This is a genomic window from Sphingopyxis italica (assembly GCF_011926545.1).
Taxonomy (GTDB): domain Bacteria; phylum Pseudomonadota; class Alphaproteobacteria; order Sphingomonadales; family Sphingomonadaceae; genus Sphingopyxis; species Sphingopyxis italica.
On sequence record NZ_JAATIT010000001.1, the window covers coordinates 948,469 to 1,004,938 of the forward strand.

General features: G+C 66.3%; 55 protein-coding genes (2 of these 55 running past the window's edge). 26 read left to right on the top strand and 29 right to left on the bottom strand.

The window, feature by feature from the left end; genetic code table 11:
- A protein-coding gene (locus GGR90_RS04165) for a lipopolysaccharide biosynthesis protein (RefSeq protein WP_167919576.1) crosses the window boundary here: on the top strand, positions 1-232 show its 3' portion. Its footprint begins 1,301 nt before the window's first position; only the last 232 of its 1,533 coding nucleotides appear in the window; its start codon lies off the left edge, out of view; the stop codon is at positions 230-232.
- Here GGR90_RS04165 and GGR90_RS04170 read toward each other — a convergent pair.
- A complete protein-coding gene (locus tag GGR90_RS04170) occupies positions 217-642 on the bottom strand; it encodes a CBS domain-containing protein (RefSeq protein ID WP_167919578.1) in 426 nt (141 codons plus the stop codon). The two genes, GGR90_RS04165 and GGR90_RS04170, sit on opposite strands and share 16 nt — an antisense overlap.
- 125 nt (positions 643-767) lie before the next feature.
- On the opposite strand from GGR90_RS04170, the gene GGR90_RS04175 reads away from it, so the two are divergent.
- Complete coding sequence (locus tag GGR90_RS04175; RefSeq protein ID WP_167919580.1) at positions 768-1,070, top strand: hypothetical protein; 303 nt, start codon at positions 768-770, stop codon at positions 1,068-1,070.
- The gene (locus GGR90_RS04180; protein ID WP_167919582.1) at positions 1,067-1,459 is read left to right on the top strand and encodes an acyl-CoA thioesterase; all 393 of its coding nucleotides are present in this window, start codon (positions 1,067-1,069) and stop codon (positions 1,457-1,459) included. Before GGR90_RS04175 ends, GGR90_RS04180 begins: the two co-directional genes overlap by 4 nt.
- Here the strand turns inward: GGR90_RS04180 and GGR90_RS04185 are convergent.
- The 6 genes from GGR90_RS04185 to hisS all read right to left on the bottom strand — a co-directional run bounded on the left by GGR90_RS04185 (position 1,456) and on the right by hisS (position 8,866).
- Entirely contained in the window at positions 1,456-3,015 is a 1,560-nt protein-coding gene (locus GGR90_RS04185) for a DUF4139 domain-containing protein (RefSeq protein WP_245198386.1), read from the bottom strand. The genes GGR90_RS04180 and GGR90_RS04185 overlap by 4 nt on opposite strands.
- A gap of 10 nt (positions 3,016-3,025) precedes the next feature.
- Positions 3,026-4,438, bottom strand: coding sequence for a DUF4139 domain-containing protein (locus tag GGR90_RS04190; RefSeq protein ID WP_167919586.1), 1,413 nt, complete (start codon positions 4,436-4,438; stop codon positions 3,026-3,028).
- 76 nt (positions 4,439-4,514) lie between these two features.
- Entirely contained in the window at positions 4,515-5,357 is an 843-nt protein-coding gene (locus GGR90_RS04195; RefSeq protein ID WP_342449908.1) for a DUF4167 domain-containing protein, read from the bottom strand.
- Positions 5,358-5,609: 252 nt separating this feature from the next.
- Positions 5,610-6,425, bottom strand: a complete 816-nt coding sequence (gene prmC, locus GGR90_RS04200; RefSeq protein ID WP_167920809.1) for a peptide chain release factor N(5)-glutamine methyltransferase — start codon at positions 6,423-6,425, stop codon at positions 5,610-5,612.
- 126 nt (positions 6,426-6,551) lie between these two features.
- Positions 6,552-7,619, bottom strand: coding sequence for a peptide chain release factor 1 (prfA, locus tag GGR90_RS04205; protein WP_167919590.1), 1,068 nt, complete (start codon positions 7,617-7,619; stop codon positions 6,552-6,554).
- Positions 7,619-8,866 carry a histidine--tRNA ligase gene (gene hisS, locus GGR90_RS04210; protein WP_167919592.1) on the bottom strand — a complete coding sequence of 416 codons (1,248 nt, stop codon included), beginning with the start codon at positions 8,864-8,866 and terminating at the stop codon, positions 7,619-7,621. Before hisS ends, prfA begins: the two co-directional genes overlap by 1 nt.
- A gap of 96 nt (positions 8,867-8,962) precedes the next feature.
- Here hisS and GGR90_RS04215 point away from each other — a divergent pair, with 96 nt between their 5' ends.
- Both GGR90_RS04215 and ppa read left to right on the top strand, forming a co-directional pair.
- Entirely contained in the window at positions 8,963-10,897 is a 1,935-nt protein-coding gene (locus GGR90_RS04215; RefSeq protein WP_167919594.1) for a M61 family metallopeptidase, read from the top strand.
- A 134-nt stretch (positions 10,898-11,031) separates the two neighbouring features.
- The gene (gene ppa, locus GGR90_RS04220) at positions 11,032-11,568 is read left to right on the top strand and encodes an inorganic diphosphatase (protein WP_167919596.1); all 537 of its coding nucleotides are present in this window, start codon (positions 11,032-11,034) and stop codon (positions 11,566-11,568) included.
- Here ppa and GGR90_RS04225 read toward each other — a convergent pair.
- The 4 genes from GGR90_RS04225 to GGR90_RS04240 all read right to left on the bottom strand — a co-directional run bounded on the left by GGR90_RS04225 (position 11,565) and on the right by GGR90_RS04240 (position 16,217).
- Positions 11,565-12,497, bottom strand: coding sequence for a mechanosensitive ion channel family protein (locus GGR90_RS04225; RefSeq protein WP_245198482.1), 933 nt, complete (start codon positions 12,495-12,497; stop codon positions 11,565-11,567). The genes ppa and GGR90_RS04225 overlap by 4 nt on opposite strands.
- Positions 12,498-12,502: 5 nt before the next feature.
- Positions 12,503-13,708 (bottom strand): cystathionine beta-lyase, encoded by a 1,206-nt coding sequence (gene metC / locus GGR90_RS04230; RefSeq protein WP_167919600.1) that lies wholly within the window; start codon positions 13,706-13,708, stop codon positions 12,503-12,505.
- Positions 13,709-13,880: 172 nt separating this feature from the next.
- Positions 13,881-14,720 carry a 3-mercaptopyruvate sulfurtransferase gene (gene sseA / locus GGR90_RS04235; RefSeq protein ID WP_167919601.1) on the bottom strand — a complete coding sequence of 280 codons (840 nt, stop codon included), beginning with the start codon at positions 14,718-14,720 and terminating at the stop codon, positions 13,881-13,883.
- A gap of 183 nt (positions 14,721-14,903) precedes the next feature.
- Complete coding sequence (locus tag GGR90_RS04240) at positions 14,904-16,217, bottom strand: hypothetical protein (protein WP_167919602.1); 1,314 nt, start codon at positions 16,215-16,217, stop codon at positions 14,904-14,906.
- Between the two features lie 126 nt (positions 16,218-16,343).
- Here GGR90_RS04240 and queF point away from each other — a divergent pair, with 126 nt between their 5' ends.
- Positions 16,344-16,814 (top strand): preQ(1) synthase, encoded by a 471-nt coding sequence (queF, locus tag GGR90_RS04245; protein ID WP_167919603.1) that lies wholly within the window; start codon positions 16,344-16,346, stop codon positions 16,812-16,814.
- A 45-nt stretch (positions 16,815-16,859) separates the two neighbouring features.
- A complete protein-coding gene (locus GGR90_RS04250) occupies positions 16,860-17,270 on the top strand; it encodes an acyl-CoA thioesterase (protein WP_167919604.1) in 411 nt (136 codons plus the stop codon).
- Between the two features lie 74 nt (positions 17,271-17,344).
- Here GGR90_RS04250 and GGR90_RS04255 read toward each other — a convergent pair whose 3' ends face one another.
- Complete coding sequence (locus GGR90_RS04255; RefSeq protein WP_167919605.1) at positions 17,345-17,581, bottom strand: hypothetical protein; 237 nt, start codon at positions 17,579-17,581, stop codon at positions 17,345-17,347.
- Between the two features lie 82 nt (positions 17,582-17,663).
- On the bottom strand, positions 17,664-18,950 hold the full coding sequence (locus tag GGR90_RS04260) for a cytochrome P450 (RefSeq protein WP_167919606.1): 1,287 nt from the start codon (positions 18,948-18,950) through the stop codon (positions 17,664-17,666).
- A gap of 118 nt (positions 18,951-19,068) precedes the next feature.
- Here GGR90_RS04260 and GGR90_RS04265 point away from each other — a divergent pair, with 118 nt between their 5' ends.
- Entirely contained in the window at positions 19,069-21,759 is a 2,691-nt protein-coding gene (locus tag GGR90_RS04265; RefSeq protein WP_167919607.1) for a M1 family metallopeptidase, read from the top strand.
- A gap of 61 nt (positions 21,760-21,820) precedes the next feature.
- On the opposite strand, the gene GGR90_RS04270 is transcribed toward GGR90_RS04265, so the two are convergent.
- The 6 genes from GGR90_RS04270 to GGR90_RS04295 form a co-directional block, all read right to left on the bottom strand.
- On the bottom strand, positions 21,821-22,132 hold the full coding sequence (locus tag GGR90_RS04270) for a hypothetical protein (RefSeq protein ID WP_167919608.1): 312 nt from the start codon (positions 22,130-22,132) through the stop codon (positions 21,821-21,823).
- Positions 22,133-22,138: 6 nt separating this feature from the next.
- Positions 22,139-23,251 carry a class A beta-lactamase gene (gene bla / locus GGR90_RS04275; protein ID WP_245198483.1) on the bottom strand — a complete coding sequence of 371 codons (1,113 nt, stop codon included), beginning with the start codon at positions 23,249-23,251 and terminating at the stop codon, positions 22,139-22,141.
- Positions 23,252-23,444: 193 nt separating this feature from the next.
- A complete protein-coding gene (msrA, locus tag GGR90_RS04280) occupies positions 23,445-24,125 on the bottom strand; it encodes a peptide-methionine (S)-S-oxide reductase MsrA (RefSeq protein ID WP_245198484.1) in 681 nt (226 codons plus the stop codon).
- Positions 24,126-24,461: 336 nt separating this feature from the next.
- Positions 24,462-25,673 carry a pyridoxal phosphate-dependent aminotransferase gene (locus GGR90_RS04285; RefSeq protein WP_167919611.1) on the bottom strand — a complete coding sequence of 404 codons (1,212 nt, stop codon included), beginning with the start codon at positions 25,671-25,673 and terminating at the stop codon, positions 24,462-24,464.
- Between the two features lie 267 nt (positions 25,674-25,940).
- Positions 25,941-27,029, bottom strand: coding sequence for a YadA-like family protein (locus GGR90_RS19680; protein ID WP_167919612.1), 1,089 nt, complete (start codon positions 27,027-27,029; stop codon positions 25,941-25,943).
- A gap of 38 nt (positions 27,030-27,067) precedes the next feature.
- On the bottom strand, positions 27,068-27,721 hold the full coding sequence (locus tag GGR90_RS04295) for a hypothetical protein (RefSeq protein WP_342449909.1): 654 nt from the start codon (positions 27,719-27,721) through the stop codon (positions 27,068-27,070).
- Positions 27,722-27,741: 20 nt separating this feature from the next.
- Here GGR90_RS04295 and GGR90_RS04300 point away from each other — a divergent pair, with 20 nt between their 5' ends.
- Positions 27,742-28,020, top strand: coding sequence for a helix-turn-helix transcriptional regulator (locus GGR90_RS04300; protein ID WP_209023621.1), 279 nt, complete (start codon positions 27,742-27,744; stop codon positions 28,018-28,020).
- A gap of 39 nt (positions 28,021-28,059) precedes the next feature.
- Here GGR90_RS04300 and pabB read toward each other — a convergent pair whose 3' ends face one another.
- Together pabB and GGR90_RS04310 are read right to left on the bottom strand one after the other, a co-directional pair.
- Positions 28,060-29,919: an aminodeoxychorismate synthase component I gene (pabB, locus tag GGR90_RS04305; RefSeq protein ID WP_167919614.1), complete on the bottom strand. Its 1,860-nt coding sequence runs from the start codon at positions 29,917-29,919 to the stop codon at positions 28,060-28,062.
- Between the two features lie 37 nt (positions 29,920-29,956).
- Entirely contained in the window at positions 29,957-30,493 is a 537-nt protein-coding gene (locus GGR90_RS04310) for a hypothetical protein (protein WP_167919615.1), read from the bottom strand.
- A gap of 136 nt (positions 30,494-30,629) precedes the next feature.
- Here GGR90_RS04310 and GGR90_RS04315 point away from each other — a divergent pair, with 136 nt between their 5' ends.
- From GGR90_RS04315 to GGR90_RS04345, 7 genes are all read left to right on the top strand, one after another.
- Positions 30,630-32,297: a long-chain-fatty-acid--CoA ligase gene (locus GGR90_RS04315; RefSeq protein ID WP_167919616.1), complete on the top strand. Its 1,668-nt coding sequence runs from the start codon at positions 30,630-30,632 to the stop codon at positions 32,295-32,297.
- Between the two features lie 216 nt (positions 32,298-32,513).
- Positions 32,514-32,948 (top strand): MerC domain-containing protein, encoded by a 435-nt coding sequence (locus GGR90_RS04320; protein WP_342449884.1) that lies wholly within the window; start codon positions 32,514-32,516, stop codon positions 32,946-32,948.
- 104 nt (positions 32,949-33,052) lie between these two features.
- Positions 33,053-33,517: a Fur family transcriptional regulator gene (locus tag GGR90_RS04325; RefSeq protein WP_167919617.1), complete on the top strand. Its 465-nt coding sequence runs from the start codon at positions 33,053-33,055 to the stop codon at positions 33,515-33,517.
- Positions 33,518-33,551: 34 nt separating this feature from the next.
- The gene (locus GGR90_RS04330; RefSeq protein WP_209023554.1) at positions 33,552-34,388 is read left to right on the top strand and encodes a hypothetical protein; all 837 of its coding nucleotides are present in this window, start codon (positions 33,552-33,554) and stop codon (positions 34,386-34,388) included.
- 69 nt (positions 34,389-34,457) lie between these two features.
- Positions 34,458-35,981, top strand: coding sequence for a fumarate hydratase (locus GGR90_RS04335; RefSeq protein ID WP_167919619.1), 1,524 nt, complete (start codon positions 34,458-34,460; stop codon positions 35,979-35,981).
- Between the two features lies 1 nt (position 35,982).
- Entirely contained in the window at positions 35,983-36,459 is a 477-nt protein-coding gene (locus tag GGR90_RS04340; protein WP_167919621.1) for a hypothetical protein, read from the top strand.
- A 77-nt stretch (positions 36,460-36,536) separates the two neighbouring features.
- Positions 36,537-38,072 (top strand): M20/M25/M40 family metallo-hydrolase, encoded by a 1,536-nt coding sequence (locus GGR90_RS04345; protein WP_167919623.1) that lies wholly within the window; start codon positions 36,537-36,539, stop codon positions 38,070-38,072.
- 48 nt (positions 38,073-38,120) lie between these two features.
- Here the strand turns inward: GGR90_RS04345 and GGR90_RS04350 are convergent, their stop codons facing one another.
- Complete coding sequence (locus GGR90_RS04350; protein ID WP_342449885.1) at positions 38,121-39,317, bottom strand: DUF481 domain-containing protein; 1,197 nt, start codon at positions 39,315-39,317, stop codon at positions 38,121-38,123.
- 132 nt (positions 39,318-39,449) lie between these two features.
- Between GGR90_RS04350 and GGR90_RS04355 the strand changes: the two genes are divergently transcribed.
- Positions 39,450-39,725: a hypothetical protein gene (locus tag GGR90_RS04355; RefSeq protein ID WP_136173288.1), complete on the top strand. Its 276-nt coding sequence runs from the start codon at positions 39,450-39,452 to the stop codon at positions 39,723-39,725.
- Positions 39,726-39,900: 175 nt separating this feature from the next.
- Here the strand turns inward: GGR90_RS04355 and GGR90_RS04360 are convergent, their stop codons facing one another.
- The 3 genes from GGR90_RS04360 to GGR90_RS04370 form a co-directional block, all read right to left on the bottom strand.
- Positions 39,901-41,028 (bottom strand): MBL fold metallo-hydrolase, encoded by a 1,128-nt coding sequence (locus GGR90_RS04360; RefSeq protein WP_167919625.1) that lies wholly within the window; start codon positions 41,026-41,028, stop codon positions 39,901-39,903.
- 125 nt (positions 41,029-41,153) lie between these two features.
- Positions 41,154-41,801, bottom strand: coding sequence for a DUF1013 domain-containing protein (locus tag GGR90_RS04365; RefSeq protein WP_167920813.1), 648 nt, complete (start codon positions 41,799-41,801; stop codon positions 41,154-41,156).
- 105 nt (positions 41,802-41,906) lie between these two features.
- Positions 41,907-42,791: a LysR substrate-binding domain-containing protein gene (locus GGR90_RS04370; RefSeq protein WP_245198387.1), complete on the bottom strand. Its 885-nt coding sequence runs from the start codon at positions 42,789-42,791 to the stop codon at positions 41,907-41,909.
- Between the two features lie 141 nt (positions 42,792-42,932).
- Between GGR90_RS04370 and GGR90_RS04375 the strand changes: the two genes are divergently transcribed.
- A complete protein-coding gene (locus GGR90_RS04375) occupies positions 42,933-43,664 on the top strand; it encodes an FMN-dependent NADH-azoreductase (protein ID WP_167919629.1) in 732 nt (243 codons plus the stop codon).
- 13 nt (positions 43,665-43,677) lie between these two features.
- On the opposite strand, the gene GGR90_RS04380 is transcribed toward GGR90_RS04375, so the two are convergent.
- Positions 43,678-44,262 (bottom strand): hypothetical protein, encoded by a 585-nt coding sequence (locus GGR90_RS04380; RefSeq protein ID WP_167919631.1) that lies wholly within the window; start codon positions 44,260-44,262, stop codon positions 43,678-43,680.
- 9 nt (positions 44,263-44,271) lie between these two features.
- Entirely contained in the window at positions 44,272-45,312 is a 1,041-nt protein-coding gene (locus GGR90_RS04385; protein WP_245198388.1) for an NAD(P)H-quinone oxidoreductase, read from the bottom strand.
- Positions 45,313-45,451: 139 nt separating this feature from the next.
- Here GGR90_RS04385 and GGR90_RS04390 point away from each other — a divergent pair, with 139 nt between their 5' ends.
- A complete protein-coding gene (locus GGR90_RS04390; RefSeq protein ID WP_167919633.1) occupies positions 45,452-45,649 on the top strand; it encodes a DUF1192 domain-containing protein in 198 nt (65 codons plus the stop codon).
- A 46-nt stretch (positions 45,650-45,695) separates the two neighbouring features.
- Here the strand turns inward: GGR90_RS04390 and GGR90_RS04395 are convergent, their stop codons facing one another.
- A complete protein-coding gene (locus GGR90_RS04395; RefSeq protein ID WP_167919634.1) occupies positions 45,696-47,180 on the bottom strand; it encodes a peroxidase family protein in 1,485 nt (494 codons plus the stop codon).
- A 183-nt stretch (positions 47,181-47,363) separates the two neighbouring features.
- Positions 47,364-48,836 (bottom strand): helicase HerA domain-containing protein, encoded by a 1,473-nt coding sequence (locus tag GGR90_RS04400; protein ID WP_167919635.1) that lies wholly within the window; start codon positions 48,834-48,836, stop codon positions 47,364-47,366.
- A gap of 300 nt (positions 48,837-49,136) precedes the next feature.
- On the opposite strand from GGR90_RS04400, the gene GGR90_RS04405 reads away from it, so the two are divergent.
- The 7 genes from GGR90_RS04405 to glnA all read left to right on the top strand — a co-directional run.
- Positions 49,137-49,409: a hypothetical protein gene (locus tag GGR90_RS04405; RefSeq protein ID WP_167919636.1), complete on the top strand. Its 273-nt coding sequence runs from the start codon at positions 49,137-49,139 to the stop codon at positions 49,407-49,409.
- Between the two features lie 12 nt (positions 49,410-49,421).
- Positions 49,422-49,637: a hypothetical protein gene (locus GGR90_RS04410; protein WP_167919637.1), complete on the top strand. Its 216-nt coding sequence runs from the start codon at positions 49,422-49,424 to the stop codon at positions 49,635-49,637.
- A gap of 182 nt (positions 49,638-49,819) precedes the next feature.
- Positions 49,820-52,159 carry an ATP-dependent Clp protease ATP-binding subunit ClpA gene (gene clpA, locus GGR90_RS04415; RefSeq protein ID WP_167919638.1) on the top strand — a complete coding sequence of 780 codons (2,340 nt, stop codon included), beginning with the start codon at positions 49,820-49,822 and terminating at the stop codon, positions 52,157-52,159.
- Between the two features lie 156 nt (positions 52,160-52,315).
- Positions 52,316-53,155 carry a type I methionyl aminopeptidase gene (map, locus tag GGR90_RS04420; RefSeq protein WP_167919640.1) on the top strand — a complete coding sequence of 280 codons (840 nt, stop codon included), beginning with the start codon at positions 52,316-52,318 and terminating at the stop codon, positions 53,153-53,155.
- Positions 53,156-53,245: 90 nt separating this feature from the next.
- Entirely contained in the window at positions 53,246-55,429 is a 2,184-nt protein-coding gene (locus GGR90_RS04425) for a PQQ-dependent dehydrogenase, methanol/ethanol family (protein ID WP_167919642.1), read from the top strand.
- Positions 55,430-55,874: 445 nt separating this feature from the next.
- A complete protein-coding gene (locus tag GGR90_RS04430; protein ID WP_167919644.1) occupies positions 55,875-56,213 on the top strand; it encodes a P-II family nitrogen regulator in 339 nt (112 codons plus the stop codon).
- Between the two features lie 71 nt (positions 56,214-56,284).
- A protein-coding gene (gene glnA, locus GGR90_RS04435) for a type I glutamate--ammonia ligase (protein ID WP_167919646.1) crosses the window boundary here: on the top strand, positions 56,285-56,470 show its beginning. 1,227 nt of this gene lie beyond the right edge of the window; the window shows 186 of its 1,413 coding nt (coding positions 1-186); its start codon is at positions 56,285-56,287; the stop codon falls past the right edge of the window.

Genomic DNA, 56,470 nt, shown 5'->3' on the forward strand with positions numbered 1-56,470 from the left:
CGGGCTCGCGCCCGCGCTGGTGATGGCGATCGGCGTCGGTTTTGCGGATCAGGCGCTCGAGTCGCTTGGCCTGGCCCCGCCGGTGCAGCTGGCGCTGCTCGTCGCCTTGGGAGGCATATTATATGGCGCACTGCTCTGGCTGCTCGAGCGCGACACGCTCCTCGAAGTGATCCGCCTCGTGCGCCGCCGCCAGGCGCCGGCCGCCGAGGCGCCGGTTCAGGACGCGATATAGTCGCGCATCGCCGCGGCTTCGGCCTCGATCCGGTCGATCCGATATTTGACCAGGTCGCCGATCGACACGAAGCCGACGAGTCGGCTGCCATCGACCACGGGGAGGTGACGAATGCGCTTTTGCGTCATCTGCGACAGCGCGCCGATCACCGCCATGTTCGCGTCGCAGGTCACCGGCGATTTGGTCATCACCTCGTCGATGCTGCGGTCGAGCGCGTCGGGGCCGTAGGAAGACAGGAGGCGGACGATGTCGCGTTCGGAAAAGATGCCGACCACCGCATCGCCCTCAAGGACGGGCACCGCGCCGATCCGGTTCTGCGCCAGCAGATCGACCACGGCGCGGACCGCATCGTTCGGCCGCGCCGAGATCACCGCCCCGGTCCGTTCACGAAGAATCGCTCCGATCGTCATAGCCGCCGCTCCCATATTTGGTTCTGTTGCCGAGCGAGCCTATCATGATTCGCGTGTGGGACGAAACGTCCCACCCGCCGCGATGACGCTTGGCCGCGGCGGCGGCTTGGTTCATGGAGGCACGCATGGTCAAACGCTCACCGCTCGACAACCGCGACACATCGAACGTCGCCTGGGCGCGCTATCGCCGGCTGATGAAGGGCATGGCGCTGGTGTCGCTGCTCGCCGTCGTCGGCGCGCTCGGCTGGCTGCGCTTCACGATGGGCGAGGCGCTGACGATCCATATGATCGTCGCGACCGCGGCGGGCGTCGGACTGTCGGTGATGCTCGGAGCGGCGCTGATGGGGCTCGTCTTCCTGTCGAGCGGCAGCGGCCACGACGAATCGATCGAAGACCCTTTTGAAGATGACCCGGATTTGAAGCCATGACCCAAACGACTCCCCCCGACTGCCCCCGCGACCCGATCTTGCGCGTCGTCCCCCGCCCCGCCGACATCAACGCCAACGGGCATATCTTCGGCGGCTGGGTGCTGAGCCAGATGGACATCGCGGGCGGCATCGTCGCGGGGCGCGAGGCGCAGGGCGCGGTCGCGACGGTTGCGATCGAGACGATGGAGTTCATCGCGCCGATCCTGCTCCGCGACATCATCTCGGTCTATGCGCATCTCGAGCGGCGCGGGCGCACCTCGATGGGCATAAGAATCGAAGTGGTCGCGACGCGCGACGGCGGACGGACCCAGGAGCGCGTCACCGAGGGGCTGTTCACCTTCGTCGCGCTCGACGAGAATCATCGCCCGCGCGCGCTGCCGCCGGTCTAATCTTCCGCCTTCACGCGATAGTGGAACGTCTTGCTGCCGTTTGCGGGCACGCGGACGGCCCAGGTGAGCAAGCCATCGCGGCGCGGAAGCTTGCGGATGCGCGAATCGAGGCTGTCGCTGTCATCGACCTCGAAGCCGAGTTCCACATCGGCCGGATGCGGGTTCGCGTTGGTTACGGTGATGCGATAGGCGTGCTGGCGATTCTTCGGCGGGACATGGTTTTCGACGTCGATTCGCACCTGGCTGCTCTCGCCGATGACGAGGTCGACCTTCTCGCCGACCGCATGGTCGCGCATCGCTCCCTCGCCGACAAGCATTTCGTGGCCGCCGACGGGTTCGAACACCGCCGCCTGCCCGCTCGGCAGCGGAATGCCCAGCCCTTCGGCCTCCTTGTTCTGCATTCGCAGCAGGATTTCGGGCTCCATCGCCTTCCCCTCGTCGCCCGGATAAAGGCGCAGGCGGTAGATGGTGCGGAACGGTACGCGGTCCTTGACGAGCAACGCGACCTGTTTCTGCCCGTTCGCGGCGACGGTGACCGGAATGGGCACGCGATAGAGTTTGAGGTCGCCCAGATCCTCCTGGCTGGCGACGACCGCGACCGGCGACATCATCGCTGCGCGCTGCAACCGCGATCCGGTGACGACGATGCTGTCCATGCTGGATTCCATCGCCGGTGGCGGCGGCGCGGGCGGCGGCGGGGGCGGCGGCGGAGCACCATAGCGCCCGCTGCCGGTCGGAAAGCAGCGCAGATGCAGCGGCGGCGTGCGGGGGCGTTCGGCCAGCTCCTCGAAATCGCTGACCTTGCTCAGCGTCCCCGCGATCGCCGCGAGCCCGGCGTCGGCAAAGCTCTCGCCATTGCTGTTGGCGACCGTCAGCCAGGCGAAGAGGTCGAGCGTCTTCCCGTCCTCGCGCACGCGCGCGACATAATTGCTCGCCCAGTCGAAACCGGTCGATAGATAGGTCAGCGTGACCGTGGCGCGCTGCGCCGCCGGGCTGCGCGTCGTCACCGACAGCGTCGGCTTCGCGGTCAGCCCCGCCGGCACGCCGCCGTAGAGGATCGTTTCGGGAAGGCCGGTGCAGCGCAAGGCTTCATAGCCCGCCGATGTTTGCAGCACGACCGCCCCCGCCGGGCCCGAGCGAATGATCGCTTCCTCTTCGGTGACCTTGCCCGTCGCGCCGTCGGTGCGGCGGATATGGACGCGGTTGCCGAGCGAACCGTCGAGCAGGCTGGCGGGCGACAGCAGCGCCGCGTCGCGATTCTTCTGCACCACGCCGCCCGGCAGGCCGGTGACGATCGCCGACACCGCGATCATCCCCTCGGCGACGCCTTCGAATCGCACCGTCGCCTCGCCGGCGGGAAGGTCGACCGTCCGCGTTTCGGAGATCAGCGCGAAACCTTCCAGCCAATTCGGCGAAATCTCGCCGCCCTCGTCGCGGCCGGGGTCGCGAAAGACGCTAACCGACACTTTGTCGGGCGCGAGCGAGGTCACGACCGGTTGCGCCGCCGCCGGGGTTGCGGCGAGCATCGACAGCAGGAGCGGCCAGCGGCGCATCATGCCCCGCGAATCAGGTGCGCGTTTCGAAAGTGGCGGTGATCGTCGCTTCGCCATTGGCGGGCACTTCGATCCGCCAGCGCGTGCCGTCGCTGTCGAGCCGCTCGCTCTTCCGGCTTTCCTCGATGATACGCGTGTCGTCCCAATACCAGTCGAGCCCGCGCTGAACGAGGTCGAGCGTCACCGGATTCGACCGCGCATTGGTGAGCAGATAGGACATCTGCGTCCGCCAGCGACGGTCCGAAATGCGCTCGCGCTTCACGACCGTCGCCTGCACCTTGACGTCGAAAGCGAGGCCGGTCGCGAGGCCTAGCTCGCTGCCCATCGGAGTGTGGCCGATGCTGTTTTCGCCGATGAACTGCGGATCGCCGCGCAGATCGCGCTGATAGAAGCGCACCGTTCCCGCGGGCAACGCGTCGCCGAGGCCGCCCCCCTTCGCGCTCGTGTTGAACTTGATCACGCTCGCCGCGCTGGCGGGCTCGGTCATCGTGTTGAATCCGCCGACGGTGAATTCATAGATCTTCTGCGCCGGCACCCCGCTGACGTCGAGGAAGCTCACCTGCTTGGTCTGCGCATTGGCGATCGTCGTGCGCTCGGCGAGCGGATAGAGATAATAGTCGCCGAGCTGCTCGCGCGGCGCGGTTTCGGTGCCCGCACGGCGCAGATCGCCCGGAGGCTGCGGGCGCGGGCGATAGGACCGCGACGTCGCGCCGCCGGCCGACGGCGTCCCCGCGACGAGCAGCGTTTTCGCATCGGCGAAGGTCGTGCCGGTGTTGTTGGAGAGCGTCACCCAGCCCTGGACGTCGATCGTTCCCGCCTTTTCGTCGTAGAGCGAGACATAGTCGGCCGCCCAGCCGAGCCCGTTGGTGAGGTAAGAGAGCGTGGCGGGCCGCGTCCCCGCCCGGTCGCTGTCGACGGTGATAGACAACGTCGGCTTGGCGCGCAGGTTCGGCGGAATCTTGTCAAAGATCACGCGCACCGGCATCCCGTCGTCGCGCAATATCTCGATTCGCGGGCCGATCTGGAGCACGACGCCGCCGTTGACCGCGAGTATCTTGGCGCGTTCGCGCGTTTCGGCGCCGGTGGCGGGGTTGGTGCGCAGCAGCGTCACCGTTTCCCCCACCGCCTTTTGCATCAGCGCGTTGGGCGACAAGAGGTCATAATCGAAATTCTGTTCGACGATCGCGGTGTTCGCCGCGGCGAAGGAGACCGTCTGCGGCCGGATCTGCGCCGACACGTCGGGAAACTCCTGCCGCGTCCGGCCGGCGGGGAACGCGATCTGGCGGATGTCCTGTACCAGCGATTGCCCGCCGTTATAGATGGTGACGGCAAGCTCACCCTGCGCATTGCCCCTTGTGGGATCCTGCGCCGCCGCGGGCAGCGCCGCCAGGACCAACGGAACGCAAAGCATTGCCGACACGCGCATAAAAAAGCCTCCCCGCGAATATTCCGCGGAGAGGCTATGGTAAGTCGCATCCAAATTCTAGCGCGAAATCGCGGGTCTATTCGGCCGCCTCGACGTCGCTGCCCCGCGCCGCGAGCGTGCGGCGGGTGCGGCGCGGCTTGGCGGCGGGCGCCTCGTCGGCTGCTTCGCCCTCGGCGGCGCGTTCGGGGCGTCCGATCGCCGGCGGCAGCACCGCGGTGTCGATCCCGGCCCGGTCCTTGTCGGCGTCCTTGCCGACGACGTCGTCCGGACGCGCGCGGCGCGCGGGGCGGCGCGCCGGGCGCGGTGCGGGTTCCTGCTCGGCGGCTTCGTCGCGCGCCGGCGCTTCGCCGCGATCGCTCCGCTCGTCGCGGCCTTCATCCTCGTCGCGATTGCGCGCGGTCCGTCCGCGCGATGGCGGGCGGCTGCCGCGACTGTCGTCGTCGCGATCGCCGCGCGGTTCGCGGTTGCCGCGATTGTCGCGCTGGCCACGGTCGCTACGGTCATTGCGGTCGTTCCGCTCGTCGCCATTGTCGCCGTCGTCGCTGTCGATATCGCCGTCGGTATCGTCATGGCCGTCGAAATCCTCGACGCCGCGAATCTCGCGGCTGCGATCGGCGCTGCGTTCCTGTCCGTTCGCGGCGGCCTTTTCTTCCTGCCGGGCGCGGAAGTCGCTCACGACGCGGAAATAATGGTCGGCGAACTGCAGATAATATTCGGTCTGGACCCGGTCGCCCGCAAGCTGCGCGTCGCGCGCGAGGTTGCGATATTTTTCGATCATCTGGGCGCCGTTGCCGCGCGCCCGGCTGTCGATGCGGTTCGCCTGATCGACGCCTCCGCGACCGCCCGATTGCGACCGGTTGTTATTGTTGTTGCTGTTGTTGTTGCGGCCGCGACGGCGACCGCTCTGCCGGTTGTTCATGTTCAACTGAGACATCCTGTCGAATAAGCTAATAAGCTACGCCAACCCCTTTTGGCCGATCGCGCCAATTGCGCGTCGCGCCCGCGCCATGCGCGGTTCTTGCCCTTTACCGCTTGCGCCGGGCCCCAGGACCCCGCACCAGCATCGTAAGTGGGAAACAGACCAGCCGGACCAATCAAGGTACCCGTGCCGGGTCTGTAAGCCGCCCCTACCGCGCTTTGCGGCGGAAACCAAGCGAATTCTGTGCGGGTGTCAGGCGCGGGTCAGCAAAAGCGCCCTGTCGCGGCCGCCGAGATCCTGTCTGCAAGCGACCTTGAATCCCGCTGCTTCGGCGAGCTCACCTACCGAGATATGTTGTGTGTGCCCGATTTCAAGGATCGCGACGCCGCCGGGCGCGAGAATGCGCGGCAAATCGGGGATGATCCGGCGATAATCGTCGAGGCCGTCGGGGCCCGCGAACAGCGCGCCTGCGGGCTCGTGATCGGCGACGTCAGGCATCAGTTGTTCGCTATCCGCGATATAGGGCGGGTTGCAGAGAATGAGGTCGAATGGGCCGGTGACCTGCTCCGCCCAGTCACCCCATTGCAGTTCGACACGATCGGACAATTCAAGCGCGGCCGCATTGGCGCGCGCATAGCCGAGCGCCGTTTCGCTGCTGTCGACGCCGAGCCCCTGCGCGTCAGGCCATTCGCTCATTGCCGCATAAAGCAGCGTGCCGGGTCCGGTGCCGAGGTCGAGAATATTCCTTGGTCCCGCTTCGCCGAAGTGCGCCACCGCTGCCTCCATCAGCGTCTCGCTATCGGGGCGCGGGATCAACGTGCCGGGGCCGACCGCCAGCCGGATCGTCCAGAAATCACGATACCCGAGAATATAGGCGACCGGCTCATGGTTCATGCGGCGGGCGAGCAGCGCGTCGAAATCGGCGGGCACGGCATAGCGCGACGGGTCGAGCAGCAGTGCCTGCCGATCGACGCCCAGCGCATGCGCCATCAGCAATTCGGCATCGAGCCGCGGTGTATCCGAGACCGCCGCCAGGCGCTGCGCCGCGCCGCGCAGCACGGTGCCCATGCCACTCACGCCCGAATTCCGTTCGTGTCGAGCGAAGTCGAGACGCCCATCGCAATCACGCCAAGCCGAGCGGCATCTCGACTTCGCTCGATGCGAACGGATTGGGATAAGCGCGGGCGTCCGGGCTCAGTCACCCAGCCCCGCCAACCGCTGCGCCTGATCCTCGGCGATCAGCGCGTCGATCAACTCGTCCATCTGCCCTTCCAATATCTCGGGCAGGCGGTGGAGCGTCAGGTTGATGCGGTGGTCGGTCACGCGCCCTTGCGGGAAATTATAGGTGCGGATGCGTTCGGAGCGGTCGCCCGACCCGACCATCGACTTGCGCGCCGACGCCTCGGCGCTGTGGATCTTCTCGCGCTCGAGGTCGTAGAGCCGCGCGCGCAGCACCTGCATCGCCTTGGCGCGATTCTTGTGCTGGCTGCGCTGGTCCTGCTGGATCACGACGAGCCCCGTCGGGATGTGCGTGATGCGGATCGCCGAATCGGTCGTGTTGACGTGCTGCCCGCCCGCGCCCGAAGCGCGGTAGATGTCGATCTTGAGGTCGCTGTCGTTGATCGCGACGTCGACCTCCTCGGCCTCGGGCAGCACCGCGACGGTCGCGGCGCTGGTGTGGATGCGGCCCTGGCTTTCGGTCGCGGGGACGCGCTGGACGCGGTGGACGCCGCTTTCGAATTTCAATTTGGCGAACACGCCCTGCCCCGTCACCGACGCGACGACTTCCTTATAGCCGCCGACCTCGGTCTCGTTCGCCGAGATGACCTCGACCTTCCAGCCCTGTCCGTCGGCATAGCGGCTGTACATGCGGAGCAGGTCGCCGGCGAACAAAGCCGCCTCGTCGCCGCCGGTGCCGGCGCGGATTTCGAGCATCGCGGCGCGCTCGTCGGCGACGTCCTTGGGGAGCAGCTTGATCGCGAGATCATGTTCGGCGGCGGGCAGCTCCGTCTCGATCGCGGCGATTTCCTCGGCCGCCATCGCTTTCATCTCGGGATCGGCGAGCATTTCGTTCAGCGAAACAAGCTCACCGCGCAGCCGCGTCACCTCGGCGGCGGCTCGCGCGACGGGTTCGAGCTCGGCGAACTCCTTCGACGCCGCGACGAAATCGGCGGGCGCCATATCGCCCGTCGCCATGCGCGCCTGCAGCGCGGCGTGGCGCTCGATGATGGCGTCGATCTGGCGGTCGGAAACGGAGGTCATCAAAGTGCGCTGATGATGGCGCTGCCCGATATTGTCAGCTTATCGTCGCCCCGGATATTGACGTAGGGCTCGCTATCGCGCGTTCCGATCGAAATCAGGGCGCGCGCGGGAATCTTGCCTGCCTTGTCGAAACGTTTGCGGGGCGAACCCGTCGCCACGATTTCAGTTGCAAAGCCTTTATTGCGAAGTGCGGCCAGCGCATTCATCGCGAACATCAGGCGGCCATCGTCCTCAACAGCAATCACAAAGTCGAGCCGGGTATCGATGACGTCGTCGGCGAGCAACATCGCCAGCCGCTCAATCCCGGCTGCCCAGCCGACCGCCGCAGTCGGCGGGCCACCGAGATTCTCGATCAGCCCGTCGTAGCGCCCGCCGCCGAGCACGGTGCCCTGCGCGCCGAGCCGGTCGGTGACGAATTCGAACGCGGTGTGGCGATAATAGTCGAGCCCGCGCACGAGCCGCGCGTTGCGCTCCCATGCGACCCCCGCGGCGTCGAGCCCGGCCGTCACCGCGCCGAAGAAATCCTGCGCTTCGCTGGTCAGATACGCATCGATGTCGGGCGCGCTGTCGGCGATCGGGCGGTCCTTCGGATCCTTGCTGTCGAGGATGCGGAGCGGGTTCTTGTCGAGCCGCGCGAGGCTGTCTTCGCTCAAGTTCCCGCGATGCGCCTCGAAATGCTCGACCAGCGCCGCACGCCAGGCATCGCGGCTCGCCGCATCGCCGAGCGTGTTGAGCGTCAGCGTCACGCCTTCCGATATGCCTAGCTCCTTGAGCAGTTGATCGGCGAACACCAGCAACTCGGCGTCCGCCAGCGGGCTGTCGCTGCCGATCACTTCGGCGTCGAGCTGGTGAAACTGGCGATAGCGCCCCTTTTGCGGGCGCTCGTAGCGAAACAGCGGGCCGTGCGTCGCCACTTTAAGCGGCGCGAACTGCTGCCAGCCGTTGGTGACATAGGCGCGCGCAATGCCCGCGGTGAATTCGGGGCGCAGCGTGATCGACTCGCCGCCGCGGTCCTCGAAACTATACATTTCCTTCGACACGACGTCGGTGGTTTCGCCGAGCGAACGCGCGAACACCGCGGTCGGCTCGATCACCGGCACCTCGATGCGCTTGTAACCATAAAGGCGGCGCACGCGTTCGAAGGTGTCGACCACATGCGCGAAGCGGTCGGCGAAATCGCCGAGCATGTCCTGCGTGCCGCGCACGGCCTGCGGGGTCGGGATTTTGGCGGATTTGTCCTTGCTCATGGCGGCGGCGTCTAATGGTTTTTCGTCGAAAGGCAAAGCGCGCTTGCGTAAGCCGCCGCTGGACCTGCGCGACATTTGGCGGCAGAGACACTCCCCATGAAAAAAGCACTGTTCGTCGCAGCGGCCGTCATCGCCGCGCCCCTCGCCTTTTCCCCCATCCACGCTCAGGAAGCGGGCAGCCGCCCCCAGCCGGTCGTCCAGCCGCTGACCATCCCGCTGCCCGCCGACAAGCCCTATCCGGGGACGATGCAGCTCAAGGTCGATGCGACCGATGTGGCGCGCGGCATCTTCCATGTCCGCCAGACGATCCCGGTGGCGAAGGGCGGCAAATTCACCCTGCTCTATCCCGAATGGCTGCCCGGCAAGCATGCGCCGCGCGGCGCGATCGCCGAGATGGCCGGATTCAAGGCGTCAGCAGGCGGTCAGCCGCTCGTGTGGACGCGCCAGCCGACCGACGTCTACGCGTTCGATATCGATGTGCCGGCGGGCGCGAAGAGCATCGACGTCAGCTTCGACTTCCTGTCGCCGACCCGGACGAGCGAGGGCCGCGTCGTCGTCACGCCGGCGATGATGAACCTGCAATGGGAACAGGTCAGCCTCTATCCCGCGGGCTATTTCACCCGGAATATTCCGGTGCAGCTCGACGTGACGCTGCCCGACGGCTGGACGGGCGCGGCGGCGCTCGACGGGCTCACGGTCTCGGGCAATCGCTACAGCTTCGCGCCGACCAATTATGAAGTGCTCGTCGACAGCCCGATGTTCGCGGGGAAATATTTCCGCAAATGGGACCTCCGCAACAAGGTGACGCTGAACGTCGTCGCCGACGAGGCGAAATATCTGGAGGCGAGCCCCGACCATATCGCGCGCCACGCCGCGCTGGTGTCCGAAGCCGTCGCGCTGTTCGGCGTCCGCCATTTCGACCGCTATGAATTTCTGCTCGCGCTCAGCGACGAACTCGGCGGGATCGGGCTCGAACATCATCGTTCGAGCGAGAACAGCCGCAACCCCGACTATTTCACCAAATGGAACGATAATGACAGCGAGCGCGGGCTGCTCCCGCACGAGCTGACGCACAGCTGGAACGGCAAATACCGCCGTCCCGACAAGCTGTGGACCCCCGATTATCGCACGCCGATGCAGGGCAATCTGCTCTGGGTCTATGAAGGGCAGACGAGCTTCTGGGACCTCGTGCTCGCCGCGCGGTCGGGGATGCAGTCGAAGGAGATGGTGCTCGCCGAATGGGCGACCCACGCCGGCTATTACAGCGTCCAGCCGGGGCGCGAGTGGCGCTCGGTCGAGGACACCACGCTCGACCCGGTGATCGCCGCGCGCAAGCCCAAGCCCTTTTCGAGCTGGTCGCGCGGCGAGGATTATTACAACGAAGGCTCGCTGATGTGGCTCGAGGCCGACATGCTGATTCGCGGCGCGACGAACAATTCCCGGAGCCTCGACGATTTCGCGCGCGCCTTCTTCGGCGGGCGCGAGGGCGATTGGGGGCAGGACACCTATAATTTCGACGATGTCGTCGCCGCGCTGAACGCGGTTCATCCTTATGACTGGGCGACTTTCCTCCGCGAGCGGATGCGGACGAGCGGGCGCCCCGCCCCCACCGGCGGGATCGAGCGCGCGGGCTACCGGCTCGTATGGCGCGCCACGCCGAACGTCTTCGACCGCGATCGCATGGCGCAGGCCAAGAACGCCGATCTGACCCATTCGCTGGGGATGACGATCGACAAGGATGGCGTCGCGACCGGCATCCTGTGGAACGGCCCGGCGTTCAAGGCCGACATCGTCAACGGCACGAAGATCGTCGCGGTCGACGGACTCGCCTACAGCCGCGAGCGGATCGAGGCCGCCGTGCAGGCCGCGACCGACGGCAAGACGCCGGTGCGGCTGCTCGTCGAGCGCGGCGGACGCTATCGCAACATTGCGATCGGCTATCACGGCGGGCTGCGCTGGCCGCACCTCGAAAAAAGCGCGAGTGGCCCCGACTGGTTCGATCGGCTATTGGCGCCGCGGCGGGCGCTTTAAACGCGCCGCAGCCGTTCGTTTCGAGCGTAGAGAGGCACCGGTCGTCGCCGGGCGGCATCGGCGCGTCTCGACTTTGCGCGATGCGAACGGCTAAGGGGCGCCCGAATCAAAAAAACAAAGGACTGATTTCTCCCATGCGCATCGACCTGATTCCCGCCGGCGACAGCCCGCCCGACAGCCTCAACGTCCTGATCGAAGTGCCGATCGGCGGCGAGCCGGTGAAATACGAGTTCGACAAGGCGTCGGGGGCGCTGTTCGTCGACCGCTTTCTCCACACCCCGATGCGCTATCCCGCCAATTACGGCTTCGTCCCGCACACGCTGGGCGAGGATGGCGATCCCTTGGATGCGCTGGTCGTCGCGCGTTCGCCGATCGTCGCGGGCGCGGTGGTCAAGTGCCGGCCGATCGGCGTGCTCAACATGGTCGACGACGCCGGCGGCGACGAGAAGCTGCTGTGCGTTCCCGTCAACAAGACCTTTCCCTATTACGACAAGGTCGCGACCTATAAGGACATGCCCGAGATCGTGCTGCAGCAGATCGAGCATTTCTTCACCCACTATAAGGACCTCGAACCCGGCAAATGGGCCAAGCTCAACGGCTGGGGCGATGTCGACGAGGCGAAGCGCATCATCGTCGAGTGCATCGAACGCGCGAAAAAGACCGGTTTCTAATTCTTGTCGGTGGGCGCCGGGTCCTCGTCCGGCGCCCCGACCATGCGGACATCGGTCCGCGGGTAGGGAATGCGGATGCCCGCTTCCTTGAAGCGGTCCCAGACCCCCAAAAACACTTCGCCCTGGATATTACCGAGCCCCGCCTCGGGGTCCGAGATCCAGTAGCGCAGCTCATGCTCGACGGCGCGTTCGCCGAACGCGGTGATCCACACGACGGGTTCAGGTTCGGCGAGGATGCGCGGATTTTCCTTCGCGGTCTCGATCATCAGCCGCTGCGCGAGCCGAAGGTCGCAGTCGTAACCGACCGGCACGCGCATCCGCACGCGCACCTCGGGGCTCGCGAAGCTCCAATTCTCGACCGCCTGCGTCATCAACAGCTCGTTCGGGATCAGATGCTTCTTGCCGTCGCGGGTGATGACGTTGACCGCGCGCACCCCGATCTTGGCGACGCGCCCGACATTGGGCACACCGTTCGGCAACGCCGATCCGCCCATCGCGCTGCCATCGCCGACGACGATGATGTCGCCCGGCTTGATCGACCGGTCCATCAGCAGGATGATGCCCGCGATCAGGTTGCCGACGGTCTTCTGCAATCCGAAACCGATCGCGAGGCCCGCGGCGCCCGAGAAAACCGCCAGCGCGGTGAGGTCGATGCCGAGCAGGTCGATGCCGAACAGCATCGCGAAGACGAAGAGCGCGATCGCGATCAGCTTTTCAGCCAGAAGCCTTTGCGTCGCGTCGATCTGGCTATTGCGGCGAAGCAGCCATTTGGTCGAGCGCATCGCGATTCGCACCGCGATATAGAGCAGCACCGCGACGATGACCGTCGAAAACAAGCTGTAGAGCGACAGCCGGTACGAGCCGACGTCGATGCCGATCGCTTTCAGCACATCGATCGTGCGGGCGATACCGGCCGCGAGCCCATCCATTCCGATCACCCCCGCATCGCGGCAAGGCCGCGTTCGAGATCGGCGACCAGGTCGGCCGGATCCTCGAGCCCGATCGACAGGCGGACGAGCGGATCGGGATCGGTCCATGCGACGGCGCTGCGGATCGTTTGGGGATCGCTCGGCACGACAAGGCTTTCATAACCGCCCCAGCTGAAGCCGATGCCGAAATGGGCAAGCGAATCGATGAAGCGCGTCCGCGCGGCCTCGTCGGCGCCGTTCAGCGTGAAGCCGAACAGCCCGCTGGCGCCCGCAAAGTCGCGCGACCAGATGACATGGCCGGGATCGCCCGGCAGCGCGGGGTGCAGCACGCGGCCGACCTCGGCACGGCCCGCCAGCCAGTTCGCGACGGCGAGACCATTTTCGCCCTGCCGCCGCATCCGCACATCGAGCGTCCTGAGGCCGCGCAGCATCAGCGCGCAATCGTCGGGCGAGACCGACTGGCCGAGCTGATAGGCCGCACTGCGCAGCTTCGGCCACACGGCCTTGGTCGCGGTGAGCGAGCCCATCATCACGTCGCTGTGCCCGCCGACATATTTGGTGAGGCTCATCATCGTCACATCGACGCCGTGAACGAGCGCGGGAAAGAGCAAGGGCGTCGCCCAGGTGTTGTCGAGCATCGTCAGCACGCCCCGCGCGCGCGCGATTTGCGTGATCGCCGGGATGTCCTGCACCTCGAAGGTCAGGCTGCCCGGCGATTCGAGGAAGATCAGCCGGGTTTCGGGCCGGATGAGGTCGGCGATTCCCGCCCCGACGAGCGGGTCGTAATAGGTGGTTTCAATCCCGAGCCGCGCGAGCATGGAGTTGCAGAAGGCCCGCGTCGGCTCATAGGCGCTGTCGACCATCAGCAGATGATCGCCCGGCGAGAGCAGCGCAAGCAGCCCCGCCGAAATCGCGGCGACCCCCGACGGATAGAGCAAAGTGCCTTCGGCGCCCGGCTCCATCCCGGTCAACGCATCGGCGAGCGCCCACACCGTCGGCGTCCCGCGCCGACCGTAGTAGAGCTTGTCGTGCGTTGCATGACCGCGTGCCTTGAGATCGGCGATATTGTCGTAAAGGATCGTCGAGGCGCGCCAGACCGGCGGATTGACGACCCCGCCCCCCAGCCGCGGGTCGCCGGTCCATTCGGGGCGCCGCCCGCCCTGCACGAGCTTGGTCGTGGGGCGGAGGTTTGAATCGTCGTTCTTGCTCATCGCAGCCTTGTTAGCGGAGCACAGGCCAAAATCCAGCGATGCAACGACGTCGAGCAAACTAATCCGTTCACACTGAGCTTGTCGAAGTGCCGTTTTTCCTTCGCAGCGCAGAAGGAAGAACGGTGCTTCGACAGGCTCAGCACAAACGGTAAAGAAAGCCCGTCTGGACGCTTTACGCCGCGCCGGTCGCCTTTGGGGTCGCCGCGTCGGCGCCCCATTCGAGCCAGCTGCCGTCATAGACCGCGACATCCTCCTTGCCGAGCAGATGCGCGCCAAAGGCGACGACGGTCGCGGTCATGCCGCTGCCGCAGGTGGTGACGAGCGGTTGGTCGAGATCGACCCCGGCGGCGTCGAACGCCGCTTTCAGATCGTCGCCGCGCTTCCACGTGCCGTCGGCGTTGAACAGCTCGCCGTGCGGCAGGCTGCGCGAATTGGGGATGTGGCCGGGCGCGAGGCCGGGGCGCGGATCGCGCTCTTCGCCGGTGAAGCGTGCCGCGGGCCGCGCATCGACGACCTGTTCGGCGCCACTGTCGACGTTCGCGAGCATCTGTTCCCTGGTCCGCACCGCCTTTGCGTCGCGCCACACGGTGAAGTGGCGGTGGCGCAGCGTCTGCTTGCCCATTTCGAGCGCGCGGCCCTCCGCCTTCCACTTGGCGAGCCCGCCGTCGAGCAGCGCGACATCGTGCGCGCCGAACAGCTTCAGGAGCCACCAGCCGCGCGCCGCGCTCTTCAGCGGGCTGTCGTCGTAGAGCACGATGCGGCTGCCGTCGCCGAGCCCGAGCGATTGCATGCGGCTAGCGAATTTTTCGGCGGTCGGGGCCATGTTTTCGACCGCGTTCGAGGCATCGGTCAGCTCGGCAAGGTCCATGAACACCGCGCCGGGGATATGACCCGCTTCATATTCGGCGCGCGCATCGCGATCGGCGCCCAGAAATTTCGTCGCATCGACGACCCGCAGGTCCGATGCCCCCAGTTCGCGTTCCAGCCAGTCGGTTGAGACCAAGGCGTCCATGTCATGCTCCTGTTACGACCGGTCGGGAACCTTGTTTGCCTGTCCCTCACCGGCCATCCTGCTGCGGCTCATTTTCCTGGGGACAACAAGCCTATGCCCCCACCTGTGCTTTTTCAAGCGGGGTCCGTCCTGCCGGAGTCGATGCTGCACCGCAACAAAAATCCGGTGGCCTTTCGAGCCCGATTATTGGCTGCGCTTGATCGCGGTCGCGCGCGCGCCGGGCCGGTCGACGGCATAGGAGGACCGGTCGAGCGGAAGCGGTGCGAGCTTTTCGCTGCCGCTCGCGCCCTGTTCGCGGCCGATGACGAAACTGCCCGCATTCTGCCCGAACGCCTCGCCCTCGCCGTCCCAGTGATAGGTGACGTCGAACGCGATGACGGGGACGATCATCGGCTTGCCGCCGATCATCAGCGGCTCGATAGCGGCGCGCGGCAACATCACTTCGGTCGACAATTCCTCGCCCGCGCCGACCGCCAGCGCGATGTCGTCGCGCAGCACGCTGCCCCCCGCCCCGTCGAAGAAGCGGCTAAGCACCGGCTCGGTCATCGCCGAGCCCTGATTGAGCGCGATGCGGACCATCAGGCCGGTCGCCGGCACCGTCCCCTGATTGAGCAGGTTGAGCGCGAAGCCGACCGCCACATGGTCGGGCGCGAACCGGATGCTGCGGATGTCGAGAGCCATGCCGACCACGGCGCGTTTCTCGCCCTCGGCGCGCGTGACGAGCGGGCGTGCGGACGCCGGCTCGGGTCGCGATGCGGGCGGCGGTGGCGGGGCGGGCGCCGGACGCGGAGCGGGCGGCGCGGCAGGACGGAGCGGCGGGACGGCCGCGCGCGTAGCCGGCGGCGGGGCTTCGTCGATCTCTTCGGCCACCGGGTCGGCGAGCGCGGTGCGGCGGCGCCAATACCAGAAGGCGGCACCCGCAGCCGCCAGCGCGGCGAGCGCCCAGGCCCAAATCGGCGTGCCCGACGGGGTGTCGGCCGGCGCGGCGACGACCGGCGTTTCGTCAGCCGGGACCGGGGCTGCGTCAACGGCAGCGGCAGGCGGCGGCGCGACCGTATCGAGCGGCGGCAAGGGCGGATTGTCGGTGGTTGCGGGCTGCACCGCTTGCGGCGCTTCCGGCTGAGCCGGGCGCGGCGTCGCTGTTGCGGGCGTATCGCGCCGCGCGGGAGCGGGTGCGGGGGTCGATGTGGCCGGCTGCGTCGGCGTCACGCGCGGCGGTGCAACGGGTTGCGGCGATGTCGGGGTGGGGGCTGGGGTCGGGGTCGGGGTCGGCGTCGGCTGGCCCCGCCGCTCACCGGGCGCCACCGGCGGCAAGCCATTGTCCGACGGGCCCTGCACACCGGGTGCGCGGCCGTCGTTGGTAGGCGGCGGCAAGCGGAAATCGATCGAGCGGGACGTCGTCGTGTCCTGCGCGGCCACAGGGACACCTGCCGCCAGCATTGCCGCTGCCAGCACCAACGCGCCCGCCTGTTGTCGCCCGAAGTTACGCACCGTCATCTTGTCCGCGATCCCACACTACCCATATGTCGCCCGCGCCGCTGAATTGGCGCTGAACCTTGCGGCCGGCGATTCCGGGGCACCGGCCCGGATGACATCGGCCGCGCTGCGCACTAGAGCCTTTCCATGACCGATTCCACCCCTGCGCCGCTCGCACCGAAACATCTCGGCCAATCGAGCGAACTGCCTGCCGCTCCCGAAGCGGCCGTTCTCGACTATGTGCCCAATCCGCGCGCGGGCGAGCTTTATCTCGTCCGCTTCGCCGCGCCCGAATTCACGTCGCTCTGCCCGGTGACTGGCCAGCCCGATTTCGCGCATCTCGTCATCGATTATGCCCCCGGCCAAACGATCGTCGAATCGAAGAGCCTCAAGCTCTTCCTCGGCTCCTTCCGGAACCATGCGGGCTTTCACGAGGATTGCACCGTCGGCATCGGCCGCCGCCTTTTCGACGAGATGCGGCCCCGCTGGCTGCGCATCGGCGGTTACTGGTATCCGCGCGGCGGCATTCCGATCGACGTCTTCTGGCAATCGGGGCCGCCGCCCGAAGGGCTGTGGCTCCCCGATCAGGGCGTCGCGCCTTATCGCGGCCGGGGATGAAGATTCATCTTTCTGCCACAGTTTGCTGACATTAGTGTCAACGATATGAACCCAACCGCATTGCCCCACGATCACGACATCAAGGTCGGTCCCGACGTCATCGACTTCATGGGACACGTCAACAACGCCCATTATCTGAGCTGGGTGCAGGAAGCGGTGCTCGCGCACTGGCGCCATATCGCGCCGCCCGAGGCGGTCGCCGGGCATCTGTGGGTCGCGCTGAAGCACGAGATCACCTACCGCCGTCCCGCCTTTCTCGACGATCAGGTCATCGCGACGGTGATCCTCGAGAAGGTTCAGGGCGCGCGCGCTTTTTACGAGACGATCATCAAGCGCGGCGAGGACGTGCTCGCCGAGGTCAAGTCGAGCTGGTGCTGCATCGACGCCGAAACGCTCCGCCCCGCGCGGCTCGCGAGTGAAGTCGTGGCCCGCTTTTTTCCGGGCGAGAAAAGCTAGGGTCTTTCCGGGCTAGCCCGGAAAGACCCTACGCCCGCCCCGTTTCGCGGGACGGGCGCCTTCAGGCGAAGAGTTTACGGGCTGACCGGATCGTCACCGTCGTCGTCGACCACCAGCCAGATGCCGCCGGCGATAATGGCGAGACCCAGCACGATCGCGACCCAGCTTCCGCCTTCGAGATTATTTCCGTCACGAACAACCGAGGTCGCGCGGGCACCATCAATCGCGGGTGCGGCCGCAGCCGCCACCGGCGCAAGGACCATCGAAGCTGCCGCAACGGCAATCACGCCTTTTTTCAATCTTTTCATCATAAACTCCTCCAGCTGCCCTCGAAACGCGGCCCGGAGGTGATTGTTCCATTGCCCGAAAAGAGAGGTTTGCGGCCTGCCGTGGCTAAGCGGGCGCGAAGCGGATGGGCAGACGCTTCAGCCCGCCGACGAACACCGATTCGACGCGCGCGGGCTCACCCGCGAGTTCGATGCTTTTGAGGCGCGGCAGCAATTCCTCCATCAATATCCGCATCTCCATGCGCGCGAGATGCTGGCCGAGGCAGACGTGGGCGCCGAAGCCGAAGGCGATCTGCTGGTTCTTCTCGCGGTCGGGATCGAAGGTGAAAGGATCGCCGAACACCGCCTCATCGCGGTTGCCCGACACATAGTTCAGCATCAACCAGTCGCCCTCGCGGATCGTCTGGCCGCCGATTTCGACGTCCTCCCGCGCGCTGCGCATGAAATGCTGGACCGGGGTCGTCCAGCGAATCGCTTCCTCGATCAGCCCCGCCTTGTCGCTCTCCGCGTCGCGGAAGCGTTCGAACAGCTTGGGGTTCTTCGCGAGTTCCATGATCGCGCCCGCGGTCGAGGCGCTCGTCGTGTCGTGGCCCGCGGTCGCGATGATCATATAATAGCCGGCAAGCTCGCGGTCGGGAATCGACGCGCCGCCGACCGTGGCATTGGCGATCACCGTCGCGATATCCTCGCGCGGGCTGGCGCGGCGATCGGCCGTGAGCGCGCCGAAATATTGTTCGAAATCGGCGATCACATAATTGAGCATCGCGATCGCCTGCTCGGCGCTGGTGATCGCCTCGCGGCTGCGGTTCAGCTCGGGGTCGGTCGAGCCGAACAATTGCTGCGTGAGCATCAGCATGCGCGGCTCGTCCTCCGCTGGCACGCCCAATATGTCCATGATCACGCGCAGCGGATAATGCGCCGCGACGTCGCGCGCGAAATCGCATGTCCCGTCCATCGCCAGCATCTGTTCGACCGCGCTCCGCGCGTGGTGACGGATGCGGTCCTCGACGATCTTCAGATTCTTCGGCATGAACCAGCTCTGGGTGAGCAGCCGGTATTTCATATGATCGGGGGCATCCATCTGCACCAGCGAGCGGATGAGGTGCCCGTCACCGCCCGGCGTCGCGGCGCGCGCGATCGCCTCGCCGTCGCGATTGGTGAGCACCGTGGGGCGGAGGCCGTTGGCGAAGCGGCCCGGATCGCGACTGATCGCCATGATGTCGGCGTGCCGCGTCACGAGCCAGAAAGGATCGAGCTCGGCATTTTCCGCGACGGCAAGCGGCGCATTCGCCCGCGCCCAGGCGAGCTGTTCGTGCAGCGGGTCCCAACTGCCGTAAGCGACGGGATCGACGACGGCGGCGGCTACCTCTTCGGGCAAGATAGGTTTTGTCATGCAACCAAGCTGCCGCGAATCGCGTCGTCTGTCGATAGGCTATGACCGCCCGTCGAAGCGGCGCCCGCGCGCAGGCTGGATCGGCGTAGCGCGGTACAAAATAACCGGGGATTTCATTATGAAAACAACTGCACGACGCTTCCTTTTCGCCGCCGTTTCGTCGCTGAGCCTTGCGGCGTGCGCCGCGCAGCCGGGGATCGCGCCCATGGCGGCGGCGCCTATGCTCGCCGGCGCGCCGCTCGATGCCAGCGTTCCGAGTCAGCTGCCGCGAATCGCCCGGCCACTACATTACGACATCAGCGTCGCCCCCGACGCGCAAGCGCTGCGCTTCACCGGCGAAGCGGGCATCGACATCGAGCTATACGAGCCCTCGGCGGTGCTGACGCTGAACGCGCTCGATCTCAGCTTCGCGAGCGCCAGCCTCACCGGTGCCGACGGCCAGGCGATTCCGCTGACCGCGGCGACCGACCCCGCCGCGCAGACGGTGAGTTTCACCGCCCCCGCTCCGCTCGCGCCGGGCAAATATCGCCTCGCTACCCGCTACACCGGCACGATCAACACGCAGGCGAACGGGCTTTTCGCGCTCGACTATCCCGACAAGGTCAGCGGCAAGGAAGTGCGCGGGCTGTTCACCCAGTTCGAAGCACCCGACGCCCGGCGCTTCGTCCCGAGCTTCGACGAGCCGAGCTACAAGGCGACCTTCACTCTCGCGGCGACCGTGCCCGCGGGCGATCTTGCGGTGAGCAACATGCCCGTCGCAAGCGAGACGCCCGCCCCCGGCGGCAAGAAGACGGTGACTTTCCAGATCTCGCCCAAAATGTCGTCCTATCTCCTCTTCTTCGCGACCGGGAATTTCGAGCGGCTCGCGGCGAAGAGCGAGAGCGGCGCCGAGGTCGGTATCGTGTCGCCCAAGGGGTCGGGCGAGCAGGCGCGCTTCGCGCTCGACAGCCTCGGCCCGCTGCTCGGCTATTACAGCGATTATTTCGGTCAGCCCTATCCGCTGCCCAAGCTCGACAATGTCGCGGGGCCGGGCCAGTCGCAATTTTTCGGCGCGATGGAAAATTGGGGCGCGATCTTCACCTTCGAGCGCATCCTGCTCGACGATCCCAAGATCACGAGCGACGCGACTCGGCAGTCGATCTATTCGGTGCAGGCGCATGAGGTCGCGCATCAATGGTTCGGCGACCTCGTCACGATGGCGTGGTGGGACGACCTCTGGCTCAACGAAGGCTTCGCGAGCTGGATGGAAACCAAGGCGAGCGACCATTTCCATCCCGACTGGCTTCCCCTGCTCGACCGCGTCGACGGCCGCGAGCGCGCGATGGGGCTCGACGCCTTTGCAACGACCCACCCGATCGTCCAGACGATCCGCACCGTCGAGGACACCAATCAGGCGTTCGACGCGATCACCTATCAAAAGGGCGAGGCCGTCATCACGATGCTCGAATCCTACGCGGGCGAGGATGTGTGGCGCACGGGTCTGCGCCGCTACATGGAAAAGCATAAATATGCGAACACGCGCACCGACGATCTGTGGAACGCGGTCGAGGCCGCGGGCGCCGAGGGGCTGACCGCGATCGCGCATGATTTCACCAGCCAGCCGGGCATCCCGCTGCTGCGCGTCGGCGGCGTGACCTGCACGGGCGGCAAGACCAGGGTCGAGCTGGCGCAGGGCGAGTTTTCGCGCGACCGCAAGGACGCCATCGAGGCCGAAGGCCGCCGCTGGCAGGTGCCCGTGCTTGCGCGCGCCGGCACAGGCGCGGTCGCGCGGCAGGTGGTTGCGGGGGGTGCGGGAACGCTGACATTGCCCGGCTGCGGCGCGGTGCTGATCAACGCCGGACAGGCGGGCTATTACCGCACCCTCTATTCGCCCGCCGCGCTCGCCGCGCTGCGCGGCGATTTCGCGGCTCTCGCCCCGATCGACCAGCTCGGGCTGCTCGGCGACAATTTCGCGCTCGCATATGCCGGATATCAGCCGATGGGCGCGGCGCTCGACCTGCTGACGGCCGTCCCGGACGACGCGAGCCAGAAGCTGCTCGGCGACGCCGCCGGGCGTTATGCGGCGCTATACAAGCTGTTCGACGATCAGCCGGCGGTGCAGAAGCAGCTCGCGGCGCGCGGCACCGCGGCGCTCGGCGCGGCGATGGCTCGGCTCGGTTTCGACGCGCGCGCCGGCGAACCCGCGCTCGACAGCATCTTGCGGTCCGAGTTGCTGGGCGCTCTCGGGACGCTGAACGATGCAAAGGTGCGCGCCGAAGCGCGGCGGCGCTTCGCGCTGCTGGGCAGCGATCCCGCCGCGCTCGACGGCCCGCTGAAGGCGCGCTGGCTCGGCATCGTCGCGGCGAATGCGGGCGAGGCCGAATGGGACCGGCTGCGCGGACTCGCCAAGGCATCGAAGTCGGCGGTCGAGCGCAGCACTTTCTATACGCTGCTCGGCTCGGCGAAGGACGAAGGACTGGCCCGGCGCGCGCTCGCGCTCGCGCTCACCGAAGAGCCCGGCGAGACGGTCAGCGCCGCGATCATCGGCGCGGTCGCGGCGAATCATGCCGAAATGGCGGTCGATTTCGCGCAGGCCAACCAGGCGGCGGTCGACCGGCTGATCGACGCTTCGGCGCGCGCACGCTTCCTCGCCGGGCTGGCGGCATCGTCGAACGATCCGGCGATGATCGCAAAGCTCGAACGGATCGCGGCGCCGCTGTCCGCCGCTGTCCGCAAGCCCTATGACAAGGTGCTGGCGTCGTTGAAGGAACGCAGCGTCAGCCGTCCGCGCATCAAGCGCGAAACCGCAAGCTGGCTGGAGGAAGAATAGGACCAGGGTCCGCGCGTTGCAGTGCCTTGAGTACGTCGGACTGACGCGACCACGCGGGGCCTCAGCGCAGCGCGCAGAGCGCCGCCGAACTCGTCGACACCGCCAATATTTCGGGATCCTTGAGCGCGCGCACCTTGCGGTAGAACTGGTCAAGCGTCAGATCGGTAACGTGCTTGTCCTTGAGGCTGCCGAGCGCGGAGAGGCGGCGTAGCTGGAGCAGCGACAGCCGGTCGACCATGCGTTCGGCCATGCACGCCGCCATCGCCTTCGACAGCCCGGCATTCTGAAGCCCGCTCCGCAGCCGCGTTTCGGGGGTCGCGCAGCCGGCAAGCGCCAGCGCCAGCGCAAGCACCGGCAGAAAGGCAAGCCTCATCGGCGCCTATCTTCCGTGATAATCGGCGACCGCGCCCGACACCGCCTGCATCAGCTCCATGCGCGCGGGCACCGACGCGTTGGTGTCGCCGAGCAGCACGACGATGGCATAGCGGGTGCCGTCGGGCGCGGTCGCGATACCGATGTCGTTATAGCCGGCGGTAGAGCCTCTATAATCCTGCCCCGTCCCGGTCTTGTGCAGAAATTTCCAGCCCGCGGGCAGCCCGGCCTTGAGCCGCCGGGGGCCGCTTCGGGTCCGGCTCATCACGTCGAGCAGATATTCGGTCGAGTCGGGCGACAGCAACGTCCCGCGCGCGAGCCGCGTCAGCGCGCTCGCGATCGCCTCGGGGCTCGCGCCGTCGGGCGGGTTGGCAAGATAGGCGTTGCGCGCCGCGAGGCGCGTCGCGTCGGGGAGCGCGGCACGCGCCTGATGAAAGGCGCGCCCGACTGAATAGGCCTGCTGCCATTTGAGCCCCGCCGTGCCCGCCTGCAGCAAGCGTTCGCCGGGGCCGAAGCGGATCGCGCCGAGATCCTTCTTGTCGAAGAAAGCCCGAACCGCATCGGGGCCGCCGACGGTGCGCAGCAGGCTGTCGTTCGCGGTATTGTCGCTCTTGGTGATCGCGGTTTCGATGAGGTCGCGGACGCTCATCGTCACCGAGCCCTCGGCGCGAACGCGCGCGGCGAGCGGCTGATAGAACAGCGTCAGATCCTCGGGTCCGATGCGGACGCGCTGGTCGAACGTCAGACGGCCCTGATCGATGGCGTCGAGCACCGTCAGCGCGACCCACAGCTTCGATACGCTTTGCTGCGGAAACAGCTCGTCGCCGCGCTGCGAGAGCTTCCATTCGCCGTCGATCCGCTGCACCGCGATGCCGGTCTTGCCCGGAAAGGTGCGCCACAGGTCATAGATACGGTCGTTGAGGCCGGCGGGGGCGCGGCGAAAACCGGGGTCGATCGGCCCCGCGGGGCGGGGCGTCGCCGAGCGGACCGGCTGGCCGATGGGCACCGTGACCGAACCCGCCGGGCCGCGCACCGCCGCTGGTTGCTGATGCTGCTGCGCGCGCGGCTGCGGCACGATCGCGACGCTGCTGACACAACCTGCCAGCACCGCGGCGCTCATCGTCACAGCGAGGAGCGGCCTGCCCGATAATCTAAGCTTCATTCGAACCCCGCACTTGCGACTTTTATATCTTGTCCCGACCCCTCTCGGACACCCCCACGTCACGCAGACGCACGGGACGGGCCAGCGTTTTGCGGTGAACGATTCTTTCGCCGCGACCAATGGCGGAACCCGTGGGGGTTTTTCCCCCGGTTCAGGGCGCCGGCGTCGCGCGCACCTTGTCGGGATAAAGCCGCTTCAGCGCCGCGAGCTTGGGCGCGTCCCAGCGCAAGATATAACCATTGCGCGGGTTGCGGCGCATGAAGTCCTGATGGCTCGCCTCGGCGCGATAGAAGCGTTTATAGACTTCGACCGGCACGACGATCGGCTTGGCGAAATATTTGCCGCGCCCGATCTGCGCCAGATAGGCGTTCGCGACCTGCCGCTGGTTCGCGTCCATCGGCACGATCGCGGCGCGATATTGCGAGCCGGTGTCGGGGCCCTGCCGGTTCTTGAGCGTCGGATCGGCGACCACCGAAAACAGGATGCGGAGCAGCGTGCCATAGCTGACCTGGCTGGGATCATAGACGATGCGCACCGCCTCGGCATGGCCCGACTTGCCGTCGTGCGTCCGCTCATATTTGGCGGTCGCGGCGCTGCCGCCATGATAGCCCGATTCGACCGAAATGACGCCTTTCACGTTCGAAAAGACGCCTTCGACGCCCCAGAAGCAGCCGCCCGCAAGCACCGCGGTGGCGCGCTTGGCTTTGACGGCGGGGTCGGTGACGGCGGCGGGGAGCTTGACGACGCTTTCGGCCTGCGCGGGCGCGCATTGGGCGACGACCGCGCTCACCGCCAGCGCCGCGATGGCGCGGAGGGCGAGCGATCGCCGCAGCGGCGTCACGCGGGGATCGGCAGCGCCGGCGCGTTGAGCACGATATAGGTCGCGCCAATCGCGAAGCCGGCGAGCATGGTCAAAAACCAGTCGGAGCGGAGCATGGAGAGCATAGGGGCCTCGTATCATTCTTGTTGTTCGCGGCCGGGGCCGCCCTGGTTACACCGGCGATATGACGCGCCCCTGCCATCCGTCAGTGATGGCGGTCACTCTAGACGAGATGACTTACCATCGGGTGAACCGGGCGCTTAACCGGCGTTCACGTTCAAATAGGCCCCGCCACCGGCATTACAAGACCGATCGGTATAAAATTCCTATGCAACTGGAAACCCAGACTTAGCTGAGCGCGGCACACGCCTGCTGGATGCGCACGCACGCGTCCTTGAGCACCGCTTCCGACGTCGCGTAGGAGACGCGGAACGCAGGCGACAGGCCAAAGGCGCCGCCATGGACCGCCGCAACCTTGGCGCTGTCGAGGAAATAGTCGATCAGCGCTTCGTCGCTGTCGATCAGCTTGCCGTCGGGGGTCTTCTTGCCGATGCAGCCCGACGCGTCGGGATAAACGTAGAAGGCGCCGTCGGGGACGGGGCAATCAAGCCCCGGCGCGTCGTTGAGCATCGCCACGACCATGTCGCGGCGCTTCCGGAACGCGGCGTTGCGATCGTCGAGGAACTGCTGCGGCCCGCCGAGAGCGGCGGCGGCGGCGGCCTGCGCGATCGAGCAGGGGTTCGAGGTCGACTGCGACTGCAGCTTGCCCATCGCCTTGATGATCCACGCCGGGCCGCCGGCGTAGCCGATGCGCCAGCCGGTCATCGCATAGGCCTTCGAACAGCCGTTCACCGTCAGGATGCGATCGGCGAGGTCGGGGCAACGCTGCGCGAAGGTCGTGAATTCGAAATCGGCGTACCAGACATGCTCGTACATATCGTCGGTCATCACCATCACATGCGGGTGGCGACGAATGACTTCGCCGAGCGCGTCGAGCTCCTCGCCCGAATAAGCGGCGCCCGACGGGTTCGAGGGCGAATTGAACATCACCCAGCGCGTTTTTTTGGTGATCGCGGCGTCGAGCTGTGCGGGGGTGATCTTGTAATTCTGCGCCGCACCGCCCTCGACGATCACCGGCGTGCCGCCCGCAAAGGCGACGATGTCGGGATAGCTCACCCAATAGGGCGCGGGGATGATCACCTCGTCGCCCGGATCGACCGTCGCGACAAGCGCGTTGAATAGGGTGTGCTTGCCGCCGACATTGACCGAAATCTGGTCGAGCCCGAAGTCGAGGCCGTTGTCGCGGCGGAACTTGCCGCGGATCGCGTCCTTCAGCGCCACGGTGCCGTCGACGAGCGTATATTTGGTCTGGCCATTGCGGATCGCCTCGATCGCCGCTTCCTTGACGAAATCGGGGGTGTCGAAATCGGGTTCGCCGGCGCTCAGGCCGATGACATCGACGCCCGCGGCTTTCAGCGCCGTCACGCGCGCGGTCATCGCAAGCGTCGCCGAGGGCTGGATGCGGTTGAGGGCGGCGGAGACATGGGGCTTCAGCGACATGACGATATCTTCCGTGGCTTGCGCGGTCGGGCTGCAAAAGGACAGGAAATTGCGCGGGGCCGCGCCTAAAGCCTCCAGTCGATATTCGCAAGCGCATCGGTTGATAATTTACCTATGCACCGCCCAACCACCTCACCCCCGCCCCCTTATCGTCATCCCGGCGAACCCGCGACCACCCATGCGCCATGCCTTTCGAGAAATCGAGCGTGATTGAGCATCGCCGGGCGGCAGGCGCCCTATTGCGCAGCAAGGTCCAGGTAAGACCGGTCAAAAACCGAAGGCGACCCCGACCCGTCCGCCTGTCGACCCCTTGACGGTCGAACCGGCGATGCCGCCGCTGACATACACGCGCGGCGTCAGGCGGAGGACGGCGGCGCCCGAGAAACCCTGTTCGCCGCGATAGGTCGCGAGGGTGAACGAGATGGAGACGGTGCTGTCGGGGACGATCATCGTCCCGCCCATCGCCATCGCCGTCGCGATCCCGCCGTTCGCCTGCCGCGCGTGCCGTTCGAGCACCGTCGTCCGCGCGTCGAGCGCCGCCGATTGCTGTTCGAGCAGGTCGACCCGGTCCCCCAGCCCACCCAGTTCCGCGATGTCGAGTGCGGTGGTGCCGATATTGCCCGCGGCGTCGGACGTCAGCAGGTGCAGCGCCCCGCTCTGCGCCGCATTGCTGGCGGTCGAGGCGACCCCGGCGAGCGTGTAGGTGCTCGCCGAATTGCCGAGCGCCACCTGGTTCGCGCGGTCCGCGACGGCCCCGTCGCCGATCGCCACCGCGCCGTCGCCGGTCGCGCTGCTGCCGTTGCCGAGCGCGATCGCGGCGTTGCCCGCAGCGACGTTGAGATTGCCGATGGCGAGCGCCCCGGTCCCGGTCGCGCTGTTGTCGGCGCCCACCGCGACGGCGCCGATGCCGGTCGCGAGATTCGGGTCGCCGATCGCCACCGCGCCGTTGCCGGATGCGACATTGCCCAGCCCGATCGCCACGGCTGCGCCGTCCGATGCCGCTGCGCCGGTGCCGATCGCAATCGCATCGTCGCCGCCGGCGCTGGCACCGGTGCCGAGCGAGATTGCGTTCGCGCCTGCGGCATCGCCCGACCCGTCGAATCCCAGCACATCGATGCGGGCGATAGCCTCGTCGGCGGTGGCCTGCGCTGCCCCCGCTTCGGAACGCGCCGTCTCGGCGGTCAGCTGCGCCGCCGCGACCGCGGTGCCGTTGGCCTGGCTGGTGGCGAGCGCCTGATCGGCCGTGTCCTGCGCCGTCTGCGCGCTCTGGACCGCCGTGTCGGCGGTCGCTTGCGCCGTCGCCGCATCGCCCAGCGCCAGGTCGGCGGTATCTTGCGCCGCCTGTGCGCTCTGCACCGCGGTATCGGCGGTCTACTGCGCGCCTCCGGCGGCGGTCAGCGCCTGATCGGCGGTGCCTGCGCAGCGGCCGCCGCGTGCTGCGCGGTCTGGGCGCTCTGGATTGCGGTATCGGCCGTGCCCTGCGCATTTTCGGCCGCGGTCAACGCCTGGTCCGCCGAGTCCTGCGCCATCGTCGCGTTGGCGAGCGCGCTGTTCGCCGTCCCTTGCGCCGCCGCGGCTTCGGCGAGCGCCGCGCCGGCGTTGCCGGCGACGGCGTTCAGCTGGTCGAGATTGACCGCGTCATGGCCCTCGGTGCCGGCGGCGACATGGACGATCTGGCGCGGCGTGGCGGCGGAGCCGACCGCGACCGCATATTCCCGGTCGGCGACCGCCCCGAACCCGATCGCGGTCGCGCCCTCGGCAGTCGCCCGCACATTGACCCCGAAGGCGCTGCTATACTTTGCCGTCGCAGCCACCCCGGTGCCGACCGCGACCGCGGCCTCGCCCGACGCAACTGCGGTTTCTCCCGGCTCGAAACCGGCAACGATGTCGAGTGGCGAATCGCTGCGGTTGAAATCATACCAGCCGCCCAGCGCGAGGCTGCCCAAACCGGCGGCGTTAGCGCCATATCCAAAAGCGGAGCTATACGTCGCCGACGCCGTGGAACGAAATCCGAAGGCGCTGCTTATCCCTCCGCTCGCCAGATTCAGACGACCGAAGGCGCTGCTCGCTGAACCCGTCGCCTGATTGCGGTGGCCGAAGGCGCTGCTCGCGCGCCAGCCTCTACCGGCTGTTCGAACAGCGCGGTCTGTCGGTCGGCGAGCATATTCGCGCCGTCCGGCTCAACCACGGCCGCGCGTTGCTGCGCGATCCCCGGCTCGGCATCGGCGATATCGCCCTGCGCTGCGGCTATGACGATCTCTCCGCCTTCGGCAAGGCGTTCCGTCGCCGCTTCGGGATGACCCCGCGCGATTGGCGGATGATGATCGACACCGCCGGTGGAGCGTGATCCGAAACCGGTGCCAGAAAAGGCCGGGATGACGCATGTTCAGGAAGCTCGGGTCGCCTCCACCAGCCGCGCCGGCACCAGCCCGCGCAGGCTGTTGCCGATGAAAAACCCGCCCTCCAGATCGGCGAGGCGCAGGTGCGATTCGACCGCGCGTCCCTTGTCGATCAGCTCGGCGCGCAGCACGCCGGGGAGCAGCCCCAGTGCCAGCGGCGGGGTGAGCAGCTGGCCGTCGCGTTCGACGAAGATATTGCTCCAGCTGCCTTCGGTGACGAAACCCGGCTCATCGACGAACACGACCTCGGCCGCACCGCTTTCGTGCCGTGCGGTATCATAAACGGCGCGCAGGCTGGTCTTGTGCGACAGGCGGAAGTCGTCCGCCGCCATGGGCGCCGGCCGCACCGCGACCGGCACCGGCAATTCGGCGAGGCGGGGCAGCGGCGACACCTCGACCGCGAGCGCGCCCGACGGCGCCAGCCGCATCCGCACCCGCGCGGCGCCGCGCAGGCGGAAGGTCGCCGATTGCAGGCTGTTGCGTGCGGCGTGCCGGTCGAAGGTGAAGCCCAGCGCCTCGGCGCTCGCCTTCATCCGCGCGAGATGCCCCTCGAGCCGCTGAATGCCCTCGACGGGATCGAAAAGCATCGTCTCGATCAGATCGAAGCTTTCGCCCGCTGCAACCACAAATTCCCCCTTGGCCAGACATTCGCGCCATTCCTCAGCCGCTTGGCTGTCGGCGACGATTCCGGAACCCAGACCCAGCGTGGCGCAAGCCACGCCTTCCTGCAAGTCGCGCGTGGCGGAAGCCGGTCCATCGCGCAACCCGCCTTGCGGAAAGACGAGCGTGCGGATCGCGACATTGAAGGCGGCGTCGCCCCCCGGCTCGATAAAGCCGATCGACCCGGTGTAAAGCCCGCGCGGTTCGGCTTCGAGTTCGTCGATGATCTCCATCGCGCGCACCTTCGGCGCCCCGGTGATCGACCCGCACGGAAAAGCCGCGCGCAGCACGTCGACCGCGCCGGCGCCGGCGGGCAATCGCGCGGCGACGTCGGAGACGAGCTGGTGGATCGTCGGAAAGCTTTCGACCCGGAACAAGTCGGGCACCGCGACCGACCCCGGCACCGCGACGCGCGACAGATCGTTGCGGATCAGGTCGACGATCATCAGATTTTCGGCGCGCTGCTTGGGATCTTCGGCAAGCTCGCGCGCCGCCGCCGCGTCGGCTTCGCGATCGACAAGACGCGCGGCCGTACCCTTCATCGGCCGCGCCATCACCTGCCCATCGCGCAGCGCGAAGAAAAGCTCGGGCGAATGCGACACGATCGCCCGATCACCCGTCCAGATCACCCCGCCATAGCCCGCGCGCGCCGTCCGCCGCAGCCGCGCATGAACGCCAAGCACATTGCCGAGCATCGGCACGTCGGCGCGAAAGGTCAAATTCGCCTGATAGATGTCGCCGGCGCGGATCAGGTCCAGCACCGCTTCGACCGCGGCCAGATAGTCGGCGCGCCTCACGCGCGGGCAGGGCCTCCCTACCCACGCCGCATCGGGATCGGGAAGCAGCGCGGGCACCGCGTCGGCGGCGATCCGCCGGGCGCGCTCGAACAGGCCGAACCAGCCGACCGGAGCCGCGCCGGCTTCGCCGTCCGCCGTCCCCCGCCACGCGGGCGCGAGCCCCTTGCCCGCCTCATATGCCAGATAGCCCGCCGCATGGAGCCCGCGCGCCTGCGCGGCTTCGAGCGCCGAAAGCAACGCCGGGACCTCGGCCGCCGAATAAGCCGTCAGTACCTCGACCGGATCGACGAACAATCGCGCCGCCGCGGCCCCCTCGACGCGCGCGTCGTCGAGCAGCACGAAGGGCGGGCAGCCCGGCCCCGGAACCGGGATCGCATCGCCGCCCGCCATCGCTATCTCACGAAAATCGACCGCGCACCGGCCGCGATCAGCGGTCGCGCTTCATGCGGATCGTGCGCCCGCCCTCGATCGAGGCGAAATAGCTGCCCATCGTCGCAACCTTGATCTTGACCTTCTGCCCCGCCTTGGGCTGGCGCGGCAGCCGCGTCGTGTCGATCTGCGTCCACACCGCGTCATCTTCCATCACCAGCGTATATTTGCCCGAGCGGTCCATGCTCGCCGAGCGGATCACCGTTTCGACTTCCTTCACCTCATCCTCGTCGCCGCCGAAAATCCCGCCAAGCTTGGGGAAGGAAAAGCCGAATAGCCCGCGCCGCGCCTTCTTTGCGGTCTCGCGGTCGGTAAAGGTGATTTCGCGTGCCTGATCGGCGCTCGACAATTCGCCGACTTCGCGATCGAAACAGGCGAGCCGCGCCGCCGCATCGGCGAGGTCGCGGCACGCGTAAAGCTCCTCGATCTGCGCCGGGCGCTCCGATGGTAACTTGTCCTTCGCGGCGGCCGGAACGGCGAGCGCGCCGGCGAGAAGGACGAGCGGCGCGGCGACGCGCGATGACAGCTGCAGCATGGCAAAACCCCTGGCGAGAACGATATGCGCTGCCTAGCCGCAGCCGCGCCGCGCCGCAAGCGAGCCCGGTTGCGGTCACGGCTTACTGACCCTAGTGTCAGGAAGCCGAAGCTTTTCGAGAGGATGACAACCCGCGATGGACAGCCGCTTTTCCTGGTCGACCGATTATCACCACCCGACGACGTGGGATCAGGAATTTCCGCCGCTCTCGCTGCCCGATATGTTCGCCGCCAGCGTGGCGCGAAAGGGCGACGCGCCGATGCTCGACTTCATGGGGCGCCAGTTCGGCTATGCCGAGGTCGCGCGCGGCGTCGCGCGCGTCGCGCGGGGGCTTCAGCAGCTGGGGCTCGGCAAGGGCAGCCGCGTCGGCCTCTTCCTCCCCAACGTACCGCATTATGTCGCGGCCTATTATGGCGCGCTCATGGCGGGTGCGACCGTGGTCAATTTCTCGCCGCTCTATACGGTCGCCGAACTCGAGGCGCAGGTCGAGGATTCGGGCACCGACACGCTCTTCACGCTGAGCGCCGCCGCGCTCCTCCCCACCGCCTTGCAGGTGCTCGACGGGTCGAGCCTCACCCGCCTCGTCGTCGGATCGGTCGCGGGCGGATTGCCGGCGGCCAAGTCGCTACTCTATCGCCTGTTCAAGCGCGGCGAGGTCGCGGCGCTGCCCGACGATCCGCGCGTCATCCGCTTTTCCGCCCTCACCGCCAATGACGGCCGCCCCGATCCCGTCGCGATCGATGCGCAAACCGATATCGCGCTGATCCAGTATACCGGCGGCACGACGGGCACGCCGAAGGGCGCCAAGCTGACCCACCAGAACCTCACCGCTAACGCGCGGCAGGTGAATGCGATCGACCCCGACCATGACGCCGAGGACCGCATTCTTGGCGTCCTGCCCTTCTTCCACGTCTTCGCCAACACCTGCGTGCTCAACCGCACCGTCCTCAACGGCGGCGCGATCACCATGCTGCCGCGTTTCGACGCGAAGCAGGCGCTCGAGGCGATCACGCGGACGAAAACGACCGCGCTGCCCGGCGTGCCGACGATGTATCAGGCGTTGCTCGACCATCCCGATCTTGCCGCCACCGATTTCTCGTCGCTGCGCATCTGCATCTCGGGCGGCGCGCCGATGGCCGCCGAGCTGCGCGAGAAATTCGCCGCCGCCACCGGCGCGTCGCTCGTCGAGGGCTATGGCCTGACCGAAAGTTCGGGCGTCGTCGCGACCAATCCCTATGAAGGCCCGGTGCGCCCCGGCACGATCGGCCAGCCGCTTCCCGCGACGCACATCCGCCTGCTCGACAAGGAGGATCCGGCAAAGGACGCCCCCGACGGCGAGCCCGGCGAGCTTGCGGTGAAGGGCCCGCAGATCATGCAGGGCTATTGGAACCGGGCGGACGCGGACAAGGACAGCTTCACCGACGACGGCTGGCTGCGCACCGGCGACGTCGCGGTGGTCGAGGCGGGCGGCTATCTCCGCATCGTCGACCGGCTGAAGGACATGATCGCGGTCGGCGGCTTCAAAGTCTATCCGAGCGTGATCGAGGCGCATCTCTACGAGCACCCCGCGGTCAAGGAAGCGATCGTGCTCGGCGTCCCCGACGCCTATCGCGGCGAAGCGCCGAAGGCTTTCGTGACGCTCGAGGAGGGTTTCGACGTCAGCGGCGAAGCCCTCGCCGCCTGGCTCAACCCCAAGCTCGGCAAGCATGAGCGGGTGAACGCGGTCGAGGTGCGGCTGAACCTGCCCAAGACGATGATCGGCAAGCTCGACAGGAAGGCGCTCAGGACGGAAGAGGGGGCTTAACCCCCCACTTCGTCACTCCCGCGAAGGCGGGCGTTTTAATAAAGCTCGTCATTCCCGCGAAAGCGGGAACCCAGAGCGTGCGTCCGCTGACCCCACACTGGGTTCCCGCTTTCGCGGGAATGACGAAGAGGAGATATGAATTGTTACAATGAGATATTGTAACCTCTGTCATGTTATGCCATATCAACCCTCGCAATTGCACCAACGGAGAATCGGGTGACCCATGTCGCCATCCCTGCCCCTGTCCTGACGCGTCTCGGCGCGCTGGTTCGGGCTGCGCGCGATTCGCGGCCGCTGACCTCCTTGAGCGGCGACCAACTCGCGATGGGGCTGTCGGGGCTCTGCCTCGTCCACTGCCTCGCGACGACGATCTTCTTCGCCTCGATCGCCTCGGTCGGCGGGGTGTTTCTTGAGAACCACCTGTTCCACGAAATCGGGCTGATCATCGCGATCGGCTTTGCGCTGATCACGCTCGTCTCGGGCGTGCTCAGCCACGGCTATATGATGCCCTTCGCGGTCGGCAGCTTCGGGCTCGGCATGATGGCGGGCGCGCTGTCGCGGCCGCACGACGGCAGCGAAGTGATCGCGACGATGATCGGCGTCGCCGTGGTCGCGCTGGGCCACGACCTCAACCGCCGCGCGCGCCACTGACGCGTCCGCCGAAACGGACCGGTCCGCGGCTTGCGGGCGCCCTCCAAAGAGCCTACATTGGAAGCGTAGTTAGCGCGGAATTATCCGCGCATGAGGAAACGCCAATGGGCAAGCATGACCATCCGCACGTCGAGGCCAGCGGCGCCTCGCTCGCCAAGGCGGCGCAGAGCGCGCTCGAGGGCGCGGGCGAAGCCTGGACCGACATGCGCGCACAGATTTTCGACGCGGTCGCCGAAATCGGCAAACCCGCGAGCGCCTATGAAATCGCCGACATCGTGTCGCAGAAGCGCGGCAAGCGCGTCGCGCCGAACAGCGTCTATCGCATCCTCGACCTGTTCGTCGCGAACAACCTCGTCCGCCGGGTCGAGAGCGCCAACGCCTTCGTCGCGAACAGCCACCCGGGCTGCCTCCACGACTGCATCTTCCTGATCTGCGACAGCTGCGGCACCGCCGTCCATGTCGACGACGACAAATTGTCGACCGGCGTGCGCGCCGCCGCCGAGAAGACCGGCTTCGCCGCCGAGCGCCCTGTGATCGAAGTGCGCGGCAAATGCGCCGAGTGCCAATAAGGTGAGCCGCCGCGCTCCACCGGACATCTAGAGCATGTTCGGGGGGCTCCAGCATTGGATCGAAGCGCAGCGGACGCGACCACCGGCGCCGACACGGGCGTGGATTTGGACGCTGGCCTTCGGGATCGCGACCCTGCTCTTCGGCCTCTATCTGGGCCAAGTCTTTCCGCAGACCGGCCATGACATCGCTCCCGGCTATGGCGCCCCCGTCCTCGCGTTCGAATTCGCGGGCAGCCAGGCCGATCTCGAAGCGATCTTCGGCTTCTTCACCGACCCCGACCAAGTGACGCGCCTCGCCGCGATGCGCACCGGCAACGAACGCGACTATCTCTACATGCTGCTCTACGCGAGTTTTCTTGTCAGCGGCTGCATCGCGCTGTGGCGCGAACTTCGGCTGCGCGCGCTGCTCGCCGCCGCCGTGCTGCCGGTCGCTGCGGCGCTCTGCGACGCATGGGAAAACTGGCTGCTCTTCGACATCCAGACCGCCTTCACGCTCGGCGACTATTCGCCCGCGATGGCGAGCCTTCCCTATCCGGTAGCGGCCAAATTCCTGCTGCTCGCGGCGACCAACGTCATGATCGGCGCGGCGGCGACGCGGCTCGGCCGCTGGTGGGCGCTGTTCGGGACGCTCGCAATCCTCGCCGCGATCCCGACCGTGATGGCGCTCATCACCCCCGCCGCCTTCGCCTGGGCGCTGATCCCGTCGGCCGCGGGCGGCTGGCTGCTGCTCCTCGCACTCGCCGCGACGGGCAGCTGGCGGGCCCTCGCCCGCAAGCAGCCGCTCGTCGACTGGAACGATGGTGCGCCCGAACCCGCGACGCCGGACGCCACCCCACCCGCCCGCCGCGTCTTCGGCCGCCGCCGCACCTGACCCCCTTTCCACTCCGGCGATGCAAGTCTAGGGAAACCCCGAATCCCCAAAAAGGGCGAAAGGCTGCACATGAACACCGTGATCATCCGCGAAGACGACCTGATCGAAACGATCGCCGACGCGCTCCAGTACATCAGCTATTTCCATCCGATGGACTATATCCGCGCCTTGGGCGCCGCGTATGAACGCGAAGTGTCGCCCGCCGCGAAGGACGCGATGGCGCAGATCCTGTCGAACAGCCGCATGTGCGCCGAGGGACACCGCCCGATCTGCCAGGACACCGGTATCGTCACCGTCTTCATCAAATGGGGCATGGACTGCCGCCTCGACAGCCCGCGCAGCCTGCAGCAGGTCGTCGATGAAGGCGTGCGCAAGGCCTATCTCCACCCCGAAAACAAGCTGCGCGCCTCGATCCTTGCCGACCCGGCATTCAGCCGCGTGAACACCAAGGACAACACCCCGTCGGTCCTCAACGTCGAAATGGTCCCCGGCAGCAAGGTCGTGATCGACGTCGCCGCGAAAGGCGGCGGCAGCGAGAATAAGTCGAAGTTCAAGATGATGAACCCGTCGGATTCGATCGTCGACTGGGTGCTCGAAATGGTGCCGCAGATGGGCGCCGGCTGGTGCCCGCCGGGCATGCTCGGCATCGGCATCGGCGGAACCGCCGAAAAGGCGATGCTGCTCGCGAAACAGTCTCTGATGGACCCGATCGACATGACCGAGCTGCTCGCGCGCGGGCCGTCGAACCCGACCGAGGAACTGCGCATCGAGCTGTATGAAAAGGTCAATGCGCTCGGCATCGGCGCGCAGGGGCTCGGCGGTCTTGCCACCGTGCTCGACGTCAAGATCAATGACTGGCCGACACACGCCGCGTCGAAGCCCGTCGCGATGATTCCCAATTGCGCCGCGACGCGCCATGCCCATGTCACCCTCGATGGCAGCGGCCCCGCCTTCCTCGAACCGCCGGTGCTCGCCGATTATCCGCAGATCGACTGGGCGCCTGACAAGGCCGCGATCCGCGTCGACCTCGACACTCTGACCCCCGAAGTCGTCGCAAGCTGGAAGCAAGGCGACCGCCTGCTCCTCAACGGCAAGATGCTCACCGGCCGCGACGCCGCGCACAAACGCATCGCCGACATGCTCGCCAAGGGCGAAGAGCTGCCCGTCGAATTCAAGGGCCGCGTCATCTATTATGTCGGCCCGGTCGACCCGGTGGGCGAGGAAATCGTCGGCCCCGCCGGTCCGACGACCGCGACGCGCATGGACAAGTTCATGGACCTGATGCTCGATCAGGGCCTGCTCGCCTGCGTCGGCAAGGCCGAGCGCGGCCCCGCCGCGACGCAGGCGATCGCCAAGCACAAGAGCGCCTATCTGATGGCGGTCGGCGGCGCGGCCTATCTGGTCGCGCGCGCGATCAAGGGCAGTAAGGTCGTCGGCTTCGCCGACCTCGGCATGGAAGCGATCTACGAGTTCGACGTCAACGACTTCCCCGTCACCGTCGCGGTCGACAGCGAAGGCCAGAACGTCCACGTCAACGCCCCGAAGCTGTGGCAGAAGCGGATCAAGGACGAGGGGTTGCTGGAGAAGGCGTGACATGCGCTTCCGCCCGCTCGGCTTTGCCTTTGAAGTGCGGACCGCGCTCGATCTTGCGGAAAGCAAGCGAAGGGTCAGGCAGTGCAAATACGGGGTGTTTCATCCCGATGACGGACCGCGCGGCTTCATTCTCGGCCGCTTCATCTGCTTGTGGAATAGTATGATCGACAGGCAGGGTCCCATGTTGATCGGGTGGATGTTTGAAGACGGATCGGGCTGCCGCATCAAGGGACAATCGGGTTCCGACCTGAATGGCATCCTGTCGTTGGTGATCGTGGGGATAATCATTTCGATCGTTGCCGTAATGGCCATCCGCAACGGACACGGAAACACCTCCTTCTACGTGATGATGACGCTGTCCATGGTTGGGCTTGCCATTCTGCTGATTGCCGCCAGCAACGAGCGTCGCGAGGGAATGCCCCTCGTCCAGTTTCTTCAAACGGCAACGGGCGGCGATGAACGGCACGAGTTTCGCTGACAGTATCTCGCCCGTACTTGCCTTCCACGATCAAAAGTCCAACACTCCCCGCGACATAAACAGCCAGGGGACGCAGCATGGATTTCCGTAACGTCGACAAGCTGAACCGCCGCGACATGATTCGCGGCACCGCGATGCTCGGCGCGGGCGCCGCTTTCATGCAGCCGATCCCGCTCTGGGCGCAGTCGGGAACGATGGCCGACATCCGCAAGGCCGCCGAGGCGGGCAAGGACGCGTCGATCAAGCGCATCCGCGACTGGATCGCCCTCCCCTCGATCGCCGCCGAGAATCGCAGCATGGCCGAGGGCGCGGCCTATATGGCCGAGCTCGCGAAGGACGCGGGCTTCACCCATGTCGAGATCGTGCCGACCGACGGCCACCCCGGCGTGTTCGGGACGATCGACGTCGGTGCCCCGCGGACGCTCGGCATCTATTTCATGTACGACGTCAAACAGTTCGACCCCACCGAATGGTCGTCGCCGCCGCTTGAGGGCAAGATGGTCGATCGCCCCGGTTTCGGGCAGGCGATCATGGGCCGCGGCGCGGTGAACCAGAAGGGCCCCGAGGCAACCTTCCTCGCCGCGCTCCACGCGATCCGCGCCGCCGGACGCAAGCTTCCGGTCAATATCGTGCTCGTCTGCGAGGGCGAGGAGGAGATCGGATCGCCGCACTTCCGCCAGATCGCGACCAAGCCCAACATCCTCGCCGCGCTCAAGAAATGCGAAGGCATCTTCATCCCCTTCGCTTCGCAGGGCAAAACCGGCAACGTCACGGTCAACCTGGGGTCGAAGGGAATCATCGAACTCGAACTCGTCGCGAGCGGCGAGAAATGGGGCCGCGGGCCGAAGGGCGACGTCCATTCGAGTCTCAAAGCCATGGTCGACTCGCCGGCGTGGCGGCTGGTGCAGGCGCTCCAGACGCTCGTCACCCCCGATGGCAACAAACCGGCGATCGAGGGCTGGTACGAAAATGTCCGCCCGCTCACCGAGCGCGAAAAGACGCTGATCCGCGAAGCCGCGAAAGCGGGCGACGAAACCGCGCAGAAACAGGCGCTCGGGATCACCCACTGGATCGACAATCTCTCTTACGACGACGCGCTGATCCGGCTCGCGCAGGAACCCACGGTCAATATCGAGGGGCTCGTCGCGGGTTATACCGGCCCCGGCGGCAAGACGATCCTGCCCGGCCGCGCGGTCGCCAAGCTTGACCTTCGCCTCGTCCCGAACCAGACGCGCGCCGAGGCCGAGAAGAAGCTGCGCGTCCATCTCGACAAACACGGCTTCACCGATGTCGAGGCCAATGTCTCGGGCGGCTACGACCCGACCGAGGTCGCTGAGGACAGCCGCCTCGTCCGCTCCGAACTCGCGACCTATAAAAAGCTCGGGGTCGCGACGAGCCTCAACCCGCGGATGGCGGGGAGCTGGCCCGGCGCGACCTTCACCGCGCCGCCCGTGTCGATCCCCGCGGCGCATTTCGGCATCGGCCACGGATCGGGCGCGCACGCCCCCGACGAATATTTCCTCATCGATTCGACCAATCCCGAGGTCGCCGGGCTCGTCGACGCGACGATGGGCTTCGCCGAATTCCTCTATGTCCTCGCGGCGATCAAATAGGGAACCACCGCTCCTCCCCATCGCTGCGCGACAGGGAGGATCTGAAAATCAGAACCCGTAGACCAGGCTGAACCGCGTCTGGGTGTCGACGCTTTCGATTCCCGGCGGCGGGCTGGTGTCGATCTGCGCCGAATAGGCGATCCGCGCCGACAGCGCGCCAGTCAGCTTGGCATTGAGCGCGGTTTGCGAGCTGGTCGAGCTGTTGGTCGTGCCAACGATCGTCGATGCGACCTGCGTCAGCCGCAACGTCGGCGACAATTGCCAGCCGAAATCGAGCCCCGCGAGCGCGGTCAATTCGGTGTCGTTGCCGCCGTCCACGAAAGCGGTCTGGCGGAACGCCGGGCCGCCTTTCAGGCTCAGCGTCATCTTCTTGGTATCGACGACCTTGTAGCCGAGCCCGCCCGACAGGTTCCAGCGCGTGTCATAGCCGAGAATCCGGTCATGCTCCCAGCGGCCGAGACCAAAGGCAAAGGTGCGCTCGTCGATCCGGTACTGCGGCTCCAGCTCGGCCAGATAGCGTTCGACCGATGTCTTGCCGTTGGTGCGCTGGTAATCGGCCTGCGCGCGCAGCTTGTGCGTCCAGTCGATTCCCTTGCGCGCGAGAGCGAGGCCTGCGCTGAGACCCGCCGAACTGGTATTGCCGCTGCTCTGCGACGCGCCGATCTGCCCCTCGCCCTTCCAATTCTCCCAGAATTTCGCCGCCGCCAGCTTGGCGCGCGCGGCCGCCGCCGCCTCGTCCTTCAATCGCTGCCGTTCGGCGCGATAGGCGACGACCTGTTCCTCGATTTCGGCGGCGTCCTCCGGCGTGGTGGCCTTGGCGAGCTTCGCCACCGCCTCGACATCGGCATCCTTGCCGCTCGCCATGGCGGCGGCGAGCATGTTGCGCACCGGATCGAACGGAACCTCCGGCGGGTGGCCGCTGCGATAATAGGCGAGGAGCGCGTCGATTTCGCCGATGTTGGCCGGATGCGTCTGCCGGGCGAACTTTGCCACCGCTTCGACATCGTCATTGTTACCGCTCGCGAAGGCGGCGTCGATCATCGCGCGCAGCGCATCGGGCAGTGGCGGATCGGGCGGCACGAGCACGACCGGGAGCGGGGCGGCCACTACCGGGTCGACGAGCAGGGGGTTGACGAGCAGCGGGTTCGGCTGTGTCGGATCGACCGGTTCCTGCGCGGCGTGCACGGGCACGGCGGCGAACGCGAAAGGCAGGCAAAGCGCGGCCAGGGGAGGGAGAGCTGTCACCGAAGACGTCCTTCTTTGGGGGTGGAAGCCGGGTTCGTTCGATCGTCCGCGCGGGGCCGGCGCGCGTGCGATGCGCCCCTATAACCCGAAAGTTTCTGGCATTTCCACCCCGCCTGCCCCATCTGCAATCCTATGCTGATCGCCATCATCGCCATTTTCTGCGCCGGCATCGGCAATTTCGCGATGCACCGCGCCTTCATGGAAAGCGACGATCCGCTGATCCAGCAGATGGTGAAACCGCTGGCGGACAAGGTCGGGCCGAACATCACCTATGTCTTCGAATTCCTGCTGCTCGTCGGCGCGATGGCGATCGCGACGCGGAACTGGTTCGCCGCGCTGATGCTCTATGGCCTCTATACGATCTTCAACGCGATGGCGTTCAGCTGGATCATGCAAAGGCCGCGGTAAACGGAAGCGCGGCGGGTTTGGGCCGGAAGCGGTCATATTAACATCGTCATCCCGGCGAAGGCCGGGATCTCGCCGGTGCTTCCTTGCGATAGGGTGAGATCCCGGCCTTCGCCGGGATGACGAAAGTTGGGAAGTGACCGCTTCCCACCCCAAGGCCGACGCTGAGCCGCGGGCATCAAGCCACCCCGTGGTACCACCACACCCCATCGCGGTTCTCGCGCTGCACGCGCCCTTCGACCTCCAGCCGCTTCAGATGTGCGAGCGCTTCGCCCGTCGCCAGCCCCTGATTATGCTCGCCGATCGGGCGGTTGAACAGCAGCGGGAAGCTGTCGACCGCGCGCATCGGCGCCTTCGCCGCGGCTTCGGCGAGATTGTAGAGCCGCATCCGGTGCTCGTCGCGCAGCGCCACCAGGCGGACGTGCAGCCCGTTGAACGGCTCGCCATGCGCGGGACAGACGGTGACGTCGGCGGGAACGACGCGGAGCAGCTTGTCGATCGACGCGAGCCATTCGCCCAAGGGGTCGGCGTCGGGTTCGGTGATGTTGACCGAGACGTTCGAGCTGATCCGCGGCAGCACCTGGTCGCCCGAGACGAGAACGCCCTCTTTCTCGTTCCACAGGCACGCATGTTCGGGGCTGTGTCCCGAGCCGGTGACGACGCGCCACTGGTGTCCGCCCATGTCGAGCGTCTCGCCGTCGGCGATCCGCACATAGGAGCGCGGCAGCGTGAAGATCATGCGCTGGAACATGTTCCAGCCACGCGAACGCTGCGCCTCGATCGCATCCTCGTCCCAGCCCGCCGCCCGCGACTGCGCCAGCACCTCGTCGGGGGCCGTGTCGGCGGATTCGGCGACGATCGCGCGCGCGGTCAGCATCTCGCCGCGCGTCATCCACAGCTTTACGCCCTGTTTCTTCGCGATCCAGCCGGCGAGGCCGATATGGTCGGGGTGGAGGTGCGTGCCAATGACGCGCGTGATCGTCTTGTCCGCGAGCGCGCCGGCATAAAGCGCCTTCCACGCGTCGGAGCACATCGTCAGGCAAATGCCGGTGTCGACCACGGCAACGCCGTCATCCGCATCGTCGAGCAGCCAACTGTTGATATGGCCCAGCGACCCCGGCATCGGGATGCGCGCCCAGCTGATCCCCGGCGCGATGCGGATCGTCTCGCCCGGCCCCGGCGCGGCGTCGCCCCATGGATAGGTCAGCCCGGCGTGGCTCGTCGCGGTAAAGCTGTCGTCCTGGGTCAGCGAGGCGTCCGGCGAGCCGCTGGCCGCCGGGATATGGTCCTCGTCGCCCTCCGACATCAAACCGCTCGAGTCAATAAATAGGGACTGTCCCTATTTAACGAAAGCGGCTTTGCGTGGAGCGGACTGGTCGCTCCAGTTAAATAGGGACTGTCCCTATTTATTGGCGCCCCGCCCGTCACGCGTCAGTCTGCCGCCGCGTCGTTCGCCGTTTCGCTGGCTTCTTCGGCGGCACGCGCTTCGTTCGCCGCGGTGCGTTCGGCGCGCAGCTCTTCGAGCAGCGCTTCGCGGTCGCCCTCGAAGCGGCTGTCCTCGGGCGCCTTGATCCCCGCCTTCTTCGCCGCCTTGGCGACGAGCGCGTCAAGTTCGCGCTGCGAACAGAGGCCGAGCGTCACCGGATCCTTCGGCACGATGTTCGCGCTGTTCCAGTGGCTGCGGTCGCGGATCGCGCCGATCGTGTTGCGGGTGGTGCCGATCAGCTTGCCGATCGCGCCGTCCGATACCTCGGGATGGTTCTTGAGGATCCAGGCGATGCCGTCGGGCTTGTCCTGGCGCTTGCTGACCGGGGTGTAGCGCGGGCCGCGCGTGCGGCGAATCGTGTCCTGCGCCTGCTTGCTCATCTTGAGCTTGTAGTTCGGGTCGTCCTGACCCTTTTCGATTTCGTCCATCGACAGTTCGTGCGCGCGGACGGGATCGCGGCCGGTATATTTGGTCGCGGCGGTCTCGTCGGCGATCGCCTGGACCTCGAGGATGTGGATGCCGCAATATTCGGCGATCTGGACAAAGGTGAGACCGGTGTTGTCGACCAGCCAGGCGGCGGTCGCATGCGGCATCAGCGGGGTGGCATCGGCGTTGGCCATGACGATAAGGTCTCCAAGCGGAAATAATAAGGGCCGCCCCTCGCGGGGCGGCCATTCGGCGGTCGATGTAGACCTGTTTTAGGTTGCGGGCAAGGGCTGGTCGTCGGCGGCGAAACCCGCAACCGATTCGACGAGCCACGCGCAAACCGCCCGCACATCGGCACAGGCCATATTGGCCGGCGTCGCGAGCATGTGGTAGCTTTCGCCTTCGATGACCGGGCCGAAGGGGTGGACCAGCAGTCCCGCCTCGATTTCCGGACGCGCGAGAATCAGGCTGCCGATCGCGACGCCATGCCCGGCGACCGCCGCCTGCAGGGCATGATCGTCCGAACTGAAACGCGGCCCTTCGTCGACGGCCAGCCCCTCCATCCCGGCAAGCCGCGCCCATCGCCGCCAGTCGGACGCGTTGGCGGGCTGGCGCCATTCGACATGCAGCAAGGTCGCGTGCATCAGGTCTTGCGGCCCCGACAGGCCCAGCTTCGGGCTGCAAAGCGGTCCGAAACGTTCCGAGAAAAGCGGTCGGCCGACCAGCCCGTCAAAGGGCCCGCGACCATAACGAACCGCCACATCGGCCAGCCCCGCCGCCAGATCGACGGGCTCGTTGGAGGAATGCAGCCGCAGGTCGAAATCGGGAAAGCGTTCGCGAAACGAGCCGAGCGCGGGCAGAAGCCTGCGCGCGGTAAACTGGATCGTCGCCGTCAATGTCACCGCCGCGCGCCGCGGCCCCGGCGCGAGATCGGCAAGCGCCCGGTCGAACATGTCGAAGCCGTCGCGCAATGGCGGATAGAGCCGCTCGCCCGCTTCGGTCAGCGCGACCTGCCGCACCTGGCGAATGAACAGCGCGAGGCCCAGCACATCCTCCAGCAGGCGGATCTGGTGGCTGATCGCCGTGGGGGTCACCGCCAGCTCGTCCGCCGCCTTGCGAAAACTGAGATAGCGCGCCGCCGCTTCGAAGGCGCGCAATGCGCCTAGCGGCGGAAGTTTCCGGTTTCGTATCATAGATGAGGAAAATCGATCCATTGGCTGAGATATTCGCGTTCGACCAAGAGATTTATAGCGAGATATACTCTTCCGGTCATCAAAACAAATGAACTGGATTATCCCATGACCATCCCACAGGCATCGGCGCTTAACATACTCCACATCGATTCCAGCGCCCGGCCGGGCCTTTCGGGTCGGGATCGGCACGGCTCGCACAGCCGGCGTTTGAGCGCGCGCCTCGTGCGCCGATGGTCGAGCGCGCGGCCGCAGGACCGGATTGTCTACCGCGACGTCGGCTCGGTCCCGCCATCGCATGTCGACGCCGAATGGATCGCCGCCGCCTTCTCCCCACCCGAAAAGCGCAGCGACGAACAGCACGCCCGGCTGGCCGAAAGCGACCGGCTGATCGCCGAACTGATGGCGGCCGATCTCGTCGTCGTCGGGGCGCCGATGTATAATTTCGGCATGCCCGCGCCGCTGAAGGCCTGGCTCGACAATATCGTGCGCGTCGGCGTCACCTTCGGTTTCGACCGGAAACGTGCGGGCGAACCCTATTGGCCGATGCTACCTGCCGGAAAACGGCTGGTCGTCCTCGGCGCCCGCGGCGATTACGGCTATGACCCGGGCGGGCGTCAGGCGGACGCCAATTTCGTCGAGGTCGGCCTGAAAGCGCCCCTCGCCTATATCGGGCTTCGCGACGCCACGTCGATCGCGATCGAATATGACGAATTCGCCGACGAACGCCTCGCGCGATCGATCGCCGCCGCCGAAGGCGCCGTTGACGCATTGGTGGACCGATTGATCGGGGAGCGGGCCGAGCCCTTGTCCGCCCGGCCGCTATCCCCTGTGGGGTGATCGCGCCCGGCTCCTACGGGCCGCACTGCCAGAGCCCGGCGAAGACGCGCCGCGCACCGTCGGCGCGATCGGCGGTCAGCGTCGCGGGGCGCGGCGGCGATTCGCCGCCGCCCTGCGCCGGACCGGTGGGTGCCACGCGCAACTCCATTCCCTTGGCATAGAATTTCGTGCCCTTCGCCATCCTGTCGAAGCCGCCATTGGCGGAGACGGTCTCGATCGTATCGCCAATCTTCACGATACCGCGCGACGGCTCCTCGGATGCGACATCGCCCTGCGCGAGCAGGATCGGCTGCGCGCCCTCGTCGTCAGCGTCAACGAAGCTGCACGCGAGTTCGCCCTTCAGCTTGGCACCGCTCACGTCAGCCTCGGTCAGCGCGGCGAGCTCGATCGGCGAACCGTCGCCGCCGCGCGTCGGGACGTCCATCGGCTTGATCGCGGGCGGCCGCTTGGCCGCCTTGTCCTCCGGCGCGACTTCGCCGTCATAGGATGCGGTCGCGGTTTTGTCGGTTTCGGCGGGCTGGGAACAGGCTGCGAGGGCAAGCGAGAGAGCGGTGGCGGGAAGGAGCAGGTTACGGAAATTCATCTTACGCATATTCATCGGGAGAAATCATCCTCTTGATTGGCCCCCCGTTCCGGAACCGCCGAACATGACATGCGTTCCCTCGGCCCATCCCACCATCAGCACAATCTTCCCCACATGCGCGCCCGCCTCCATCCGCGTATGCGCCGCAGCGGCTTCGGCGAGCGGAAAGCTCTGATCCATCGCGGGCTTCCACGCGCCGTCGGCGAGCCGCGGCCAGAGCGTGCGATGAATCTCGTCGGCGAGCAGCGCCTTGAACTCGTTGCTGCGCGCGCGCAGCGTCGACCCGGTCAGCGTCAGCCGGCGGCGCATGACCTGCGAAATATCAACCTCGACCTTCGCGCCGCGCTGGAAGGCGATCGTCACATGCCGCCCGTCGTCCGCAAGGCATTCGATATTGCGCGGCATATAGTCGCCGCCGACCATGTCGAGCACGACCTCGACGCCGCGGCCGCCGGTGAACGCCTTCACCGCCTCGACATAATCCGCGCTCGAATAATCGACGGCAAGATCGGCGCCGAGCGCGGTCGCGGCGGCGCATTTGTCGGCGCTGCCGCATGTCACGATCACCTTGATACCGAACAATTTGCAAAGCCCGATCGCGGTCGTCCCGATGCCGCTGGTGCCGCCATGGACCAGCACCGTCTCGCCCTCGCCGACATAGGCGCGCTCAAACAGATTGTGCCACACGGTGAAGACGGTTTCGGGCAGCGCCGCGGCTTCGGCCATCGAAAAGCCCACTGGCACCGGCAGGCAGCTGCCGACCGGCGCGGTACAATATTCGGCATAGCCGCCCCCCGCGACGAGCGCGCATACCGATTGCCCGAGAAGCTCGGGATCGCCGCCCGGCCCGACCGCGGCGATCACTCCCGCGATCTCGAGCCCCGGCAGGTCCGACGCGCCCGTCGGCGGCGGATAAAATCCCATGCGCTGGAGCACATCGGGGCGGTTCACCCCCGCCGCGGCGACGCGAATCAGCACCTCGCCCGGCCCCGGCTGCGGCACCGGCCGCACTGTCGGTTGCAATACTTCGGGCCCGCCCGGCGCACTGATGGCGATGGCGGTCATGCTCGATGGCAAGCTGGTCACTTCAGAAATCCCCCACTGGTCCCTCATTCCGGCACCCCTGCCCCGCCTTATTGACAGTGCGGCGACACGGGTCAACAGTCGCGCGCCATATTAGCCTTAGGGACCAGGAGGATGCGCCATGGACGATGACGACCTTCCCCGCCGCCGCGACGATGTTCTGACGGCGCTGACCCGACAGCCGCTCGACCCCTTGTCGGTTGACGAATTGGGCGACCGTATCGCCGCGCTCGAAGGCGAGATCGCGCGGATCAAGGCGCATCGCGCCGCCGCGACGAACCAAAAGGCCGCAGCCGAAGCGCTGTTCCGGAAAAGCTGAGCGGGAAATCGCCGGCGCCCGCAAGGAACGCCGGCGATATCGCCCCTTACGCGACCTCGGCGTAGCGAAGCAGATCGACCATCGTGAAATCGTCGCCCTTTTTCGACGCGTCGACCGTCGGCAGGAAGGGCTGCCATTCGGGGTCCTGCGACAGATAGGATCCCTTGTCGCCCTGTAGCAGGCCGAGGAACACCTCGGTGACGATCCGCGCGCCGACGGGCCCCAGCCGCTCGCCATTCTGCGTCACCTGCGCCTCGCGCAAGATGTAGAACCAGAGCGGCGTGCGGTCGTCGAAGCCGTGCGGCTTGAGATCGGCGAGGTCGCCCTTCGACAATTCGGGCAGCTTCATCGCGCGTGCCACCCGCTGCCCCGACGGCAGCGAGAAGGTCAGGTGGCGGAGCAGGTTGCGCTGCGCCAGCGACGCCGGGTTCGTCTTCGGATCGGGGTTGGGTACGACCGAGCCCGGCAGGCGGAACAGCGAGGTCGACAGCGTCGTGTCGATCTTCTTGTTCGGCTTCACATTGCCGTCGCTGAAATCGAAGAAGGTCGGCCAGTCGATAAAGCGCCGCGGCGCGCGGCAGCCGCCCGAAAGATCGTCGGGATCGTCGGGGTCCGACGGCGTCGCGGTAAAGATCATCCCGAAAAAGGGATTGCCGCCGTCGCCGGTGAAGTTCGCGCGGTACGACGGCCGCACCTGACTGTGGCCGAACCGATAGGCGGCGACTGAAAACTCAACCGGAATGTAAGGCTCGTTGTGCCAGCTGTAATATTTGCGGCCGTTCGTCAGCACATCGTCGACCACCGCATCGCCGCACGTCTTGCGCAGGAATTCATGGACGATCATCCATTGATAATGCCAGCGCACGATCCGCTGTGCCTCGGCGAAAATCTCGTCCGAAACGGTCAGCTTGATCTTGGTCTTCACATAGTCGACGACCCGATTGTGGAACTTCAGGAACGCGACCTGAAGCTGGCCGATGATCAGATTTTCGTCGTCGCGCGGGTCGGCGATCAGCGCGACATTCTGGCTGTTGCGCGGCAGGTCGAACTTGTCCGCGGCCCCCGTCGGTTCGAGCAGGAACTTGCCGCCCTTGCCGCCCTGCGTATCATAAAGATGCGGGCTGCCGCCGGGGCCCGCGCCATAGACATTGTCGAGCCCAAAGCTGGGGGTACGGAAATTGGCGATCTGCTCGGGATCGACCTGCCGCTCGAGGCTCGAGGTCGGGTCGAAGGTCATGTCATGGTCGAGGAACTGGCCGAGGAAGGTGAAACCCGCGGTCAGGTTCGGGTTGTCGCTGTTCTTCACCGACAGCGCCGGGTTGGTGATCAGTTCGGCGGGGGTCTTGGTCAGATTGTCCTTGGCATCCATGATGCCGCCGACCTTGCCGATCTCGATCAGCGCGGCGCGGACATCGGGGGTATCGGCGGCAAAGGGCGGCAATTCGCCGAACATGCGGCCAAAGCGGCCGGCGTCGGAATATTTGGAGCGCGGCGGAACGATGTCGCGCGGATATACGCCGTGACGAGGCATGGCAGTCTCTCCTATGGTTTTTGGGATTGTCGGGACGATCCACCCACCAAGAGAGCTGGCATCCGCTGTTTTAGGCGCGAACCTGCGGCAAGGATTGCGCCGATCCGGGCGCGGTCCCAAGATTATAGGTGACTAATTCAGGATTAACTTGCCGGGCCGCGGCGAAATCGCGACGGAGCGAGCCTATTCGGCTTCGGTGCTTAGCCCAAGCTCGGGAATGCCGATCGATCGCCGACCGCCAAAATCGGCGCGCACGACGATCACGCCCTGTTTTTCCATATATTCGACCAGCCGGCGGATACGCCCCGGCGACCGGCTGCCATAGGCGCGGCCGAGGATGTCGTCGTCGGGGCAGGGCTCGCCGTCCATCGCGGCACGCGCGATCTGGAGGAAGGGCGCGAACATGTCGTGCGGCAAGCGGTCGGCGACGGCAAGCATCTCACGCCAGCGCGGTTCGGACGGATCGAACACGCCGCCCTTGGCGAGCGCGAAGCGGCGGCGGAAGGCGGCGAGGTCGAGCGGCACCTTCTTCAGCTTTTGCATCCGGCAGCGCACCGAAAAATCCTGATACAGATAGGCTTCGGGCTGGAAGGCGCTTTCGGGATCGGACAGCATCTCCTCCAGCATCGCGATCACCACCGCGTCGCTCTGTTCGGCTTCCTCGACCGCCTCGAGAATATCGAGCACGGGCGGGGCGTCCAGATCCTCATGCAGCCCTTCGCTCGCCGCGATGCGCTCAAGGACTTCGCTCGCCGCAACGGGTTCAGGCTCGGGCGCAAAGAAGCGTGGCTGCGCCGGCGCCTCCATCTCGGTGAACAGTATCGAGCGCATATCCTCGCCGCCCGCTGAAGGAAGCGGCATCAGGCCGTGCGTCCCCATCCGTGTCGAGGTCTGCGTTGCGCCAATCCGCACCGACAACGGTCGGCGCGAGATCGCGGGACCGAGCCCCAAGAAATGCCCGCGCTCCAAATCGCGGATCGCCTCGGCTTGCCGCCGCTCCATGCCGAGCAGGTCGGCAGCGCGCGCCATGTCGATGTCGAGAAAGGTGCGCCCCATCAGGAAATTGCTCGCCTCGGCGGCGACATTCTTCGCGAGCTTGGCCAGCCGCTGCGTCGCGATCGCGCCGGCAAGGCCGCGTTTGCGCCCGCGGCACATCAGGTTCGTCATCGCCGACAGGCTCGCGCGGCGCACGGTGTCGGACACGTCGCCCGCGACGCTCGGCGCGAACATCTGCGCCTCGTCGACCACGACCAGCGCGGGAAACCAGTGCTCGCGCGGCGCATCGAACAGCGCGTTCAGGAACGCCGCGGCGCAGGTCATCTGCGCCTCGATGTCGAGCGATTCGAGGCTGAGGACGATCGACGCGCGATGCTCGCGGATGCGCGCGCCCATCGCCGCGATCTCGCGCTCGTTATAGTCGCCGCCGTTGATCACGACATGGCTGTACGCATCGGCGAGCGTGACGAAATCGCCCTCGGGATCGATCACGATCTGCTGCACTAACGCCGCGCTTTCCTCGAGGATACGGCGCAAAAGGTGCGACTTGCCCGACCCCGAATTGCCTTGGACAAGCAGCCGCGTCGCCAGCAGTTCCTGGACGTTGATGTGCACGCCCTGCCCGGTGCTGTCGGTTCCGATCTCGATGCTGGTCTTCACAGCGGCCGCCCTATCGGCGGCTCGCGCGAATGACAACTGACGGGGTAGCGAGCCGTCCGATTTTTCCTCGCGCGGCGGGCGGCTAGCCCGTCAGCCTTGTCATCCCGGCGAAAGCGGGAATCCGTTTTTCTCTCTCTTCTTCGTGCCTTCATGCCTTTGCGCCTTTGCGTGAGATTTTTCTTATTTCACGCGAAGGCGCAAAGGCACGAAGAAGAACAAGGAACTCGCTCGCAAGGTGGTGAGCAATCGCAAGCCGTTCACCCCTCTTGTCAAGCGGCGTGAAGAGGCCAAAAGGATAGCATGGATTTCGACGATCAGCTCCGCCGTTATTTCGGCACCGCCGACCTCTCGGCGATCCACCCCGAGGCGCATGCGGCGGGCACCGAACGCATGCGTGTCGACTTCGGCCTCGAAACCAACCCCGGCCGCCGCTTCGCGCTGTGGGCGCTGATGTACATGCTCGGCGTCGCCCCCGACCTCGACGTCGCGTTCAAGGATGAGGCCGAGCGCAACACGGCGCGCGATTTTATGGATATGGTGGATCGGCAGGTCAGTGCCGAACCGCCAGCATAGGGAGAGCCTGCCTTGAGCCGCCGCGAACTTCTCTTGATGCTGGCCGCATGGGCCATAGTTTCGGCTATGATTTTTACACTTGGCGTAGGTTTCGCGGGCGGATTGGAACATGTCTTCTCGCTTCCATCAGGAGAGCCCGTTTCGATTGCGTTCGCCGTGATCGGCTGGGTTTTCATCCTATGCCCGGTGGTGGCCATTCCGCTGGTCCTTCTGCGCGGACCGAAATAGCGAGGGCAATTCGCATGCGCAGAGAGCAAATCTCCAACGCCTCGTTAACCATACCACAACCCCGTCATCGTAATTTCACAAAGCCATCCGCTTTTCCCTTGCGGTGGGGCGGCGGCATCGCCACGTTGCATTTCTAAGGGGGCCGCTCTCCCCGGCCTGGTCCCCGCAAGGAGATGAAGACCATGCCGTCCTTTTCGGAAAGCCTCGAAAAGACCCTCCATAACGCGCTGAAGGCCGCTTCGGAGCGCCATCACGAATATGCGACGCTCGAGCATCTGCTCTATGCGCTGATCGACGACGATCATGCCGCCGAAGTGATGCGCGCCTGCGGCGTCGCGCTCGACGATCTGCAATCGGCGGTCGTCCACTATCTCGATACCGAACTCGACAGCCTGAAGGTCGAGGGGCACAGCGACCCGTCGCCGACGAGCGGCTTCCAGCGCGTCGTCCAGCGCGCGATCCTGCACGTCCAGTCGTCGGGCAAGGACGAGGTGACCGGCGCCAACGTCCTCGTCGCGCTCTTCTCCGAACGCGAAAGCTATGCCGTCTATTTCCTGCAGCAGCAGGACCTGACGCGCCTCGATGCCGTCTCCTACCTCAGCCACGGCGTCGGCAAAGGCGGCAAGCCCTCGCCGCAGGCCGAACCCGAGGAAAAGGAAGAGACGAAAGACAAGAGCGAAGGCAAGTCCAAGAAGGAAACCGCGCTCGACCAGTTCACCGTCAACCTCAACGAAAAGGCCAAGGTCGGCAAGGTCGACCCGCTGATCGGCCGCAATGCCGAGGTCGACCGCACGATCCAGATTCTCTGCCGCCGGTCGAAGAACAACCCGCTCTATGTCGGTGACCCCGGCGTCGGCAAGACCGCGATCGCCGAAGGCCTCGCGCGCAAGATCATCGAGGGCGACGTGCCCGAGGTGCTGCTGCCCGCGGTCATCTATTCGCTCGACATGGGCGCGCTGCTCGCGGGCACGCGTTATCGCGGCGATTTCGAGGAGCGGCTGAAACAGGTCGTGACCGAGCTTGAAGGCCTGCCGCACGCGATCCTGTTCATCGATGAGATCCACACGGTGATCGGCGCGGGCGCGACGAGCGGCGGCGCGATGGACGCGTCGAACCTGCTCAAGCCCGCGCTGTCGGGCGGCGTGATCCGCTGCATCGGCTCGACGACGTACAAGGAGTTCCGCAACCATTTCGAAAAGGACCGCGCGCTACTCCGCCGGTTCCAGAAGATCGACGTGGTCGAACCGACGCTCGAGGACACCAAGAAGATCCTCGCCGGGCTGCGCAGCGCGTTCGAGGCGCATCATCAGGTGCGTTACACGCAGGACGCGATCAACGCCGCGGTCGACCTGTCGGCACGCTACATCAACGACCGCAAATTGCCCGACAAGGCGATCGACGTGATCGATGAGGTCGGCGCGATGCAGATGCTCGTCGCCCCGTCGAAGCGCAAGAAGACGATCACCGCCAAGGAGATCGAGGCGGTGATCGCGACGATGGCGCGCATCCCGCCCAAGTCGGTGTCGACCGACGACAAGGCGACGCTCGCCAGTCTCGAAACCGATCTGAAGCGCGTCGTCTTCGGCCAGAACACCGCGATCGAAGTGCTGTCGTCGGCGATCAAGCTCAGCCGTGCGGGCCTGCGCGATCCCGAGAAGCCGATCGGCAATTATCTGTTCAGCGGCCCGACCGGCGTCGGCAAGACCGAGGTCGCCAAGCAGCTCGCGTCGATCATGGGCATCCCGCTCCAGCGTTTCGACATGTCCGAATATATGGAACGCCACTCGGTCAGCCGCCTGATCGGCGCGCCCCCGGGCTATGTCGGTTATGATCAGGGCGGGCTGCTCACCGACGCGATCGACCAGAACCCGCATTGCGTGCTGCTGCTCGACGAAATCGAAAAGGCGCATCCCGACCTGTTCAACATATTGTTGCAGGTCATGGACCATGGCCGCCTGACCGATCATCACGGCAAGACGGTCGACTTCCGCAACGTCATCCTGATTATGACGACCAATGCGGGCGCGAGCGACATGGCGCGCGAGGGCATCGGCTTCGGCCAGTTCACGCGCGAGGATGTGCAGGAGGAAGCGGTGAAGAATCTCTTCACCCCCGAATTCCGCAACCGCCTCGATGCGATCGTGCCCTTCGGCTATCTGCCGCCCGAGGTGGTCGCGCGCGTCGTCGACAAGTTCATCCTGCAACTGGAACTGCAGCTCGCCGACCGCAACGTCCATATCCAGCTCGACGATGCGGCGCGCGACTGGCTGACCGGCAAGGGCTATGACAAGCTCTATGGCGCGCGTCCGATGGGCCGCCTGATCCAGGAAAAGATCAAGCAGCCGCTCGCCGAGGAACTGCTCTTCGGCAAGCTCGTCCATGGCGGCGAGGTCAAGGTGAAGATGAAGACCGGCGAGGATGCGCATGTGGGCAACCCGCTCGCCTTCGAAATCACCCCCGCCGCGCCCAAGGCCGGCAAGAGCAAGCCAAAGGCCGACAAGGCGAAGAAGGCGGCGGAGTAAGCCGACTTCAAAGGATAATCGTCATCCCGGCGAAGGCCGGGATCTCACCATTGCGGAATGACGCGCCGTTGAGATCCCGGCCTTCGCCGGGATGACGGAATCGGGGCTTTAGGGTTACCCTCGCAATCCGGCGTCACATCCACTATATCCCCTCCCATGTACGACTATGTCTCCGTAGCCGCCGACGACGCGACCGGCCCCACCCCCGTGCGCGACGGCACGATCAAGCTGCATGACGAGGTGGGCTTTGCCGGCATGCGCAAGGCGGGGCGGCTGTCGGCCGAAATCCTCGACGCGCTTGTTCCCTTCGTCCAGCCCGGCGTGACCACCGCCGCGATCGACGACCTTGTCCGCACGATGATGCTCGATGGCGGCGGCATCCCGGCAACGCTGGGTTATCGCGGTTTCACGCACAGCTGCTGCACCAGCATCAACCATGTCGTCTGCCACGGCATTCCCGACGACAAGCCGGTGCGCGAGGGCGATATCGTCAATATCGACGTCACCAGCATCGTCGACGGCTGGCACGGCGACACCAGCCGCATGTATCTGGTCGGCGATGTCCCGATCAAGGCGAAGCGCCTCGTCGAAGTCACTTACGAATGCCTGATGCTCGGCATCGAGCAGGCGAAGCCCGGCAACCGCATGGGCGACGTCGCCCATGCGATCCAGACCCATGCCGAAAAGCATCGCTATTCGGTCGTCCGTGATTTCTGCGGTCACGGGCTCGGCCAGATGTTCCACGACGCTCCTGAAGTCGTCCACGCCGGCCGCCCCGGTACCGGCCCCGAACTCAAGCCCGGCATGTTCTTCACGATCGAGCCGATGATCAACACCGGCAAATATGCCGTGAAGATGCTGAGTGACGGCTGGACCGCGGTGACCCGCGACCGCAGCCTCTCGGCGCAGTTCGAGCACAGCATCGGCATCACCGAAACCGGCTGCGAGATTTTCACCGCCAGCCCCAAGGGCCTGAACGCGCCGCCCTGGCAGTAGCGCCAGCCCGCGACTTTCGCGCTTGCCATTCCGCCATCGCGCGCGCAATCTTGACGTTAACGTCAACGATAGGCGTACAGGGAGAGCGAGATGGCGAAACGGGTCTGGACGACCGCGCTGGCGGGCTGCGCGGCACTGGCATTGGCTTCATGCAACGCGTCGAAGAATGAGAGCATCTCGGGCCGCGCGCTCGACGCGGCCGAGAAAGCCAGCGAGACCCTGCTCAAGACCGGCGGCGATGGCGATGATTGGGGCGCGATCGGCTACAGCTATGACGAACAGCGCTTCAGCCCGCTGACCGACATCAACGACAAGAATGTCGGTGAACTCGGCATCGCGTGGACCGCTGACCTCGACGATGCGCGCGGGCAGGAAGCGACGCCCGTCGTCGTCGATGGCGTCATGTACGTCACCCACGCCTGGTCGAAAGTCAGCGCATGGGACGCCGCGACCGGCAAGTCCTTGTGGAAATTCGACCCCGAGGTTCCCGGCGAGCGCGCGGTTTCGGCCTGCTGCGACGTCGTCAACCGCGGCGTCGCGGTGTGGGGCGACAAGCTGTTTGTCGGGGCGCTCGACGGCCGGCTGATCGCGCTCGACAAGAAGACCGGCAAGGAACTCTGGTCGACGCAGACCTTCGACACGTCGAAGCCCTATACGATCACCGGCGCGCCGCGCGTCGTGAAAGACATGGTGCTGATCGGCAACGGCGGCGCCGAATTCGGGGTGCGCGGCTATGTCACCGCTTATGATGCGGACACCGGTAAGGAACGCTGGCGCTTCTACACCGCGCCCAACCCGACCAAGGCGAAGGATGGCGCGGCGTCCGACGACATCTTCGCCTCGAAAGCCAACGCGACCTGGTCCGACACGGGCGAATGGCAAACCTCGAGCGGCGGCGGCACCGTGTGGGACGCGATCGTCTATGACAAGGATCTCGACCAGATCTACCTCGGCGTCGGCAACGGCAATCCGTGGAACCATGGCACGCGCTCGAACGGCGAGGGCGACAACTGGTTCCTCTCCTCGGTCGTCGCGCTCGACGCGTCGACCGGCAAATATAAATGGCATTACCAGGAAACGCCGGCCGAGACGTGGGACTATACCGCGACGCAGCCGATCATCCTCGCCGAGCAGCAGGTCGACGGCAAACCCGTCAAGGTGCTGTATCACGCGCCGAAGAACGGCTTCTTCTTCACCCTCGACCGCACGACCGGCAAGCTGATCGATGCCAAACCCTTCGTCGACGGGATCAACTGGGCGACGGGTTACGACATGACGACCGGCCGCCCGATCGAAAATCCCGAGGCGCGCTTCTACAAGACCGGCAAGCCTTTCATCGCCATCCCCGGCGCTTTGGGCGCGCACAACTGGCATCCGATGAGCTACAACCCCGCGACGGGGCTCGTCTACATCCCCGCGCAGCAGATCCCGCAGGGCTATCTCGCCGACATGAACGAGCTCGACCGGCGCAAGGTCGTCGGCTTCAACGTCGGTACCTCGCTCACCGGCACGATGCTGCCCGACGACAAGGCGGCGTTCCGCGCCGCGGTCGCCGCGACCACCGGCCGGCTCGTCGCCTTCGACCCGCGCACCGGCAAGGTCGCGTGGGGCGTCGATTATCCCGCCGCATGGAACGGCGGCACGATGACGACCGCGGGCAATCTCGTCTTTCAGGGGACGAGCACCGGCCGCTTCCGCGCCTATGCCGCCGACACCGGCAGGCAGTTGCTCGACCTCGACATGCAGTCGGGGATCGTCAGCGCGCCCTCGACCTTCCGCGCCGGCGGCGTCCAATATGTCGCGTTCCAGACGAGCAAGGGCGGCGCCTTCCCGCTCGTCGCCGGGGTTGCGGGCGGTGTGACGCGCAAGGTCCCGAATATTCCGCGCCTCGTTGTCTTGAAGATCGGCGGCACGGTGAAGCTCCCTGCGCCGCCGGTCTCGACGACGCTCGCGTGGAACCCGCCGCCGCAGTTCGGCACGGCGGCGCAGATTGCCGCGGGCAAGGCGCATTTCGGCCGCTATTGCATCGTCTGTCACGGCGACAGCGCGATCGGCAACGGCTTCACCCCCGACCTGCGCGTCTCGGGCACGCTGGCCAACGCCGATGCGTGGAAATCGATCATTATCGACGGCGCGCTCAAGGACCGCGGCATGGTGAGCTTCGCCAAGGTGCTGACCCCCGCCGATGCCGAGGCGCTGCGCGCCTATGTCATCGACCGATCGAACTGGACCAAGGCGAACCTGCCCGACGCCTCGGCACCGGTCGGGCGGTAGGACGCTCCGCTCTTTCCTCACTCGGCTGCGATTGCGGAGAGGGCGGGATTGGAGATTTCACGCGAAGACGCGAAGGCGCGAAGCCTTCCAAAATCCGTTTGCCCCGAGCTTGTCGAAGGGCCGTTCTCTTCTTCGCGCGGCGCAAGAAGAACGGTGCTTCGACAAGCTCAGCACGAACGGGTTCGGTCGCGTGAAACAAAACAGAGCCCCCGCCGCCCATGCCCATATTTTAGGCAACGACAAGACGCCGCTGCCCACCCCTTGGGCAGCGGCGCATCGTCGAGCCGAAAATCTCCCCGGAACCCCGCGATTCGCCAATTGGCACGGCTCTTGATTGGTGCAAGATGGCGGGACACCGCACCGACTCGACGGCGAACCGGGCCAGCGCAGCTGATCCGGCTCGATGCGCAAGGGGCGGCGGCCAGCCCAAAGGGGGACGAGAAGCGTGAAGAAGATTGAGGCGATCATCAAGCCGTTCAAGCTCGACGAAGTGAAGGAAGCGCTGCACGAAGTCGGTGTCAGCGGCATCACCGTCACCGAAGCCAAGGGCTTCGGCCGGCAGAAGGGTCACACCGAGCTGTATCGCGGCGCCGAATATGTCGTCGACTTTCTGCCCAAGGTGAAGCTGGAGGTCGTCGTCGATGATTCGATGGCGGAACGCGTTGTGGAGGCGATCGCCGCCGCCGCGCAAACCGGCCGGATCGGCGACGGCAAGATCTTCGTCAGCCATATCGAGACCGCGCTTCGCATCCGCACCGGCGAACGCAACGAGGACGCGCTTTAATCGCTCGCACTTAACGAAAACCCGAAAACACCCGGCACGCCGGACCATTTCGCAAGAAGGAAGCATGGACGATGGCTACGAAGCCCAAGGATATCATCGCGCGGATCAAGGAAAACGACATCGAGTGGGTCGATCTGCGCTTCACCGACCCCAAGGGCAAGTGGCAGCACCTGACGATGGTCGCCTCGATCCTCGGCGAGGACGAGCTCGAGGACGGCCTGATGTTCGACGGCTCGTCGATCGAAGGCTGGAAGGCG

What these genes read in the sequence shown, in the direction of transcription:
- GGR90_RS04335 (WP_167919619.1), top strand. Translation starts at nt 34,458, where the DNA reads ATGAACACCGTGATCATCCGCGAAGACGACCTGATCGAAACGATCGCC.
- GGR90_RS04390 (WP_167919633.1), top strand. Translation starts at nt 45,452, where the DNA reads ATGGACGATGACGACCTTCCCCGCCGCCGCGACGATGTTCTGACGGCG.
- hisS (WP_167919592.1), bottom strand. Translation starts at nt 8,866, where the DNA reads ATGAGCAAGGACAAATCCGCCAAAATCCCGACCCCGCAGGCCGTGCGC.
- GGR90_RS04340 (WP_167919621.1), top strand. Translation starts at nt 35,983, where the DNA reads ATGCGCTTCCGCCCGCTCGGCTTTGCCTTTGAAGTGCGGACCGCGCTC.
- GGR90_RS04330 (WP_209023554.1), top strand. Translation starts at nt 33,552, where the DNA reads ATGTTCGGGGGGCTCCAGCATTGGATCGAAGCGCAGCGGACGCGACCA.
- GGR90_RS04425 (WP_167919642.1), top strand. Translation starts at nt 53,246, where the DNA reads ATGGCGAAACGGGTCTGGACGACCGCGCTGGCGGGCTGCGCGGCACTG.
- GGR90_RS04360 (WP_167919625.1), bottom strand. Translation starts at nt 41,028, where the DNA reads ATGTCGGAGGGCGACGAGGACCATATCCCGGCGGCCAGCGGCTCGCCG.
- GGR90_RS04375 (WP_167919629.1), top strand. Translation starts at nt 42,933, where the DNA reads ATGACCATCCCACAGGCATCGGCGCTTAACATACTCCACATCGATTCC.
- ppa (WP_167919596.1), top strand. Translation starts at nt 11,032, where the DNA reads ATGCGCATCGACCTGATTCCCGCCGGCGACAGCCCGCCCGACAGCCTC.
- GGR90_RS04395 (WP_167919634.1), bottom strand. Translation starts at nt 47,180, where the DNA reads ATGCCTCGTCACGGCGTATATCCGCGCGACATCGTTCCGCCGCGCTCC.
- GGR90_RS04365 (WP_167920813.1), bottom strand. Translation starts at nt 41,801, where the DNA reads ATGCCGCATGCGACCGCCGCCTGGCTGGTCGACAACACCGGTCTCACC.
- GGR90_RS04175 (WP_167919580.1), top strand. Translation starts at nt 768, where the DNA reads ATGGTCAAACGCTCACCGCTCGACAACCGCGACACATCGAACGTCGCC.
- bla (WP_245198483.1), bottom strand. Translation starts at nt 23,251, where the DNA reads ATGAGCGCCGCGGTGCTGGCAGGTTGTGTCAGCAGCGTCGCGATCGTG.
- map (WP_167919640.1), top strand. Translation starts at nt 52,316, where the DNA reads ATGTACGACTATGTCTCCGTAGCCGCCGACGACGCGACCGGCCCCACC.
- queF (WP_167919603.1), top strand. Translation starts at nt 16,344, where the DNA reads ATGACCGATTCCACCCCTGCGCCGCTCGCACCGAAACATCTCGGCCAA.
- pabB (WP_167919614.1), bottom strand. Translation starts at nt 29,919, where the DNA reads ATGGCGGGCGGCGATGCGATCCCGGTTCCGGGGCCGGGCTGCCCGCCC.
- GGR90_RS04405 (WP_167919636.1), top strand. Translation starts at nt 49,137, where the DNA reads ATGGATTTCGACGATCAGCTCCGCCGTTATTTCGGCACCGCCGACCTC.
- clpA (WP_167919638.1), top strand. Translation starts at nt 49,820, where the DNA reads ATGCCGTCCTTTTCGGAAAGCCTCGAAAAGACCCTCCATAACGCGCTG.
- GGR90_RS04180 (WP_167919582.1), top strand. Translation starts at nt 1,067, where the DNA reads ATGACCCAAACGACTCCCCCCGACTGCCCCCGCGACCCGATCTTGCGC.
- GGR90_RS04195 (WP_342449908.1), bottom strand. Translation starts at nt 5,357, where the DNA reads ATGAACAACCGGCAGAGCGGTCGCCGTCGCGGCCGCAACAACAACAGC.
- prmC (WP_167920809.1), bottom strand. Translation starts at nt 6,425, where the DNA reads ATGGGCACCGTGCTGCGCGGCGCGGCGCAGCGCCTGGCGGCGGTCTCG.
- GGR90_RS04190 (WP_167919586.1), bottom strand. Translation starts at nt 4,438, where the DNA reads ATGCGCGTGTCGGCAATGCTTTGCGTTCCGTTGGTCCTGGCGGCGCTG.
- GGR90_RS04345 (WP_167919623.1), top strand. Translation starts at nt 36,537, where the DNA reads ATGGATTTCCGTAACGTCGACAAGCTGAACCGCCGCGACATGATTCGC.
- GGR90_RS04260 (WP_167919606.1), bottom strand. Translation starts at nt 18,950, where the DNA reads ATGACAAAACCTATCTTGCCCGAAGAGGTAGCCGCCGCCGTCGTCGAT.
- GGR90_RS04185 (WP_245198386.1), bottom strand. Translation starts at nt 3,015, where the DNA reads ATGATGCGCCGCTGGCCGCTCCTGCTGTCGATGCTCGCCGCAACCCCG.
- GGR90_RS04255 (WP_167919605.1), bottom strand. Translation starts at nt 17,581, where the DNA reads ATGATGAAAAGATTGAAAAAAGGCGTGATTGCCGTTGCGGCAGCTTCG.
- GGR90_RS04285 (WP_167919611.1), bottom strand. Translation starts at nt 25,673, where the DNA reads ATGTCGCTGAAGCCCCATGTCTCCGCCGCCCTCAACCGCATCCAGCCC.
- GGR90_RS04325 (WP_167919617.1), top strand. Translation starts at nt 33,053, where the DNA reads ATGGGCAAGCATGACCATCCGCACGTCGAGGCCAGCGGCGCCTCGCTC.
- GGR90_RS04250 (WP_167919604.1), top strand. Translation starts at nt 16,860, where the DNA reads ATGAACCCAACCGCATTGCCCCACGATCACGACATCAAGGTCGGTCCC.
- sseA (WP_167919601.1), bottom strand. Translation starts at nt 14,720, where the DNA reads ATGGACGCCTTGGTCTCAACCGACTGGCTGGAACGCGAACTGGGGGCA.
- GGR90_RS04215 (WP_167919594.1), top strand. Translation starts at nt 8,963, where the DNA reads ATGAAAAAAGCACTGTTCGTCGCAGCGGCCGTCATCGCCGCGCCCCTC.
- GGR90_RS04310 (WP_167919615.1), bottom strand. Translation starts at nt 30,493, where the DNA reads ATGCTGCAGCTGTCATCGCGCGTCGCCGCGCCGCTCGTCCTTCTCGCC.
- GGR90_RS04315 (WP_167919616.1), top strand. Translation starts at nt 30,630, where the DNA reads ATGGACAGCCGCTTTTCCTGGTCGACCGATTATCACCACCCGACGACG.
- GGR90_RS04265 (WP_167919607.1), top strand. Translation starts at nt 19,069, where the DNA reads ATGAAAACAACTGCACGACGCTTCCTTTTCGCCGCCGTTTCGTCGCTG.
- prfA (WP_167919590.1), bottom strand. Translation starts at nt 7,619, where the DNA reads ATGACCTCCGTTTCCGACCGCCAGATCGACGCCATCATCGAGCGCCAC.
- GGR90_RS04385 (WP_245198388.1), bottom strand. Translation starts at nt 45,312, where the DNA reads ATGACCGCCATCGCCATCAGTGCGCCGGGCGGGCCCGAAGTATTGCAA.
- GGR90_RS04225 (WP_245198482.1), bottom strand. Translation starts at nt 12,497, where the DNA reads ATGGATGGGCTCGCGGCCGGTATCGCCCGCACGATCGATGTGCTGAAA.
- GGR90_RS04170 (WP_167919578.1), bottom strand. Translation starts at nt 642, where the DNA reads ATGACGATCGGAGCGATTCTTCGTGAACGGACCGGGGCGGTGATCTCG.
- GGR90_RS04270 (WP_167919608.1), bottom strand. Translation starts at nt 22,132, where the DNA reads ATGAGGCTTGCCTTTCTGCCGGTGCTTGCGCTGGCGCTGGCGCTTGCC.
- GGR90_RS04380 (WP_167919631.1), bottom strand. Translation starts at nt 44,262, where the DNA reads ATGAATATGCGTAAGATGAATTTCCGTAACCTGCTCCTTCCCGCCACC.
- metC (WP_167919600.1), bottom strand. Translation starts at nt 13,708, where the DNA reads ATGAGCAAGAACGACGATTCAAACCTCCGCCCCACGACCAAGCTCGTG.
- GGR90_RS04355 (WP_136173288.1), top strand. Translation starts at nt 39,450, where the DNA reads ATGCTGATCGCCATCATCGCCATTTTCTGCGCCGGCATCGGCAATTTC.
- GGR90_RS04240 (WP_167919602.1), bottom strand. Translation starts at nt 16,217, where the DNA reads ATGACGGTGCGTAACTTCGGGCGACAACAGGCGGGCGCGTTGGTGCTG.